Origin of the sequence: Methylorubrum podarium (assembly GCF_040270385.1) — a bacterium.
GTDB lineage: Bacteria > Pseudomonadota > Alphaproteobacteria > Rhizobiales > Beijerinckiaceae > Methylobacterium > Methylobacterium podarium.
This window is the reverse complement of sequence record NZ_JBELQE010000060.1, coordinates 1-46,821: the sequence shown is the minus strand read 5'-3', so window position 1 is coordinate 46,821 and position 46,821 is coordinate 1. Positions and strand designations below refer to the sequence as shown.

The window sequence follows — 46,821 nt, the reverse complement described above, 5'->3', positions numbered from 1 at the left end:
CCGCTTCTCTCCTCCCCCTTGTGGGGAGGAGGCAGGAGGTGGGGGTGGTTCAGAACGCGGCGGTGCGGTGCCTTCTGCACCACCCCCACCCCGAACCCCTCCCCACAAGGGGGAGGAGACAGGCCATGCTCCGACCGAGGCGATCCACCGGACACCGTCTTCCTACGCCCTCGCCACCTCCAGCGCCCGCGCGATCAGCCGCTCGCGGGCCTCGGCATCGTCCGGGCAGCCGCTGGCGAGCCAAAGTTCCCGGGCCGCCCTTAAACCCGCTCCGACCGCCCGGCCCGGCGGCACGCCCCGCGCCACGAGGTCGGCGCCGGCCACCGGGAAGACGGGACGCGTGCCGGCGGCCTCCATCCGGTCGAACGCGGCGCGCGCGTCCGGCGTGACGAGCGGGCGCGGCTCGCCATCGATTGCGGTCAGTACCGCGCGCAGCGTCTCCGCGCCGTGGGTGGCGACGAGGGCCGGCATCGCCTCCGCGGCGATCACCGGCCGGTCGTGGAGCACGGCGAGCGCCGCGGCGTAGCCGGTCAGGTGCGCGTGCTCGGCCCGCGACAGGCGAAGGCTCGCCTGCAGCCGGTCCGCGTCCTCGACCGTCCGCACGGCGAGCGCCGCGAAGCGGGCGACGGCGTCGAGAGGCGGCGCGGCCGCCGCGCTGCGGGCGAGCCGGCCGCCTTCGCCGACGCCGCCGAGGATGCGCAGCAGCAGGCCGGTCTCGCTGAGGATCGCCACCGCGTCCACGGCGCGGGGGGCGAGCAGCAGCTTCAGGAACTCGGCGCGCACCCGCTCCCGCGAGAGCCGGTCGAGGCCGTCGCGGGCCGCGATCGCGGCGGCGAGCCCCTCGGGATCGGGCGCACCGTGCCCGTAGCGGGCGTGGAAGCGGAAGAAGCGCAGGAGCCGCAGGGCATCCTCGCGCAGGCGGGTCGCGGCGTCGCCGATGAAGCGCACCCGGCCCGCGGCGAGGTCGGCCACGCCCCCGGTCGTGTCGTGCAGGCGCCCCCGCGCGTCGAGCGAGAGCGCGTTGATGGTGAAGTCGCGCCGCTCGGCATCGCGCGCGAAATCGCGGCCGAAGCGCACCACCGCGTGGCGCCCGTCGGTCTCCACGTCCTCGCGCAGCGTCGTCACCTCGTGCGGCTGCCCCTCGACGACGAGGGTGACCGTCCCGTGCTCGATGCCGGTCGCCACCGCCTTGATCCCGGCGGCGCGGGCGCGCTCCGTCACCGCCTCGGGCGGAAGCGTGGTGGCGAGGTCGATGTCGCTGACGATCGCGCCGAGCAGCGCGTCGCGGACGCAGCCGCCGACGAGGCGCGTCTCCTCGCCCGGCGCGTCGAGCGCCGCAAGGCAGGCCCGCACGCCCGCCCGCGCCAGGAGGCGGGCCGGGCCGTCCGCGGCAAGGGGCGAAGCAAGGGGCGAGGGCGCGTCGGCGATCACCGGAAATGCCCCGGCACCAGCCGCCCGTTCTCGTAGCGCGGCGGCTCGTAGCCGTCCTGCACGCGCTGCCCGGTCAGCCCGGTCATGACGAGGGAGGCGATGACGACGAACAGGCCGGCCAGCACCAGCCGCGTCCATTGCGGCTTCCACTCCGCGTGGTCGAGCGGCGAGCGGCGGGCGAAGAGCAGCCACGCCGCGAAGGCCAGGAAGGGTAGGGAGAACAGGAGGAGTTCCTGCAGGACGAGACGGAGCATGGGGTGCGATCAGCGAGGGGCCGCGGGGCGCCCGTCAGGCATTCAGGCCAAGCATTCGGGCCAGGCATTCAGGCGTAGAGGCGTTCGTAGAGGTTATGCACGATCCCCGCCGTGACGCCCCAGATCAGGTGCTCCGCGAAGGGGATGGCGTAGAAATAGCGCGTCCGGCCCCTCCATTCCGCCGAGCGGACGAGATGCCGCGCCGGGTCCATCAGGAAGGCGAGCGGCACCTCGAACACGGTCGCCACCTCCGCCGGGTTCGGGTCGAGAACGGCCTCGCGCGTCACGAGGCCGACCACCGGCTCGACGAGGAAGCCGGTGCCGGAGAGATAGGGATCGAGATAGCCGAGCGGGCGCACCGCCGCGCTCTCCAGGCCGATCTCCTCCCGCGCCTCGCGCAGGGCCGTGTCGATCGGCGAGGTGTCCTCGGGATCGACCTTGCCGCCGGGGAAGGCGACCTGCCCGGAATGGTCGCGCAGATGCGCCGCCCGCTGCGTGAACAGCAGCGTCACGCCCTCGGGGCGGTCGATCACCGGCACCAGCACCGCGGCGGGCCGGTGCGGCGTGGCGGGCGCGACGGCCATCCCCTCCGGCTGGAGGTCGTGGTCGCCGCGCGGGTTCGCCAGCGGCACGCCCGGCCCCGGCGGCACGTGGCTCAGGCGGTTCTCGGCCCGTGCGAGGAAGGCATCGAGGCCGAATCCCTGCCCCTGCGGGCCCGCCGCGTCGCCGGGCAGCCTCACGCGGCCTCCCCGGCGGGGGCGATGCGGTGGAAATGCCCCCCGGCCCAGAGCCCGAACCATTCCTGCCCGTCGATCGCGCGCGCCTCGCCCATCTCCACGAGGTCGTAGGTGAGCGGGCGGCTCACCAGGGCCCAGAGGTCGCGGCGGACATGGAGATAGGGCTTGAGCCCCTCCGCCCCGTCCTCGAAGCGCAGGCGGTGCTCGGCGCCGGCCGGCACGAGGTCGTCCACATTGGTGCGGAAGGCGATGCGGCGCGCCTCGCCCGCGCCCTCCACCGCCATCTCGACCGCCGCGAAGGGCGCGTCGTCCACCTGGATCCGCACCCGCTCGGCGGGGGTGACGAGCACGGTCGAGCCGTCCGGCTCCCTGCGCAGGATCGAGGCGAAGAGCTTCACGAGCTTCGGCCGCCGGATCGGCGAACCGTTGTGGAACCACGTGCCGTCGGCGGCGATGCGGATGTCGATGTCGCCGCAATGCTCCGGATTCCAGCGCTCCACCGGCGGCAGGCCGCGCTTGGCCGGATCCGTGCCGATCGCGCCGAGGGCGGCGCTGAGGCGGGCGAGAGCCGGGTCGTCGGAGGGGTCGTCGGAGGTCATGAACGATCGCCCGGCTTGTCGCGCAGAACCTTCCAGATGCCCGTCACCGCCGCGAGCGGCCGGCCGCCGCTGGTCAGGGTGCCGCGCACGAAGGCGAGGGAGGCGGTGGTGCGCACGATCTCCGGCACCGTCTCGACGATGTCGCCGATCTGCGCGGCGCCGACGAACTGGCTCGACATCTCGACGGTCACGACCCGCGCGCCGTCATAGGCGTCGCGCACCACGATGCTGAGCGCCCGGTCGGCGAAGGTGAGCAGCATGCCGCCGTGGACGATGCCGAGCAGGTTGCCGTGCGTCTCCTCCGTCCGGAAGGCGAATTCCTTCCGGCCCTCGACGGTGCGGTGACAGACGGGGCCGACATGGGCGATGAAGCCCGGATCGGTGAAGGCTTCCCACCCGTCGGGAAAGGCCGCGCGCTCCTCGTCCGTCATCCGGTCCCGCCTCCCGTTCCCCGGGGCGCACGCCCCGCCCGCGATGCACGATGTCGCGGGTGTCCTGCGCTGCCCGCGACGTCCGCCATATAGTGCCGAACTGCCGCGCGGCAGCGCCGCGCTTGCGTTCGGCCCGCGTTCGGCGCCAGACTCCGCACTTTCCGGGCATCCGCGCCCGGTCATCGCAAGGTTCACTTCATGGCACAGGGCGCCGGACCGGCCAGCACGACGAGCCTCGACGACGGGATCGTCGCCACCGCCGAGACCTGCCTCGCCGCGATCGGGCAGGCGCGGGAGGCGATCCACGGGGTGATCTTCGGCCAGGAAAAGATCGTCGATCTGGCGCTCATCACCATCCTGGCCGGCGGCCACGGCCTGCTCGTCGGCCTGCCGGGCCTCGCCAAGACCAAGCTGGTCGAGACGCTGGGCACGGTGCTGGGCCTCGATGCCCGCCGGGTGCAGTTCACGCCGGACCTGATGCCCTCCGACATCCTCGGCACCGAGATCCTCGACGAGAATGCCGAGCGCCGCCGCTCCTTCCGCTTCGTCAAGGGGCCGGTCTTCACCCAGCTCCTGATGGCCGACGAGATCAACCGCGCCAGCCCGCGCACGCAATCGGCCCTGCTCCAGGCGATGCAGGAGCACTTCGTCTCGGTGGCGGGCGAGCGCCACGACCTGCCGCGGCCCTTCCACGTTCTCGCGACCCAGAACCCGATCGAGCAGGAGGGCACCTATCCGCTGCCCGAGGCGCAGCTCGACCGCTTCCTCCTGGAGATCGACGTCGGCTATCCCGACCGCGCCGCCGAGCGCCGCATCCTGATCGAGACCACCGGCGTCGAGGACGCGCAGGCCAGGGCGGTGATGAACACCGAGCAGCTGCTCACCGCGCAGCGCCTCGTCCGGCGCCTGCCCGTGGGCGACGCCGTGGTCGATGCCATCCTCGACCTCGTGCGCTCGGCGAGGCCGGAAGGTGGCGACCCGGCCATTGCCAAAAAACTGCTGTGGGGGCCGGGTCCCCGCGCGAGCCAGGCGCTGACGCTGGCCGTCCGCGCCCGCGCGCTGATCGAGGGCCGGGTCGCCCCCTCCGTGGCCGACGTGAAGGCGCTCGCCGAGCCGGTGCTCAAGCACCGCATGGCGGTGACCTTCGCCGCGCGGGCCGACGGCGAGACGGTGACCGGCCTGATCGGCCAGCTCGCCGCCAAGCTCTGAGTCCGCCGCGGATGGCCTCCACCCGGCTCGTCGAGGCCGAGCGCCGCCGCCCCGGCGGATCCGAGACCGGCGGCGCGCTCGCGCTGGCCGAGGTGATGCCGCGGCTCGTGCTCGAGTCGCGCCGCGTCTCCGGCACCCTGGCGCACGGCCTGCACGGGCGCCGCCGCGCCGGGCCGGGCGAGAGCTTCTGGCAGTTCCGTCCCTTCGTCACCGGCGAGGCCGCCGCGCGCATCGACTGGCGCCGCTCGGCCCGCGACGACCGGCTCTACGTGCGCGAGCGCGAGTGGGAGGCCGCCCACAACATCTGGATCTGGATCGACCGCTCCGCCTCCATGGGCTTCGCCTCGGACCTGGCCCAGACCTCCAAGGTCGAGCGGGCGCTGGTGCTGGGGCTGGCGCTCGCCGACACCTTCGTCGAGGGCGGCGAGCGCGTCGGCCTGCTCGGGCTCACCCGCGCCAGCGCCTCCCGCGGCATCGTCGAGACGCTCGCCCAGGCGCTGGTCAACGACCGGGCCGGACTGAGCCAGGACCTGCCGCCGCCCGCGAGCCCCGGCCGCTTCGACGAGGTGGTGCTGGTGAGCGACTTCCTCACCCCCCTCGATCGGGTGCGGGAGGCGGTGCAGACCAGTTCCGCCCACGGCAACCGCGGCCATCTCGTGCTGGTGGCCGACCCGGTGGAGGAGACCTTCCCCTTCACCGGCCAGGCCGTGCTGCACGACCCCGAAGGCGGCTTGAGCCTCGATATCGGCGAGGCGGGCGCCTGGGGCGAGGCCTACCGCGCGCGCATCGCCGCCCACCGCGACGGCCTGTCGGAGATCGCCCGGCAGCGGGGCTGGACGCTGACGATCCACCGCACCGACCGGCCGGCGAGCGAGGCGGCCCTGCGGGTCCTCACCCTCGTCGCCGCCGCGCGCGGGCTCGGCTGAAAGGCGAACCGCATTGTTCGGGATCCCGCTCACCTTCGCCGCCCCCCTCGCGCTCGCCGCGCTCGTGGCGCTGCCGGCCCTGTGGGTGCTGCTGCGGGTCACGCCGCCGCGCCCGCGCCGCATCTCCTTCCCGCCGCTGGCGCTCGTCGCCGACCTGCTGCCGAAGCGCGAGACCCCGGCCCGCACGCCGCCCTGGCTCCTGATCCTGCGGATCCTGGCCGCCGCCTGCCTGATCCTCGCGGTGGCCGGGCCGGTGTGGAATCCCGGCGGCATCGGCGCCGCCGCGGGGCGAGAACCCCTGCTCCTCGTCCTCGACAACGGCTTCGTCGCGGCCCAGGACTGGCGCGACCGCCTGCGCGCGGCCACCGACGAGATCGAGGCCGCCGCCCGCGACGGGCGCCCGGTGGCCCTGGTCGCGAGCGCGGACGCGCCCGCCCCCTTCGAGGCGAAGGCCCCGGCCGCCGCCCTGGAGCGCCTCCGGGCGATCCAGCCGCGCCCGCATCTCGGCGACCGCGACGCGCATCTGGCCTCGATCGGCACCTTCCTGGAGCGGATGCCCGGCGCCTCGATCGTCTGGATCAGCGACGGCGTGCGCGGGGCGGGCAAAGGCAATGTCACCGGCGATGTCGCCGGCGACTTCGCCACCTCGCTCGGCGCGCTGGCGAGCCGCCACGGCAGCGCCGTGACCGTACTGAGGGCCGAGCGCTCCCCGGCGCTCGCCCTCGAAGGCTCGCCGGCCCAGCCCGGCGACAAGCTCTCGGCGCAGGTGCTGCGGGCGGAAGGCAACGGACGCGACACGGGGCTGGTGCGGGCCCTCGACCCGAAGGGCCTGCCGCTCGCCGAGAGCCGCTTCACCCTCGCCCCGGAGGCGCGGGAGACCAGCGTGAGCTTCGACCTGCCGGTGGAACTGCGCAACGCCATCGCCCGCCTCGAGATCGAGGGCGAGCGCTCGGCCGGCGCCGTCGTGCTGATGGACGAGCGCGGCAAGCGCCGCCGGGTCGGCCTCGTCTTCGGCGGCACGCTCGATCAGGCCCAGCCCCTGCTCGCGCCGACCTACTACCTCGCCAAGGCGCTCTCGCCCTTCGCCGACGTGCAGCAGCCCCGCGGCGGCCAGGGCACCGCCGAATCCATCGGCCAGATGCTCGACAACCAGGTCTCGGTGCTGGCGCTCGCCGATGTCGGCGCGCTCGACGACCGCACCCTCGCGCGGGTGGAACAGTTCGTCGACGAGGGCGGGCTGCTGCTGCGCTTCGCCGGCCCCCGGCTCGCCGCCGGCAACGATCCGCTCGTACCGGTGCGCCTGCGCCGGGGCGGGCGCTCGCTCGGCGGCACGCTGTCCTGGGACCGGCCGAAGACGCTCGCGGCCTTCGCGCCCGAGAGCCCCTTCGCCGGGCTGAACCCGCCCGCCGATATCGGCGTGCGCCGCCAGATCCTCGCCGAGCCCGACGGCGACCTGCCCGGCAAGACCTGGGCGGCGTTGCAGGACGGCACGCCCATCGTTACGGCCGGCAAGCGGGGGCAGGGGCTCGTGGTGCTGTTCCACGTCACCGCCGACACGACGTGGTCGAACCTGCCGCTGTCGGGGCTGTTCGTGGACATACTGCGCCGGGTCGTCGGCCTCGCCGGCCCCTCGGCCAAGCTCGGCGAGGGTGACGGTCGGCAGGCGAAGGCCGCGCTGCTGGCGCCGCGCCTGACCCTCGACGGTTTCGGCGCGCTGGGCTCACCCCCGGCGAGCGCCACCGCCGTGCCGGCCGACTTCGCCGACCGCGCCGGTCCCGAACACCCGCCGGGCTTCTACGGCACGGCGGAGGGCGGCATTGCCGTCAACGCGCTGGTGCCCGGCGACCGGCTCGAACCCCTCGACCTCACCGGTCTGAAGGGCGCCCGGATGGGCTCGCTCGCCGGCGCGGAGACCCTCGACCTGCGCGCGCTGCTGTTCAGCCTCGCGCTGGCGCTCCTGGCCCTCGACACCCTGGCCGGCCTCTGGCTCGGCGGCTTTTTTCGGGGTTCCGGCCGGCTCGCGCGCGGCCGGGCCGCGCCCGCCGCTTGGCTCCTGCCGGCGCTGCTCGGCGCCGCCCTCGCCGTCGCGCCGCCCCCGGCGCGGGCGCAGGAGGCGACACCGGCGCCGGCCGCCAACCGGCCGAACGGCATCGAATCGGCCCTCAACACCCGGCTCGCCTACGTCGTCACCGGCGACGCCGCGACCGACGCGGCGAGCCGCGCCGGGCTGTCGGGCCTGAGCCAGATGCTCGCGGCCCGCACCGCCCTGGAGCCCGGCGAGCCCGCGGGCCTGAACCTGGAGAAGGACGAACTCGCCTTCTACCCGCTGATCTACTGGCCGATCGTCGCCGGGCGCCCGCAGCCGAGCGAGGCGGCGATCCGCAAGATCGACGCCTTCATGCGCAACGGCGGCACGGTGATCTTCGACACCCGCGACGCCCAGACCGCCCGCGCGAACGGTCCGCCGACCCCGGAGACGGCGTACCTGCGCAAGATGCTGGCGACCCTGGAGGTGCCGGAGCTGGAGCCCGTGCCGCAGGACCACGTCCTGACCAAGGCGTTCTACCTCGTCGATTCCTTCCCCGGCCGCTTCAGCACCGGCCAGACCTGGGTCGAGACGATTCCCCCCGCGGGCGAGGGCGGCGAGCGTCGCCCGGCACGGGCGGGCGACGGCGTCACGCCGATCATCATCACCGGCAACGACCTCGCCGCCGCCTGGGCGGTGGGCCGCAGCGGCGAGCCGCTCTACCCCGTCTCCGGCGGCGACCAGCGCCAGCGCGAGATGGCGTTCCGCGGCGGCATCAACATCGTGATCTACACGCTGACCGGGAACTACAAGGCCGACCAGGTCCACGTGCCGGCCCTGCTGGAGCGGTTGGGACAGTAGCGATGATGAACCGTGGCACGCTCTCCTCCCCCACAAGGGGGAGGGAATCCCACCCGCTTGAAGGCCCCGCCCGATGCTGAGCCTCAGCTTCACTCCCCTCGTCCCCTGGCTGGTGCTCGCCGCCTTCGGCGGGCTCGCCGCGATCCTCGCCGTCGTCGCGGTGATGGCCCGCGGGCGCACGGCGCTGCTGCGGGCCATCGCCCTCGGCCTGGTCGTGCTCGCGCTCGCCAACCCCTCGCTGGTGCGCGAGGACCGCGACCCGGTGAAGGACGTGGCGGCCATCGTCGTCGATCGCTCCGGCTCGCAAAGCCTGGGCGATCGCCCGGCCATGACGGAGGCGGTCAAGGCCGAGCTGGAGCGCCGCTTCGGTGCGCTCACCAACATCGAGCCCCGCTTCATCGAGGTCGGCGACGCGCAGGGCGCGGAGGGCGACGACGGCACCAAGCTGTTCACCGCGCTGACCCAGGCGCTCGCCGACGTGCCGCCGGAGCGGATCGCCGGCGTGGTGATGCTCACCGACGGCGTGGTGCACGACATTCCCGCCTCGCTCGGCGCCCTCGGGCTGAAGGCGCCGCTGCACGTCCTCGTCACCGGAAGGCCGAACGAGCGCGACCGCCAGATCAAGATGCTGGAGGCGCCCCGCTTCGGCATCGTCGGCAAGGACGTTACCCTGCGCGGCGAGGTGATGGAGCGCGGCGGCACCGGCACGGCGACCGTCACCGTGCGCCGCGACGGCGAGGAGATCGACCGGCAGAGCATCAGCACCGGCGTCCCGTTCTCGCTCACCACCCATATCGAGCATGGCGGCCCGAACGTGGTCGAGATCGAGGTCGAGCCGCTGCCCGGCGAGCTCACCACGGTCAACAACCGCGCCGTGCTGCCGATCGAGGGAATCCGCGAAAAGCTCCGGGTGCTGCTGGTCTCCGGCGAGCCGCACCAGGGCGAGCGTACCTGGCGCAACCTCTTGAAGTCGGACGCCTCCGTCGACCTCGTCCACTTCACGATTCTCCGGCCGCCGGAGAAGCAGGACGGCACGCCGATCTCCGAGCTCTCGCTGATCGCCTTCCCGACCCGCGAGCTGTTCGTCCAGAAGATCAAGGATTTCGACCTCATCATCTTCGACCGCTACGCCAACCAGAGCGTGCTGCCGCAGGCCTATTTCGACAACATCGTCCGCTACGTCCGCGAGGGCGGCGCGCTGCTGATCGCCGCCGGGCCGGAATTCGCCGGCCCCGCCAGCCTCGCCCGCACCCGGCTCGCCTCGATCCTGCCGGGCGACCCGTCGGCGAAGGTGGTCGAGCAGCCGTTCAAGGCCAACCTGACCGAGACCGGCCACCGCCACCCCGTCACCCGGGCGCTGCCGGGCTCGGAGGCGAACCCGCCGGCCTGGGGCGACTGGCTGCGCATCGTCTCGGCGCAGACCCGGCCGGGCGTGCAGCCGATCCTGTCCGGCGCCAACGGCCTGCCGCTCCTGGCCCTGTCCCGCGAGGACAAGGGCCGCGTCGCCCTGATGCTGTCGGATCAGGCCTGGCTCTGGGCCCGCGGCTACCAGCAGGGCGGCCCCTATCTCGACCTGCTGCGCCGCCTCGCCCACTGGCTGATGAAGGAGCCGGCCCTCGAAGAGGAGGCGCTGCGCGCCCAGACCACGGGCCGGGGCCGCGAGGTCCGCATCGAGCGCCAGACCATGGCCGAGGAGGCCGGTCCCGTCACGATCACCGGCCCGACCGGAAAGGAGCGGAGCCTCGACCTGTCGAAGGCGGAGACCGGCCTGTTCACCGCCACCTTCGAGGCCGAGCAGCTGGGGCTCCACACCATCCGCTCCGGCAGCCTCGTCGCCTTCGTCAGCGTCGGCCCGGCCAATCCGCGCGAACTCGCCGACGTGTTCAGCGACACCGAGCGGCTGAAGGGCGTGGCCGAGGGCTCCGGCGGCACGATCCGCCGGGTCGCCGCCCTGGGCGGCGGGATCGACGTGCCCCGCCTCCAGATCACCCGCGGCGGCCGGCTCGGCGGCGCCGACTGGATCGGTTTCCGCCCGAGCGACAGCGCCACCGTGCGCGGGGTCGAGGTCTATCCGCTCGGCATCGGCCTGTGGGCGCTCGCCGCCCTCGCCGCGGCCGTGCTGGCGATGTGGCTGGTGGAGGGTCGGCGCGGGCGCGCGGCGTGATCTGAAACGGCTCTGTCCGGCGGCGGATCACCTGTGTAAAGCCGTTCGGACATGACCGACTTACCTCCGTTCCTGGCCGGCGGCGGCGAGGCCGCCCGCATGATCGCCGAGCGCGACTGGACGGATCATCCGCTCGGACGGCCCGAGACCTGGCCGGATTCCCTGCGCACGGCGCTCAGCCTCATCCTGAACTCGCCCGAGAGCATGATCCTGGCCTGGGGGCCGGAGCTGCACTTCTTCTTCAACGACACCTATTTCCCGCTGCTCGGCCCCCGCCTCTCCTGGGCGATGGGCGAGCGCTTCGACCGGGTCTGGGCCGATGCCTGGGATCAGGCTAAGCCCATCATCGACGACGCCTTCGCCGGGAAGAGCCGCCACTTCGAGGATCTGCCCTGGACGCTCGCCACCGACCGGGGCGAGGCGCAGACGTGGTGGAGCTTCTCCTACTCGCGGGTGCTCGACGGGGAGGGCCGCATCGCCGGCCTGTTCATCTTCACCAACGAGACGACGAAGCGCATCCGCACGGAGGCCCGCCAGCGCGAGAGCGAGGCGGCCCTGCGCCGCAGCGAATCCCTCCTGTCGGCGACCCTGGAGCGACTGCCGGTCGGCGTGATCATCGCCGACGCGGAGGGGCGGATCGTGCGCGACAACGCCGCCAACCGCGAGATCTGGGGCATCCCGCCGGAGACCGCGAGCTGGGAAGGCTACGGCGACTGGGTCGGCTACTGGCCCGACACCGGCGAGCGCCTGCGCGCCGGGGAATGGGGCATGGCCCGCGCCCTCCTGAACGGCGAGACCGTGCGCGGCGAACTCGTGGAGATCGAGCGTTTCGACGGCGGCGGCCGGCGGCTGTTCCTCAACAACGCCGCCCCGATCCGCGACGGCTCTGGGACCATCGTCGGCGGCGTGGTGGCCGAACTCGACGTGACCGAGCGGGTCGAGGTCGAGCGGCGGCTGCGGGAGAGCGAGGCGCTCGCCCGCGTCAACGCCGAGCGGGTCCGGCTCGCGCTCTCGGCCGGCGCCATCGTCGGCACGTGGTTCTGGGACCTGCCGACCGACCGCTTCACCGTGGACGAGGCCTTCGCCCGCGCCTTCGGCCTCGACCCGGCGCTCGGCCGCGAGGGGTTGAGCCTCGCCCAGGTGGTCGAGACGGTCCATCCCGACGACAAGGCGGCCCTGGCGGAGGCGATCGACGGGGCGATCGCCCGCGGCGGCGCCTACGCCCACCAGTACCGGGTGCGGCGGGCGGACGGCCGCTACTACTGGATCGAGGCCAACGGCCGGGTCGACCACGCCCCCGACGGGACGCCGCTGAGCTTCCCCGGCGTCCTGATCGACGTGGAGGAGCGCCGCGCCGTCGCGGCGGAGCGCGACCGGGCCATCGTGCTCCTGCGCCGGCTCAACGAAACCCTGGAGGAGCAGGTCGCCGCGCGCACCGCGGAGCGCGACCAGATCTGGCAGGCGTCGAGCGACCTTCTCGCCGTGGCCGATTCGAGTGGCCATTTCGTCAGTCTCAACCCGGCCTGGAGCGTCGCGCTGGGCTGGAGCGAGGCCGAGCTGAAGGCCGTCCCCTTCCTCGACTTCGTCCATCCCGAGGACCGGGAGCGGACGCGCGCCGCCGCCGCCGCCCTCGCCCGCGGCGAGATGCAGCTCGGCTTCGAGAACCGCTACCGCGCCCGGGACGGCGGCTATCGCTGGTTCTCCTGGAACACCGTGCCGCGCCAGGGGCTCATCTACGCCTCGGTGCGCGACGTGACCGCGATCAAGGAGCAGGCCCGCGCCCTGGCCGAGGCCGAGGAGGCCCTGCGCCAGAGCCAGAAGATGGAGGCGGTGGGCCAGCTCACCGGCGGGCTGGCCCACGACTTCAACAACCTGCTCGCCGGCATCTCGGGCAGCCTGGAGCTGATGCAGACCCGCATCGCCCAGGGCCGGCTGAAGGACGTCGACCGCTACATGGGCGCCGCGCAGGGGGCGGCCAAGCGCGCCGCCGCGCTGACCCACCGCCTGCTCGCCTTCTCCCGCCGCCAGACGCTGGACCCGCGGCCGACCGACGTGAACCGGCTGGTGAGGGGCATGGAGGATCTGATCCGCCGCACGGTCGGCCCCACCATCACCATCGAGGTGGTGGGCGCGGCCGGGCTCTGGCCCTCCCTGGTCGACCCGCCGCAGCTCGAGAACGCGCTCCTGAACCTCTGCATCAACGCCCGCGACGCCATGCCGGAGGGCGGGCGCATCACCATCGAGACCGCCAACAAGCGGCTCGACGCGGCGGCCGCGCGCCAGCACGACATGCCGCCGGGCCCGTACCTGTCGCTCTGCGTCACCGATACCGGCACCGGCATGACCCCGGACGTGCGGGCCAAGGCGTTCGATCCGTTCTTCACGACGAAGCCCACCGGCCAGGGCACGGGTCTCGGCCTGTCGATGATCTACGGCTTCGCCAAGCAGACCGGCGGGCAGGTCCGGATCTATTCCGAGCCCGGCGAGGGCACGACCGTCTGCCTCTACCTGCCGCGGTTCCACGGCGAGGCCGAGGAGCCCGATCCGCTCGGATCCCTGGTGGACGCGCCCCGGGCCGAGCAGGGCGAGACGGTGCTCGTGGTGGACGACGAGCCGACCGTGCGGATGCTGGTGACGGAGGTGCTGGAGGATCTCGGCTACACCGCGATCGAGGCCGCCGACGCGGCCGCCGGCCTGAAGGTCCTGCAAACGGACGTGCGCATCGACCTGCTCATCTCCGATGTGGGGCTCCCCGGCGGCATGAACGGCCGCCAGATGGCCGACGCCGCCCGCGTCTCGCGCCCCGATCTCAAGGTGCTGTTCATCACCGGCTATGCCGAGAACGCGGCGGTCGGCAACGGCCAGCTGGAGCCCGGCATGGCGGTGCTGACCAAGCCGTTCGTGGTCGAGACCCTGGGCCTGCGCATCCGCGAGATCATTTCGCGGGGCTAGAGCATTGTCGAGCGGGGTGGATGCCGGCTCGCGTGAAGTACGTGCGGAAAATCAGTAGCTTGGCGCGTTTTCCGCGATCCGGAGATGTTAAAAAATGCGCTCCGGCCGGTCCCTTTCCGGCCGGTCGCCTGGGGCCGGCGCGTCAGGCCCGGATCGAACCGACGAAGTGGTGGACGGAACTCCGGAGCTGGGTCGATTGCCCGTTCAGGGCGATGGCGTCCTGCAGGACCATGTCCGCCGCCCGCCCGGTGGCGTTGGAGGCGTCGATGACCGACTCGATCTCGCCGGTCGCCAGACGCATGCCCTGCGAGGCCGCCGCGATGTTGCGCGCGATCTCCTGGGTCGCCGTCGATTGCTCGTCGATGGCGTAGGCGATCGCTTCCGCCATGCCGTTGGCGCGCCGGATCGCCTGCGTGATGTTGGCGATGGCCTGCACCGTCTCCGTCGTCGCCACGCGCACCGAGCCGATATGCGCCGCGATCTCGTCGGTGGCTCGGGCGGACTGGCCCGCCAGCGCCTTCACCTCCGAGGCGACGACGGCGAAGCCCTTGCCGGCGGCGCCGGCACGGGCCGCCTCGATCGTGGCGTTGAGCGCCAGCAGGTTCGTCTGTTCCGCCACCCCGCGGATGAGGCCGAGCACCTCGCTGATCCGTGCCGCCGCGGCGCCGAGATCGGTGACCTTGGCTTCCGTCGAGGAGGCCTCCCGCGCCGCCTCGGAGGCCGCCGCGGAGGATCCCCGCGCCTGCTCGCGGATCTGATCGATCGAGGCCGAGAGTTCCTCGGCCGCCGCCGCCACGGCCTCGATGTTCTGCGAGGCCGAGCGCGAGAGCCGCGCGGCTTCCGCCGAGCGCAGGTCGGCTTCCCGGGCCGTGCCGGCGAGGCTCGTGGCCTGCGCCTCGAACGAACCCGCCGCCGTGGCGACCTGCCCGACGATGCCGCCGACCGAGCTGCCGAACTGGTCCGCCGTCCGCTCCAGGCTCTGGCGCCGCTCCGCCTCGGCGTTCTGCCGCAGGCTCTCGCGCTCGCCCCGCAGCCGTTCCGCCTCGGCACCGTGGGCCTTGAGGACGTCCACCGCGCGGGCGATCTCGCCGATCTCGTCGCGGCGCTCGGTTCCGGGCACCACGACGTCCCGCGCGCCCTCGACGAGCTGCGTGATGGTCCGTGCCAGCGAGGCCAGCGGCTGCACGACGCGGCGCGTGAGGAACACCACGATGCCGAAGGTGCAGAGGACGACGAGGAGCACCGCCGCGCCCGCCGCGATGAGGCGGTACAGGGCCGAGGCGATCGTTTCGTCGGCCGTGGCGAGCGCCGATCGCAGGGCGGCGTCCCGGACGGTGAGGATCGACTGGAGCATGGTGGTGGTGTGGGGCCGCCACTCGACGAGGCTCATCGGAGGCTCGGTTCCGTCGCGGCCGGCCGCGAACATCCGTGCCATCACCTGGCCCGGATCGGCGATGAAGCTGCGCTCCACCAGCGTGAGGGCGTCGATCAAGGGCCCTTCCGTCTCGACCTGCAGCACGCTGCGCTGCAGCCGCTGCCATGCCTGCTCGATCCGGCCGTTCATCTCGTGGATCTGGACGATCAGGCCCGGCGAGAAGCGCTGCTTCGCGCCCGCGTACTGGCTGAACCAGATCGAGCGGCTGCCGCCGATGTCGCGCAGCTCCATCGCGAGGCTGACGACCGGCACCGCGCGGGCGATGTCCGGGTTCTTCCGGGTGACGTCGATCTCCATCGTGCCGAGCGTCTTCGCGTTCTGCGCGACGATCGCGATCAGGGCCTTCTGGAAGGTCTTCGCCGCCTGCTCGTCGCGCTCCTTCAGCGGCTTGGCGATCTCGCGGTCGGCGGCCGCACGGGTCTCGTCGAGCTGGCGGATCGTCGGCAGCAGGGCGCGCTCGAGTCCGGCCCGCTTGTCGGACGGCAGCGCGGCGACGGCGCCCATGATCCGCCCGGTGACGGCCTCGGTCGCCTTGCGGTTCGCCTCGGCCGAAGCCAGGATCGCCTGCTGTTCGGCCCGGTCGGAGAGCAGGAGCTGGTTGTAGGAGCCGCGCTCGAGCGCGAGGCGCTCGTTGAAGCGGGCGACCTCGCCCAGGACCTCGACGAGCTGGCGCGCTTCGTCGGCCTGCGACCAGCGCTGCCATTCCTGCCACGCGATGAAGGAGCTCGAGCCCGCCGCGACGAGGCCGACGGTCGCCATGCACGAGACGAAGAGACTTCGGACGCGCATCGATCCCCGGCCATTTCGACAATGATCGCCACGGCGGCGTCGCCGGCCATAGAGCGACGAGATCTGTGAACGATCGGTTGATCGGGATCCATTTCAGGTTTCACCCGCGGTTCTCGTCTTTCCGCCGCGGCAAGAAAGGTTGGACGCGCGCCGTGGGCCGACGAGGTCTGACGTCGAGGAGCGCACCGGTCGGCGCCTCGTCGCGAGGACGGGGTTCGTTACGCCCGCCCCTGCGCGGCTTCGAAGCGCGCGACGAGGCGCTTCGGCGCCACCGCCCGCCAGCGGCGCAGGAGGAAGGGCCGGAGCCGCTCCGGCTCCAGGGCCGCCAGCCGGGCGAGGACGATCGCGTGCCCCTCGTAATGGGGCGTGACGTGGAAGGTCGCGGGATCGGCCGCCCTCAGCATGTCGCGCTCGTCCGGCGGCACGCCGAGGAGGACGAGACTGTCGTCCTCAGGCCGCAGGCGGGTCACCAGCTTGCCGCGCAGCTTGAGCGCGGGCGTGCCGTAGGAGGTCGAGGCCTCCATCTCCGGCAGCGCCAGGCCGACGGCGAGGACGTCTTCCCAGGTCATTCCCGGATGATCGCGGATCGGGGCTGGGAACGGAAGAGCGACCCGTGCTCCGTCAGGCGAGCAGGCCCAGGCGCCGCCCCAGCCACAGCGTCCCCGCCGCACTGGCGAACATCGCGACGCCGAAGACCCAGCCCGAGACGGCGCCGGCCATGATGCCGGAGAGCAGCGTGCCGACGCTGCAGCCGAGCCCCGTCATCGCGCCCCAGCCGAGCAGCACGCCGCCGGCGAGGCCGCGCACGGCCTGTCCCGGTGTCGGCAGGGCGGGCCGGAACTGGCCGGCGACGAGCGCGGCGGCCAAGGCGGCGAGGACGAGGCCGCCGACGAACAGGCCGTTGGGCGTGAGGATCGCGTCGCGCACCGCCGTGGCGCAGCCGCGGAAGGTGTCGAGCCCCTCCAGCCGGTCCGGCAGCAGGCCGAGCGCCCCCGCCGCCTGCCGCGAGCGGCCGCCGATCTCCGCGGTGACGCCGAGCGGGCCGACCCGGAGATAGGCGAGCGTCCCGAGCGCCCCGATCGCGAGGCCCCCGAGCCAGACCGGCCAGCGCGTCACGAACAAGGCGCGGAACGGGTCGAGCCGGGCCGGCGGCTCCGGTGCGGGCAGCCGGCGCAGGAGCGGCCAGGCCAGGGCCGCGAGCAGGGCCAGCGACAGGGCGAGACTCGGGCCGTAGCCGAGATGGCGCGGCAGCCACGGCACCGGCGCCTCGGAGAGGCTGGCGAGGTAGAGCGGGTTCCAGCTCAGGAAGCCGAGGACGAAGCCGAGCCCGGTGCCGAGAAGCGCGAAGGGCGCCGTCGGCGAGCCCTCGCCGAGGCGGTAGAGATGGGCGCTGATGCAGGAGCCCGAGATCGCCATGCCGGCCCCGAAACTGAGCCCGGCCAGGACCAGGACCGGTCCGACCGGGCCGATATGCGCGTCCGGCGGCAGGCGGCTGCCCGACGGGTCCGGCATCCAGGCGCCGAGCACCACGGCGTAGCCCGCCGCGCCCGCCGCGAGGGCCGCCAGGATGCCGAGCATCCCCCTCGGATCGCCCGCGACCAGACAGTCGCGCCACTGGCAGTAGAAGCAGAAGCGGCTGCGCTGGAGCACGAAGCCGAACAGCGCGCCGAAGACGAGCGACAGGGCGAGCCGCGTGCCGCCGGGCTCGCCCGAGAGGCGCCAGGCCGCCGCCGCGAGCCCGGCGGCGATGAGTGCGGCGATGCCGGCGGCGAAGGGCGCAGCCACGCTTCGGGTCGAGAGAGGCAGCACCTCTCCCGGATGGGCAGCCCTCACCGCGTCGTCCTCACTTGCCGCCCCAGACGGTGCCGGCGAGGTTGACCACCGGCACGCCCACCGCGTTGCCGTACTCGGTCCAGGAGCCGTCGTAGTTGCGGGCGTCGTAGCCGAGGATGCGGCTCAGGACGAACCAGGAATGGCTCGACCGCTCGCCGATGCGGCAGGAGGTGATGATCGGCTTCGAGCCGTCGATACCGGCCGCGGCGTAGAGCGCCCTCAGCTCCTCCCTGGATTTCAGGGTGCCGTCCGGGTTCACCGCCTTGGCCCAGGGGATGTTGACCGAGCCGGGGATGTGGCCCGCGCGGATCGCCAGTTCCTGGATGCCGGGGGGCGCGATGACCTTGCCGCTGAACTCGTCGGGCGAGCGGATGTCGAGGATCTGCTCGTCGCGCTCCTTCCGGGCCACCGCCAGCACGTCGGCGAAGCGCGCCCGCAGCTTCGGCGAGGGCGCCTGCGCCGTGAAGGCCGAGGGCGCGACCTCGGCGCTGCGGGTGTCGAGGGGACGCTTCTCGGCCTCCCACTTCTTGCGCCCGCCATCGAGGAGCTTGACGGTGTCGACGAGGCCGTACTGGGCGAGCACCCAGGCGCCCCAGGCGGCGAACCAGTTGTTGTTGTCGCCGTAGAGCACCACCGTCGTGTCCCGGTCGATGCCGAGGCGCCGGGCCAGCGCCGTGAACTTGTCCGGCCCGGCGATGTCGCGGCTCACCGTCTCGACGAGATCGGTGTGCCAGACGACGTTCTGGGCGCCCGGGATGTGGCCGCGCTCGAACACGCCCGGCTCGACGCTGACCTCGACGATCCGGAGGTTCCGGGCATCGAGGTTCTTCTCCAGCCACTCGGTCGAGACGAGGGGATTTTTGTGGGTCGCGTCCGGCTTCGTCGCGCTGTCTTTGGCCGCCGGGTCCGGCGCGGCGGAGAGGCCCGTTGGGGCGAGGAGGCCCGCGGCGACGGCGAGCAGGAGGGCGGATTTGCGCAGCACGGGACAGGCTCCGGATCGGGCAGCCGAGATCGTCCGGAGCCGCGGGGGCTCCGGCAGGACGGGTTCGGGAAGGTTGGGGCCGTCCGCCGCCGCTTTCGCCCGCCGAAGATCCGCCCGCTCGGGCGGTTGTTCCGGATGAGCGCAGTCGAGGCCGGACCGCACGTCAATGTCGCCGCGTCGAGCGCGCCCGGTCAACGGAATAATGATCCGTATATTTCGTGTTGCCGACGGTTTTGCTTCCGCAGGGCCCGTCCGAACATGAAGGACTATCTTGCGCCCTCGAACGTGCGGCCGATTTCGGCCGACGACGGAGCATCTGGGCCGCGCCGCGCGGGCGGCACCCCACGGATCGGGACCGACGGCGCCGGCCCGCGCAGGCCGGCGCAGGGGCGATCTCGGGCCGGCCGGCTTGACCGGGCAAGCTGGACTGTTTCAATGCGCCGGTTCCCGCCCTTTTACGGGCGGACGATGGCGCGTGGATGAGGCGGCAGATGGCGACGACTTTTCGGCGGCTCGCGCTCCCGCTCGCGCTGGGCGCCAGCCTTTCCGTCTCGGGCTGTACCGGCTTCGGCTACATCTCCCAGACCTACGTCTCCCAGGTGCCGCAGGTCGTCACGATCGGCTGCAACGAGCCCTACGAGATCTACGACAACCGCCAGCGCCGCCGGGTGCTGGTGGTGTCGAACACCCTGCGCGAGGTGACGGGCTGCGATGTCGGCCGGGTCGGCGCGGGCCGTCCCCCGGCCGAAACGCGCGCCGCGCGCTTCCGCACCGCGGCGCGCACCTATCTCGACGAGACCGTGCGCGAGGATTGCCGGATCACCGGCGAGACCGTGTTCAGCGACCTGCAGACCGAGTTCTCCTACGCCTGCGACGCGCCGGTGGAGACGCGCGGGACGGTGGTGCCGCGCCTGCCCGGACGGCGCACGCAGCGCTGATCGGGAGCGCGCTCGGGACGCGTGTCAGGTGTCTTGCGGGCCGAAGAAGGTCCGCTCGGTCGCGTCGCCCGCCGCGGCCAGCAGCGCCCGGGCGAAGGCCCGCGCCTCCCCCCGGTCGAGGCGGATCACCGCGGTGACGGGACGGCCGCCGAGATCGGGCAGGCCCAGTTCCAGGCGCACGCCCTCGCCCTCCGCCGTGGCGGACAGGCTCCAGCCCGCCTCCCGGCCCGCTCTCTCGCCGCCTCGCCCGCCGCCCCTGCTGCCCTTGCCGGGCTCGCTCATCGAATCGGTCCTTTCGGTCTCGCGCGCTCCTGACATGAGCGATTTTCGGATGGCAGACCAGGGGGACGGCGCGGGGCCGCCAAAGGGCTGTCACGGAACCGACGAGTGGTCGGTCGACGATTGACGCGCGTGGCCGGGGATGGTGTCTGCGCGCCGACCGCCCGCCGGGCGCGCCATCACACGACACCTGAGGGATGACCGACATGTCCGAGATCTGGTTCCGCACCGGCGAGGCGACCGTGCTCGCCGCCGAGGGGCAGTTCACCGACGCGATGCCGGAGGTGCTGATCGGCTCCACCCGCGGCCCCGTGGGCCACGCCTTCGCCGGCATGCTGGGGCAGGTCCAGGGCCATACCCGCATGTTCGTGGTGCGCGACCTCAACCAGCTCGTGCGCCCCTCCACGATCATGACCACCAAGGTCACGATCCACACCGCCGAGTACGCCGAGCTTCTCGGCGGCGTGGTCCAGGCGGCCACCGGCGACGCGATCGTCGATTGCGTGATCGAGGGCATCCTGCCGAAGGCCGATCTCGACGAGCTGTGCATGATCATCACGATCTGGCTCGACGAGCGCTGCGCCAAGGACGAGAACCTCGACCGCAAGGACCTCTACCGCACCAACTACGAGGCGACGAAGCTCGCCATCGCCCGCGCCATGAAGGGCGAGCCGACGATCGACGAGCTGATCGCCAACCGCAAGACGGTGAAGCACTACGCGCTCGAAGACATCATCGAGTACTGATTGTTTGGAGGACGGGGCGCGGCTCGGACCGCGTCCCGGTCGAGGCGATCGAGCATCGTCCCGAAAGGTGGTCACCGGCGTTCGGAAAAAGACGATGCAAAGACAAGACCCTGGAACATCGTCCTGGATCAGATCTCCAGGACGATGGTCTAGGGTTTCGCCAGGGCGGCGATCGGCAGCCGCCACGCCTCGGCGATCCGCCGGATCTGCTCCAGGCTGAGCGGGCGCTTGCGGTTGAGGATCTCGGAGGCGTGCGGGCGCGAGCCGAGAAGCTCGGCCAACTCGGCTTGCGAGCGTCCCATCTCGCCGATGGCGAAGTGGAGGATTTCGACGGGGTCGCCCTCCGGCACCGGATGATGCGCCCGCTCGTAGGCTTCCGCGAGGGTCGCCAGCACGTCGAGCTTGTCGCCCTCCGGCGTTCCCACGGCGGCGCCCCACAGCCGGTCGATTTCCTTCAAAGCCTCGGTCAGGTCGGCGTCCGTGCGGATCGGGCGGATATCCATAGCGGGGTCCCGGAGTTCAGACCCATTCCGTTTGACTATGCGAGGGGCTGCTTGCGACCCGAAGTGGACGACCGATCGTTCAGCGAGCGGCCCTGAAAGCGGAATTTTACCAACCCGTGTTAGATCGGGGGGTGTCGCGACGCGGGGAGCTTCGTGGTGACCGATTTCCTGCACGGGACCGTCCACGAGGCTGCTGAAGACCTGCAAGCGGCATTGCAGTCGGACGCGATCGCCCTCGAGCTTTGGGCGAGCCTGACGCCGCTTGGGAGAAACGAGTTCATCTGCTGGGTCGAAGACGCGAAGCAGCCGACGACACGCCGACGCCGCATCGAGCGGATGAGAGACGAACTATTCGAGGGAAAGAAGCGGCCATGCTGCTGGGCGGGCTGCATCCATCGCACCGATAAGGCTCCGAGCCGTTGGCAGCAGACCGTTCTGATCGACCGGCGAGGGAAGAGAAGCCTGTAGATGCGCCTGAAAGCGAAGATCTGCTTTCGCCTGACACCAAGCGGAAGCTGTCGATCCGCAAACCACCCTCAGCAACCCGTCGCACTATCGATCTGATCGGGTTCGGACCGCAGAATCACGAGACCAGACGCCCCCTCAGAACTCGATCCCCTCCTGCGCCTTCACCCCCGCCGAGAAATGGTGCTTCACGCTGCCCATCTCGGTGACGAGGTCGGCGGCCTCGATCAGGGCCGGCTTGGCGTTGCGGCCGGTCACGACGATGTGGAGGTCGGGGCGCCGCGCGGCGAGGTCGGCGAGCACCGCGTCGAGATCGAGATAGTCGTAGCGCAGGGCGATGTTCAGTTCGTCGAGGACGAGCAGGCGGATCCTCTCGTCCGCCATCAGCGTCTTCGCCGTGTCCCAGGCGTTGCGGCAGGCGGCGATGTCGCGGGCCTTGTCCTGCGTCTCCCAGGTGAAACCCTCGCCGAGCGCGTGCCAGGCGATCTGGTCGCCGAATTGTTTCAGCGCGCGGGCCTCGCCGGTGTCCCAGGCGCCCTTGATGAATTGCACCACCCCGACCCGGTGGCCGCGCCCGAGCATCCGCAGCACGAGGCCGAGCGCGGCCGTCGTCTTGCCCTTGCCGGGGCCGGTATGGACGATCAGCAGGCCCTTCTCGATCTTCTTGGAGGCGACCTCGGCGTCCTGCACCGCCTTGCGCTTGGCCATTTTTTCGCGGTGGCGGCTGTCGTCGTCGCTCATGCGGGATTCTCTCGTGAGGGTTTGACCGTCAGCGGCAGGCCCGCGACGGTGAGCACGACCCGGTCGGCGTCGCGGGCGAGGCGCTGGTGCAGCCGCCCGGCCGCGTCGCGGAAGCGGCGGGCCAGCGCGTTGTCCGGCACGATGCCGAGGCCGACCTCGTTGGCCACCAGCACCAGCGGGCCCGGCGCCGCGGCGCAGGCCCGCGCCAGGGCCTCGGTGGCCGCGTCGAGATCGGCCTCCGCCAGCAGCAGGTTGGTGAGCCAGAGCGTGAGGCAATCGACCAGGACCGGCCCGGTCGAGGCGGCCACCGCCTCCGGCAGGGCCGTCGGCACGTCGAGGGTGCGCCACGCGTCCGAGCGCCGCGCCCGGTGCTCGTGGATGCGGGCGCGCATCTCGTCGTCCCAGGCCTGCGCCGTGGCGATGTAGAGCCAGGGCGCGGGGCAGACCTCGATCAGCCGCTCGGCATAGGCGCTCTTGCCCGAGCGCGCGCCGCCGAGCACCAGGGTCATCCGGGGAGCGGCCTGAAGCATCCGTCCCCTTTGCCCCAGGGGCCGCTCCGGCGTCAAAGGCCACATATTGACAACATGCTGTCTAATAGACAATATGTTGTCATGTCATCGACGAGGAACGAAGCCGCGGACGCCGCGACCGCCCTGGTGCTGGAGATTTTCCGGTCCGGCGGCGCGCTGCTGGCCGCCGGTGACCGTCTGGTCGGGGATCTCGGCCTCACCAGCGCCCGCTGGCAGGTGCTCGGCGCCGTCGCGCTCGCCGCGCAGCCCCTGCCGGTCGCCCGCATCGCCCGCGACATGGGCATGACGCGCCAGGGCGTGCAGCGGACGGTCAACGAACTGGCGACCGACGGCCTCGTCACCTTCGGCGACAACCCCCACCACCGCCGCGCCCGCCTCGTCCTCCTCACGCCCGCGGGCCGGGACGCCTACGCGGCGGCGGCGGCGCGGCAGGCCCCCTGGGCGGCGGCGCTCGCCCGCGATCTCGACCCCGCGGCGCTCGAGGCGGCCCGCGCCCTGGTGCGGACCATCGGCGAGCGCGCTTGCGAACTTCCGGGAGACCACGATGCTGATCGGTGAACTGGCCCTCGTCACGGCGGCGGCCTTTGCCGGCGCGGCGCTCTATGTCGGCTTCGTGGAGCATCCGGCCCGGCTGGTCCTCGATCCGGGCTGCCAGTTGCGGCAATGGCGCCCGAGCTATCGGCGGGCGACGCGGATGCAGGGCGGGCTGGCGCTGGCCGCCACCGCGCTCGGCCTGCTCGCCTGGGCGGGAACGGGCGATCCGCGATGGGGGCTCGGGGCGGCGCTCGCGCTGGCCAACTGGCCCTACACCCTGCTGGCGATCATGCCGACCAACCGCGCCCTGCTCGCCACCGCGGAGAGCGATCCCGCCGTGGCGCCGCTGATGCGGCGGTGGATCCGGCTGCACGCGGTCCGCAGCGGGCTCGGTCTGGCGGCGGTCGCGGCCTTCCTGTGGGCTCTGCGGTGATCGCGTCGTGATCCGTCAGTCGGTGCGCGGCACGTTGTGCGTCCGCCCGCATCAGGCTATGACCGCCCGGTGACGGTGCCCCGGCGACGGGGTGAAAAGGGAATGCGGTGAGAGGTTTTTGAAAAAACCTCGATTCCGCGGCTGCCCCCGCAACTGTGAGCGGCGAGCTCCTGCCACGAGCCACCGGGCGATCCGGGAAGGCGGCAGGCGCGACACCAGCCGCGAGCCAGGAGACCTGCCGTCCGACCGCGTTTTGTGTCCTCGAACGCCGCCGGTGGGGCGGCCGGAGCCCGTGACCCGATGACGACAGCGACCCTTCAGACCCAGGCCGCCACCCGCTCGGCTGAGGGCGCCCGCGCGCTCCTCGTCGCCGCCTTCCTCGGCCTCGGTCTCGTCTTCGTGGCGGGCTTCGCCCCGGCGACGGTGCTGCACAACGCGGCGCACGATTTCCGCCACGCGCAGAACTTCCCCTGCCACTGAGCGCGCGCGTTCCAGCGGCTTCAAGCGGTTCCATGATCACCCGATTGCTGTCGGCGGCCCTCGTCGCCGGCTTCCTCGCGTCCGTCGTCGCGACGGGCCTGCAGCTCGCGCTGACCTCCCCGCTGATCCTCCAGGCGGAGACCTACGAGGGCGAGGGCGCGCACGCCGCCCTCGCGCCGTCTTCCGATGCCCCCTTCGCCGCGCTGATCGTGCCGGCCCACGGGGGGAGCGGCCACGATCACGGCAAGGCCGATGCCACCTCCGACGAGTGGCAGCCCGCGCCGGGCCTGCAGCGCATGGCCTTCACCGGGCTCGCCACGCTGGTCGGCGGCGTCGGCTACGCACTGCTGCTCGCGGCGGTGATGCTGGCCTTGCGCCGCGAGCCGACGCCGCAGAGCGGTCTGACGGTCGGCATCGCCGGCTTCCTCGCGGTGGCGCTCGCCCCCGCCATCGGCCTGCCGCCGGAACTGCCGGGCATGGGCGCCGCGCCGCTCGTGCTGCGCCAGTCCTGGTGGCTGATGACGGTGGTGGCGACCGGGCTCGGCCTCTACCTGATCGCCGTGCGGCGGGTGCCGCTGACGATCCTGGGCGGCCTCGTCCTCATCGTCGCGCCGCATCTCGCCGGGGCGCCGCACGCGGTCGATACCGTTTCCTCGCAGGTGCCGCCGGCCACGGCCGCGCAGTTCGCCGCGCGCTCGCTCGCCATCGGCTTCGTGTTCTGGGCGGTGATCGGGCTCGCCTACGGTTGGGCCTGGGGGCTGTTCGGCCGCGCGGCGGGCGCCCGTGCCCATGCCTGACTCCCTGCCTGATTTCCGGCCTAACCCCGACACCGCAATCCTGTCGGTCTGCACCACCTGCCGCGCGGCGGGCGACCCGTCCGAGCCGCGCGCGGGGGCCAAGCTGCTGGCCGCGCTCCTCGCGGAGGCCGAGCGGGAACCGGTGCCGGGCCTGACGATCGCGGGCGCCGAGTGCCTCTCGGTCTGCAAGCGGCCCTGCACCGTGGCGGTGACCTCGCCCGACCGCTGGACCTACGTCTACGGCGATTTCGACGCGCTCGAAGACGCCGGCGCGTCCGCCCGCACCCTCCTGGCGGGCCTGCGCCGCTACCTCGACACGCCCGACGGCGTCGTGCCCTGGCGCGAGCGGCCGGAAGCCTTCCGCAAGGGCGTCGTCGCCCGCATCCCGCCGCTCAGGGCGGCCCGAGGGGACACCCCATCATGAGCCTCGTCGAGAAGATCCCCTGCACCATCGTCACCGGCTTCCTCGGAGCCGGCAAGACGACGCTGGTGCGCCACACCGTCGAGAACGCCCGCGGGCGCCGGCTCGCCATCATCGTCAACGAGTTCGGCGATCTCGGCTTCGACGGCTCGTTCCTCGCCGCCTGCGGCGTCGAGGGCTGCACCGAGGATTCGGTGGTGGAACTGCCCAACGGCTGCATCTGCTGCACGGTGGCCGACGACTTCGTCCCGGCGCTGACCAAGCTTCTGGACCGGCCCGAGCCGCCGGAGCACATCCTGATCGAGACCTCCGGCCTCGCGCTCCCCAAACCCCTGGTCCAGGCGTTCCAGTGGCCGGCGATCCGCTCGCGGGTCACCGTGGACGGCGTGGTCGCGGTGGTGGACGGCCCGGCGGTCGCCGCCGGGATGTTCGCCGAGGACCCGGACGCGCTGGCCAACCAGCGCGCCGCGGACCAATCGGTCGATCACGACAACCCGCTGGAGGAGGTGTTCGAGGACCAGATCCTCTGCGCCGACCTCGTGGTGCTCAACAAGTCCGACCTGCTCGACGAGGCCGGCCGCGAGAAGGTCCGCGCCGAGATCGAGGCGCACCTGCCGCGCGCCGTCGAGATCGTCGCGACCGAGCACGGCCGCCTCGATGCGCGGGTGCTGCTCGGCATCGCCGCGGCGGCGGAGGACGACCTCGACGCCCGCCCCTCGCATCACGGCGAGGGCGAGGACCACGACCACGACGACTTCGAATCGGTCGCGATCCCCGTCGGCGTCGCCGGCAGCCCGGAAGAGCTGGCGGCGCGGGTGGAGAAGGCGGCCGAGACCGAGGGCGTGCTGCGGATCAAGGGGTTCGCAGAAGTCAGGGCCAAGCCGATGCGCCTCGTGGTGCAGGGCGTCGGCCGGCGCGTCGCCGCCCATTACGACCGCCCGTGGAAGGGCGCGGAGCCCCGCGACGGGCGCCTCGTCGTCATCGGCCTGAAAGGCTTCGATCGGGACGCGGTCGCCGCCGCGCTGCGGGGATGAGCCGGGGCGCGGCCGGGAGGCGGTGGCCGCGCGGGCTCCTGCTCGCGCTTCTGCCCACGCTCGCCCTCCTCGCCGGCTGCTCCGACAGCCGGCGCGAGGCGGGCGGCGAGAGCCGGAGCGCCGACGCGGCGGCGCCCGCGCCCTTCGTCTCCGCCGCGCGCCAGGACAAAGCCGCCGGGAAGGCCGCCAAGCTCGCCTATCGCCACGACCTCACCGTCGGCCTCGCGCCGGATCGGGTGGCGCCGCATTTCGCCGCCGCCCGCGACCGCTGCCTCGACGCGGCCGCGGCCTGCACGCTGCTGAATTCCTCGATCCGCGACGGCGGCGGCACGAGCCAGCCGCAGGCCCAGGTTCAGGTGCGGCTGCCGCACGAAGCGGTCGCCGCCTACGTCGCCTTCGTCACCGCGCCCCTGCCGGGCGAGGCGGCGGGCGACGTCGTGCTGATCGAGCAGGCGACCCGCGCCGAGGATCTCACCGCCGCCCTGACCGATACCGGCCGGCGGCTCGCCCAGCTCTCCGATTACCGCACCCGCCTGACCGCGCTCGCCGAGAAGCCGGACAACCGGGCCGAGGATCTGATCAAGATCGCGGGCGAGCTGGCGCAGGTCCAGAGCCAGATCGAGGAGGCGGAGGCGGCGCGCCGCGGCCTCGACGAGCGCGTGGACACCGAGATCGTCACGGTGGCCTTCCGCACCAGCCGGGCCCGGGCCGGGGCCTTCGCGCCGGTGCAGGAGGTCTGGGCCCGCAGCGGCCCGATCCTCGGCGAGAGCGCGGCCTCCGCCCTGCGGTTCACCGTCGCGAGCCTGCCCTGGCTGCCCGTCGTCCTCTTGGCCCTCTTGCTCCTGCGGCTGGTCTGGCGCATCCGGCGCGGGCGGGCGCAGCCGGCCCGGACCCGCCTGGAGCCGTGAGGGCGCGCGCGCCATGCACCTGATCCGACTCGATACGGTCTCCCTCGACGAGGGCGAGGCGGCGGTCGATCTCGGCCAGACGCCGGGCGCGATCGTCTTCCTGTCGTTCACCGACACCGACCTCGCGGCGGTGGCGCGGGCGCACGCGGCCGAGCCCGGCCTGCCGTCGCTGCGGCTCGCCAAGCTGGCGCAGCTGCGCCACCCGATGTCGGTCGATCTCTACGTCGATGCGGTGATCGCCCGCGCCGAGACCTGCGTGATCCGCTGCCTCGGCGGCCTCGATTACTGGCGCTACGGCATCGAGCGCGCCGCCGCGGCCGCGCGGGCGAACGGAATCCGGCTCGCGGTGCTGCCCGGCGACGACCGGCCGGACCCGCGCCTCGACGCCTTCTCGACCCTGCCGCCCGAGACCTGCGCCCGCCTCGACGCGTATTTCCGCGCCGGCGGGCCGGAGAACCTGACGAATTTTCTGCGCAGCCTCGCGGCGGAAGCCGGCGCCGCCGTCGAACCGGAGCCGCCGCGGGCGCTGCCGCGCGGCTTCGCGTGGTGCCCCGGCTGCGGACCGCTCGCGATCGAGGCGGCGATGCAGGCCGCAGGACCCGGGCCGCTGGCGCTGCTGCTGGTCTACCGCTCGGCGGTGCTCTCCGGCGAGACGGCCCCGGCCGTGCAGCTGGCCGCCGCCCTGGCCGAGCGTAACATAGGGTGCGTCACCCTCGCGGTGTCGAGCCTGAAGGACCCGTCCGCCGTCGCCGTCCTGCGTGAGGCGCTCGAGCGGCGCCGGCCCGACATCGTGCTCGCGGCCACCGCCTTCTCCGCCCGCGACGATGCCGGCTTCGTGCTCGACGCCGCCGACTGCCCCGTGCTCCAGGCCTACACGGTGGGCGCCCCGCGCGCCGCCTGGGCGGCCTCCGGCCGCGGCATGAACGCGGCCGACCTCGCGATGCAGGTGGCGCTCCCCGAATTCGACGGGCGGCTCTCGGGCTTCCCGGTCTCGTTCAAGGAGGAGGGGACGGCGGTCGAGGGGTTTTCGGAACGGCGCGCCGTGCCCGATCCCGCCGGCATCGCCGCGCTGGCCGACCGCGCCGCGGCCTGGGTTCGTCTGCGAAGAACATCGCGCGAAAAACGCCGGCTGGCGATAGTGCTGTCCGACTACCCCGCCCGCGGCGGCCGGGCCGGCTACGCGGTCGGCCTCGACACGCCGGAGAGCGCCTGCGCCATCGCCGCCGACCTCGCCGCGGCGGGGTTCGCAGCGGGCGCACTGCCGGAGGCGGGTGCGCTGATGGCGGCGCTGACCGAAGCCGAGCCGGGCTTTTGCGTGCCGCTCGCCGACTACGCGGCGTGGTTCGAAGGACTGCCGGACGAGCGTCGCGCGGAACTCACCGAGCGCTGGGGGGCGCCGGCGGACGATCCGCTCTGCCGCGACGGGGCATTCCGGTTCCGGATGGTGGACGCTGCTGCCGCACAGATCCCCTCTCCCCGCGCGCGGGGAGAGGGTCGCGACGGCCTTGTCGTCGGCGCGACGAGCGGTAGCGAGGGTGAGGGGGCGGCGCAGGATGAGGCTCGCCCGGCCAAGCCCCCTCACCTTCGGCTGCCGCCTCGCTTCGGCGACGACAGGGTCGCCGAAGCCCTCTCCCCGCACGCGGGGAGAGGGGATGCGCACGACACGGAGTGTGCGAGCGGCCTCACCCTCTTCCTCCAGCCCGACCGTGGCCGGAGCGCCGACCGCAAGGCCGGCTATCACGATCCCGACGCGCCGCCGACCCACGCCTACCTCGCCTTCTACCTGGGCGTTCGGAAGAGCTTCGACGCGCTGATCCATCTCGGCACCCACGGCACCACCGAGTGGCTGCCGGGCAAGGCGGTGGCGCTCTCAGGCCATTGTTGGCCGGCGCTGGCCGTGGGGGCGCTGCCGGTGGTCTATCCGTTCATCGTCGATGATCCCGGCGAGGCCGCGCCGTTGAAGCGCCGGCTCGGCGGGATCGCGCTCGGCCATCTCACCCCCACCGTCGAGGCCGCCGGGCTGACGCCCGAGGCCGCGGCGCTGCGCGAACTCGTGGAAGAATATTCCGCCGCGAGCGTGCTCGATCCGCGCCGGGCCGGGCTGATCGCCGAGGCGATCCTCGACGAGGCGGCTTCCGCCGGGCTGCTCGCGGGGGCGGGCATCGACGGCGACACCCCGATGGCCGACGCGCTGACCGCGCTCGACGCGCATCTGTGCGACCTCGGCGAGACCCCGTTCCGCGACGGCCTGCACGTGTTCGGCCGCGCCCCCCCGGAGGCCGCCGAGCCGGTCCGCGCCAGCGCGGAGGCCGAGCGCGCCGCCCTGGTCGCCGCCCTCGACGGCCGCTTCGTCGCGCCGGGCCCCGCCGGGTCGCCCTCGCGCGGGCGCCGGGACGTGATGCCCACGGGGCGCAACCTGACGACACTCGATCCGCGCAGCCTGCCCACCCGCGCCGCGACCCTGCTCGGCACCAAGGCGGCCGACGCGGTGGTGCGCCGCTACCTTCAGGACGAGGGCGAGTACCCGGCCCGCATCGTCATGGACCTGTGGGCCTCGCCGACGCTGCGCACCGGCGGCGAGGACGTGGCCCATGCCCTCGCGCTGATGGGCGTCCGCCCGGTCTGGGACCACGCCTCGACCCGCGTCACCGGCTTCGAGGTGCTGCCGCTGGCCCTCCTCGACCGGCCGCGCATCGACGTCACCTGCCGCATCTCCGGCGCGTTCCGCGATACCTTTCCGGAGACCCTGGCGCTGCTCGACCGCGCCGCCCGCGCCGTCGCCGCCCGCGAGGAGGAGGACGAGGAGAACCCGCTCGCCGCCGCCCGGCGCCGGGGCGAATCCGGTGCCCGTATCTACGGCGCGGCGCCGGGCCGCTACGGCGCGGGCGCGGCCGAGACCGCCCTCGACGGCGCCTGGGGGGACCGGGCCGATCTCGGGCAGGCCTATCTCGCCGCCACCACCCACGCCTACGGTGATGCGGAGGGGGCGGACGCGGATTTCGCCGCCCGCGTCGCGGCGGCGGACGCCTATGTCCACGCCTTCGACGTGGCCGAGCGCGACCTGCTGGACGGCGATGCGGCGGCCGACGCCATGGGTGGGTTCTTCGCCGCCGCGTCCGGCGAGGGGAGGGCGCCCGCGCTCTACAGCCTCGACGTCTCGAACCCGGAGTCGCCCCGCACCCGCACCGCCCGCGAGGACGTCGCCCGGCTGATCCGCGGCCGGCTCGCCCATCCGCGCTGGATCGCGGCCCAGCTCCGCCACGGCTATCGCGGCGCGCAGGAACTGGCGCAGGGCATCGACGCGGTGTTCGTGCTCGCCGCCGCGACCGACGCCGTGACGAGCCCCGATCTCGACCGGCTCTACGGCGCCTGGATCGCCGACCCGGAGACCTTCGACGCCTTGAAGGCGGCCAATCCGGAGGCGACCTGCGCCATCCTCGAACGCTTCGAGGATCTTCGTGCCCGCGGCCTGTGGCAGAGCCGGCGCAACGCCGCGCCGGCCGACGCGATGGTTGCGGCGGAATGAGCGCCCGCCGCACCCTGCCCGAGGGCGCACGCCGCGGCTGGTGCCCCTCGCTCGCCCGGCCGATGCCGACCGGCGACGGGCTGCTCGCTCGCATCCACCCGCCGCTCGGGCGCCTGACGCCGGCGCAGATGCGCGCGGTCGCCGAAGGGGCGCGCGTCCACGGCAACGGCCATGTCGACGTGACCGCCCGCGGCAACCTCCAGATCCGCGGCGTCGGCGAGGCGAGCGTGCCGCGCCTCGCCCGCGCCCTGGCGGAGGCCGGCCTCGGCGACACCCGGGCCGATGGCGGCCCGCAGCGCCTGACGCTGACCGCGCCGCTCGCCGGCCTCGATCGCAGCGAGAAAATCGACGTGCCGGCCCTCGCCCGCGCGGTGGAGGCAGCGGGCCGCGCCGTGCCGGGCCTGCCGCCCAAGACCCTGATCGCGATCGACGGCGGCGGCGCCCACGGCCTCGGCGGGGCGGAGGCCGATTTCTTCCTGTTCGCCGAAGCTCCGGGCCAGGTCGCCTTCGGGCTCGCGGGCGAGGGCGGCCCCCTGCGGTGCGGCGTGCTGCCGGAGCGGCGGGCGGCCGCTGTGCTCGGCCTCGCGCTGACCGCCTTCCCCGAGATCGGCGGGCGCCGGGTGCGCGACCTCGATCCGCGCCAGCGGGCCGTGATCGCGGCGGTGGCCGGCTTCTTCCCGTTCGAGCCGACGCCGCTCGCGCTCACTTCCGCCCCCGCCGCGCCGGGGCTTGTCGCCCTGAGCGACAAGATTTCGGCGCTCCTCGTCCAGGCGCCGTTCGGCCGCTGCACCGCCGACGGGCTGGAGCAGGTCGCCGCGCTGGCCGGGACGGAGGACGTGCGGCTCAGCGCGGAGCGCGGCCTCGCGCTGATCGCGCCGACGCGCCGCACCGCCGCCCTCCGGGCGGAGCTGGCGCGGGCCGGCTTCATCGTGGCGCCGGACGATCCGCGCCGCCGGGTCGCCGCCTGCCCCGGCGCGCCGGCCTGCCGCTCCGGAACCACCCCGGTGCCGGACCACGCCGCCCGGCTGGCGCAGGCGCTGGCCCCGCTCGCCGGGCTGACCGCTCACGTCTCCGGCTGCGCCAAGGGCTGCGCCCATCCGGGCCCCGCCGACCTCACCCTGGTGGGCCGCGATGGCGCCTACGACGTGGTGCTGGCCGGCCCCCCCTCTGGCGAGCCGGCAACGCGTCTCGCTTTCGAGGCGGCGCTGGACCGGATAAGGAAGGCCGCAGCCGCCGGACTTCCGGCGCTGGACCCCGTGTTTCAGGACGACGTGTTTCAGGACGACTTGCCAGGATGACGTGCCAGGATAACGTGGGATGAGTGCCCGCCACGACTACATCCGCGACGGCGGCGCGATCTACGCGCGCTCCTTCGCGATGATCCGCGCCGAATCCGACCTCGCCCGCTGGTCCGGCGCGGCGGAACGGGTGGTGGTGCGGATGATCCACGCCTGCGGCATGACCGACCTGCCCCGCGACGTCGAGATGTCCGACGGTTTCGCCGCGGCCGGCGAGGCGGCGCTGAAGGCCGGCGCGCCGATCCTGTGCGACGTGCGCATGGTCGCCGACGGCGTCACCCGCGCCCGGCTCCCGGCGCGGAACGAGGTGGTCTGCACGCTGGGCGACCCGCGCGTGCCGGGCCTCGCGGCGGAGATGGGCACCACCCGCTCGGCCGCCGCGATGGAATTGTGGCGCGACAAGCTGCCCGGCAGCGTCGTCGCCGTCGGCAACGCGCCGACTGCCCTGTTCCGCCTGCTCGAACTGCTCGACGAAGGCGTCGCGCCCCCGGCGGCGGTGATCGGCATTCCCGTCGGCTTCGTCGGCGCGGCGGAATCCAAGGAGGCTTTGGCGCGGGACGGGCGCGTGCCCTTCGTCGTGGTCCACGGCCGCCGCGGCGGCAGCGCCATGACGGCGGCCGCCGTCAACGCGCTCGCGAACGAGGTCGAGTGATGGAGGGGAGCCCGCGCATCGACGCCCCGGCCGAGACCGCGGACGGCGCGGGCGAGACCCCCGCCGTCGCCAGGACCGGAACGCTCTACGGCGTCGGCATGGGGCCGGGCGATCCGGATTTCCTCACCGTGAAGGCGATGCGGGTGCTGGAGCACGCCCCCGTGCTCGTCCACTTCTGCAAGCGGGGCAAGCGCGGCAACGCCCGCACCATCGCCGACGCGGTGGTGTGTGATCCGGTCCGCGAATTCCCGCTCGCCTACCCCTACACCACCGAGCTGCACCCCGAGCACCCGGACTACGTCGCGGCGCTGGCCGGTTTCTACGACGAGGCGGCCGGGCGGCTCGCCGACCACCTCGACGCGGGGCGCGACGTGGCGATCCTGTCGGAGGGCGATCCGTTCTTCTACGGCTCGTTCATGCATCTGTGGCGGCGCCTGAAGGACCGCTTCCCCGTCGAGGTGATTCCCGGCGTCACCGGCATGTCGGGCTGCTGGACCCGGGCCGGCACGCCGATCACCTGGGGCGACGACGTCCTCACCATCCTGCCGGCGACGCTGCCGCGCGCGGCGCTGCTGGAGCGGATGAAGGGAACAGACGCGGCCGTCATCATGAAGCTCGGCCGCCACCTGCCGAAGGTGCGCGGCGTGCTGGCCGAGACCGGCTTCCTCGCCCGCGCGGTCTATGTCGAGCGCGGCACCATGGCCGACGAGCGGGTCATTCCGCTCGCCGAGAAGGCGGACGACGTCGCGCCCTACTTCTCCATGGTGCTGGTGCCCGGCGAGGGCCGCCGCCCGTGAGTGAGGGGGGAAGCGTCACGATCATCGGCCTCGGGCCGGGCGATCCGCGCCTGCTCACCGAATCGGCCCGCGCCGCCCTCGACCGGGCGCAGGACCTGATCGGATACATCCCCTACGTCGCCCGCGTGCCCGAGCGCGCGGGGCTGACCCGCCACGCCAGCGACAACCGCGTCGAGGTCGACCGCGCCCGCTACGCCCTGGACCTGGCCCTGTCCGGCCGGCACGTCGCCGTGGTGTCGGGGGGCGATCCCGGCGTCTTCGCCATGGCCGCGGCCGTGTTCGAGGCGGTCGAGCACGGCCCCGCGGACTGGCGCGACCTCGACATCCGGGTCGAGCCCGGCATCACCGCGATGCTGGCCGCCGCCGCCCGCCTCGGCGCGCCGCTCGGCGGCGATTTCTGCGCGCTCTCGCTCTCCGACAACCTCAAGCCCTGGGAGGTCGTGACCGCGCGGCTGGAGGCGGTCCTGCGGGCGGGGCTCAGCGTCGCCCTCTACAACCCGATCTCGTCCGCACGCCCCTGGCAGCTGGGCCGGGCGCTGGCGCTCGCCGCCGAGATCCTTCCGCCCTCGACCCCGGTCATCTTCGCCCGCGCCGTGACCCGACCGGACGAATCGCTGCGGGTGCTGCCCCTGGACGAGGCCCGCACCGCGCCGGCCGACATGGCGACCATGGTCATCATCGGAGCGCCGACCACGCGGCTGATCGAGCGGGCGGGGCGGCTTCCGTTCGTCTACACGCCGCGGAGCGTCTCGCCCTGAGACGGGGGCGGCTGATCACCTCAGGTTTTGTGCCGCTTCGTCATCGCAAGGCCGAGCCGAAGCGACCCGGGGCGCGACCTTTTCGGAGATGTCGCGCCCTGGATGGCCACGGCTTCGCCTCGCAATGACCGAGGAGAAACCGAAGGAATCAACCGGGAAGCGTATTAAAACACCCCGAAGAACCACAGCAGAAGAATAATCGGCAGCGGAATGCCGATCAGCCAGAGGAGTCCACCTTTGAGCATCGTGCTGTCTCCCGTTTGCTGGAGGCGGCGGGGCGCACTCCTTGCTTTATCTACCGGCGAGGCTCCGTTCGCGTTCCTCTTCTATGGAAAAATTCACAGCCAGCCGGCGTGCGGGAGAGAAGCGATCGCCCAGGACTGAACCTAAGAGAAAAGACCAAATTCCTCTATTTCTCCGTAATAGGAATTTATAGGTTGACAGCGCGACGCTCCCCGTGTAGGTAAAGGGCACGCTCGAGAAGTGTGGATGGAGACCCCGCGATGCCGGACCCCTCCGAGCCACACGGTGAGCCCGAGGCGAGCGCGCCCTCGAAACCAGCGCCCAAGAAGGTCCGCAGGAGAACGCCCGATGCCGGACGGCTGCGGGCGCGGCTGCTCAGCCATATCGAGCGGCAGATCGCGCGGTTCGACGCGGTCCTCGATGCCGAACCGCCGCCCGCCGGGTTCGACTCCGCGAAGGTGCTGCGCGATCTCGGCGGGCTGAAGAATTTGCTCGACGACGTGAGGGCGGCCGGCCGGGCCGCCGGCAAGGGAGGAGCGGATGGCACGGCCGGCCGAGCCACCCTGTCCGTCGCCGACCTCGTGGCGATGCGCGCGGATATCGCGCGCCGCTATGCTGCATTCGCGGCGGCGGAGCCGGATGACGGCGTTCCTGGCTCGGCTTCCCCCGGATCATCTGCGCCTGCTTGAGGCCGATTGGCTCCACCGCGCCCGGCACGATCAGCTTCCGCCGCCGGGAGACTGGACGACCTGGGCGGTGATCGGCGGGCGCGGTTCGGGAAAGACCCGGACCGGCGCCGAGTGGGTGCGCGGCCTCGCCCACGGCGATCCGGTGTTTTCGCAGGCGCCCGTCGAGCGGATCGCCCTGATCGGCGAGACTTTTGCGGATGTGCGCGACGTGATGGTCGAGGGACCGTCCGGCCTTCTCGCGCTGCCGCGGCTCGGCGGCGCCCCGCCGGTCTGGCAGCCGTCGCGGCGTCGAGTCGTGTTCGGCAACGGCGCGATGGCGCTCGCCTTCTCGGCCGAGGAACCGGATTCCCTGCGCGGCCCGCAATTCGGCGCGGCGTGGTCCGACGAGGTCGCCAAGTGGCGCGAGGCCGAGGCCGCCTACGACATGATCCAGTTCGGCCTGCGGCTCGGGGCGCATCCGCGCGGCCTCGTCACCACGACGCCGCGGCCGGTGCCGCTGATCCGTCGGCTGCTCGCCGATCCGCGCACGGTGGTGACGCGCTCGCGCACCGCCGACAATGCCGAGAACCTCGCGCCGAGCTTCCTTGAAGACGTGGTCGGGCGCTACGCCGGCACCCGCCTCGGGCGCCAGGAACTCGACGGCGAATTGATCGAGGATCGGCCGGACGCGCTCTGGACCCGCGACATCGTCGAACGCGCCCGTGTCGCGCAGGCGCCGCCGCTGCAGCGCATCGCCGTGGCAGTCGATCCGCCGGCCTCGTCGCGGGCCGGGGCCGATGCCTGCGGGATCGTCGCGGCGGGGCTCGCCGCCGACGGCACCGCCTACGTGCTCGCCGACGCGACCCTGGAGCGGGCGGCGCCCGCGGCCTGGGCCCGTGCGGCGCTCGCGCTCTACCACCGCCTGAGCGCCGACGCCCTGGTGGCGGAGGTCAACCAGGGCGGCGAGATGGTCGTCGCGGTGCTGACCGAAGTCGATCCGAGCGTGCCGGTGGTCACAGTGCGGGCGACGCGGGGCAAGCTTTTACGGGCCGAGCCGGTCTCGCTGCTCTACGCGCAGGGGCGCGTCCGCCATGTCGGCCCGCTGCCGGCGCTGGAGGACGAGATGTGCGCCTTCGGTCCCGGCGGCCTGCCGTGCGGCGGTTCGCCAGACCGTCTCGACGCGCTCGTCTGGGCGCTCACGCACCTGATGTTCGCGCCGAACGCGGAACCGCGCATCCGCCGGCTGTGACGGCGAACGCGGTTAATTTCACGTGAAACACTGTTGGGCGGGGATGTGCCATGCCTGGATTCATCGCCCGGCTCGCGAGGGCCGCCGGCTTCGTTCCGGCGACGAAGGCGAGCGTGGCCTTTGCCCTCTACGGCGAGGGACGCGCGGTCTGGACCGCGCGGGACTACGCGGCGCTCGCCCGCGAGGGTTTCCAGCGCAACGCCGTCGTCCACCGCGCGGTCCGGCTGGTCGCCGAGGCGGCAGCCTCCCTGCCGCTGACGCTGGCCAGCGCCGACGACGCGCATCCGCTGATGGCGCTGCTCGCCCGCCCGAACCCGCGCGAGGGCGGAATGCGCTTCCTCGACGGCGTGTACGGGCACCTCCTCGTCTCGGGCAATGCCTATCTCGAAGCCGTCGAGATCGACGGGACGCCGCACGAACTGTTCTCCCTGCGCCCCGACCGGATGCAGGTCGTGGCCGGCGCCGACGGCTGGCCGGCGGCTTACGAGTACAGCGTCGGCGGCCGGCGCATCCGCTACGAGCAGGCCGGGGCAGTGCCGCCGATCCTGCACCTGACGCTGTTCAACCCGCTCGACGACCATTACGGCCTTTCGCCGATGGAGGCGGCCGCCGTCCCGCTCGACATCCACAACGCGGCCGGCGCCTGGAACAAGGCGCTGCTCGACAACGCCGCGCGCCCCTCCGGCGCCCTGGTCTTCGCGCCCTCGACCGGCGCCGCGCTCAGCGACACGCAGTTCAGCCGCCTCAAGGCGGAGCTGGAAACGAGCTACCAGGGCAGCGCCAATGCCGGCCGCCCGCTCCTCCTCGACGGCGGGCTCGACTGGCGCCCGCTCTCGCTCTCGCCGAAGGAGATGGATTTCGTCGAGGCAAAGGCCGCCGCTGCCCGCGAGATCGCCCTTGCCTTCGGCGTCCCGCCGCTGCTGCTCGGGCTTCCCGGCGACAACACCCACGCGAACTACGCCGAGGCCAACCGCGCCTTCTACCGCCAGACGGTGATCCCGCTGGTGCGCCGCACCGCCGATTCCCTCGCGCGCTGGCTCGAGCCCGCCTTCGGCCCGGCGCGGCTCGAGCCGGATCTCGACGCGGTCGAGGCGCTGGCCGCCGAGCGCGAGTCGCTCTGGCGCCGGGTGCAGGGGGCCGATTTCCTCTCGGTGGCGGAGAAACGCGAGGCTGTGGGGTATCCGGCGAAAGTTCCGGGGTCCGGGGCCTGAGGCCCCGGCGGGATTCGGGCAGAGCCCGCTCATCTCTCCTTTCCGAGGTCCTTCGATGGATGGCCATTTCACCGGCTATGCCAGCCTGTTCGACGTGCCCGATCTCGGCCGCGATACCGTCGCGCCGGGCGCCTTCGCCGCGAGCCTCGCCCGGCGGGGTTCGCACGGCGTGCGGATGCTGTGGCAGCACGATCCGGCCGAGCCGATCGGCTCCTGGCTCTCCCTCAGGGAGGATGCCCGGGGCCTGCGCGTCGCCGGCCGGCTCAACCTCGCGGTCCAGCGCGCCCGCGAGATCGACGCGCTGATGCGCGAGGGCGCCCTCGACGGGCTCTCCATCGGCTTTCGCGTGATGCGCGCCTCGCCCGAGCGCGGCGGGCGGCGGCTGATCGCCGTCGATCTCTGGGAGGTCTCGCTGGTGACCTTCCCGCTCCAGCCCGACGCGCGGGTGATCCGCGCCGCGGCCCCGCGTCCCTTCGTTCCGCCGCGCCCGCGCCTCGCGACCCCGCCGCTCGCGGCGCGCGCCTGACCCTTCCCTTCCTGCACCGATGAGGATGCCATGACCGAGATGCATTTCGAGACGAAGGCCCCCGCCGGCCTGCCCGAGAACAAGGCGGCGGGCTTCGGCACCGAGGCGGTGCTCGACGAGTTCGCCCGCGCCTTCGAGGCGTTCAAGGAGGCCAACGACGTCCGCCTCGCCGAGATCGAGACCCGGCTCACCGCCGACGTGGTAACGGAGGAGAAGCTCGCCCGCATCGACGCCGCGCTCGATCAGGCGAAGAACCGTCTCGACCGGATCAGCCTCGACCGTGCCCGCCCGCCGCTCGGCGGGACGGACAGTCCGCGCGACGCCTCCGCGACCGAGCACAAGGCGGCCTTCGACCTCTACGTCCGGGCCGGCGAGAGTGCCGGCCTCAAGCGGCTGGAGGAGAAGGCGCTCTCCGCCGGGTCGGGGCCGGACGGCGGCTACCTCGTGCCCTCGACGATCGAGCGCGAGGTGCTGCGGCGCCTGGCCGAGATCTCGCCGATCCGCGCCATCGCCACGGTGCGCGTGGTTTCCGGCGGGCAGTACAAGCGGGCGGTCTCGGTCAACGGCCCCGCCGCCGGCTGGGTCGCCGAGACCGCGCCCCGGCCGCAGACCGATGCGCCGAGCCTGTCCGAACTGAGCTTCCCGGCGATGGAACTCTACGCCATGCCGGCGGCGACGCAGACGCTCCTCGACGACGCGGTGCTCGACATCGATGCCTGGCTCGCGGAGGAGGTCGAAACGGCGTTTGCCGAGCAGGAGAGCGTCGCCTTCGTCACCGGCAACGGCGTCGGCCGGCCGAAGGGCTTTCTCAGCTCCGACACGGTCGCCAACGCGAGTTGGGTGCCGGGCAAGCTCGGCTTCGTCGCGACGGGGGCGGCGGGGGCCTTCGCCGCGAGCAATCCGAGCGACGTGCTGTTCGATCTGATCTACGCGCTCCGCGCCGGCTATCGGCAGGGCGCCAGCTTCGTCATGAACCGGCGGGTGCAGAGCGCGATCCGCAAGTTCAAGGACGCGGACGGCAACTATCTCTGGCAGCCGCCGCTCGCCGCCGACCGGGCCGCGACCCTGATGGGCTTCCCGCTCGTCGAGGCCGAGGCGATGCCGGACCTCTCGGCGGGGAGCCACTCCATCGCCTTCGGCGATTTCAAGCGCGGCTACCTTGTCGTGGACCGCGTCGGCCTGCGAACCCTGCGCGATCCGTACTCCGCCAAGCCCTACGTGCTGTTCTACACCACCAAGCGCGTCGGCGGCGGGGTGCAGGACTTCGCCGCGATCAAGCTGCTCCGGTTCGCCTGAGCAGGCTCAGTACGCCCGACGCCGGGCGGGCCGGGCCATCCACTCGGTGCGCCCGGCCTGCGCCGCCGCCATGTCGGGGCTCATCGCCTCCATCTCGGCGGCGCGCGAGGAGATCCAGCTCGCGTGCTCGCCGGTGGGCGTCACGGCGGTGAAGCCGCCGCAGGCGGTGCGGGCGCGCCGGTCCTGACGCATGGCGCCGCTCGACCAGCTCACCACGCCGACCATCTGGCCGCCGCGCAGGATCGGGCCGCCGGAATCACCCAGGCACGCGCCCGCGCCCGCGGTCTCGGCCATGCGCCGCGCGTCGGTGACGACGGTGACGCGGTTGGCGACCTGCAGCGAGCCGATCGAAACGAGATGCGCCGTGCGCAGCGTCCGCGCGGTGTTGCGGCGGTTCTCGGCGAGCACGCCGAAGCCGGCGATGTCCACGTTGTCGCCGGTGGTGATCGCGCCGCCGCGGGGATCGAGCGGGCGGAAGCCGGGGCCGACCGGCTGTTCCAGCTTGATCAGGGCGAGGTCGATGCCCGGCTGCTCCTCCGGCGTCGTGCCGGGAACGAAGTCGGGATGCATCGAGACCGCGACGGCGCGCAGGCGGCGCTGGCGGAAGTTCGGATCGACCACGACGACGTTGTAGCCGGCCTTGTGCATCACGCAGTGGGCCGCGGTGAGGACGATGTCCTGCGTGATCAGGGTGCCCGAGCAGATCTCGCCCTGCGTGCTCTCGATGCGCACCACCGAGGCGCGCAGTCCCCCGGGATCGCGGGAGGCGCGGCCCTCGACCACGGCCTGGGCCGAGAGCGGGACGAGCCCCAGCAGGGCACCGAACAGGCACGCGCGAAGGGGGCTCGCAACCATTTTTTCCGTTCTCCAGGGCCTGGGCGCGTGCCGCGGGGTGCTGCGGCCGAATCCCGGACCGGTTGAAGCGTATCCGAAGGCAATTCGGTGGCCAAGCTCCGGTTCCGCGGCGGCGGGACGGTCACGATCGGTTAAGGACGTCACCAGCGCGCGGAAAGGCCCCAGCCGGCGAGCGTCCGGTCGATCCATCCCCGCTGCGGCCCGAGCAGGATGCCCTGGGTCAGGCCGCCGCAGGCATCCTTGACCCAGGCGGCCAGGGCCATCACCGCGGCGTCCTCGAAGATCGGCCCGCCGGAATCGCCCTGGCAACCGCCGGCCCCCGCTGCCTGCATCCAGACCAGGATGCGGCTCGGGCCGTAGGGTTCGATCACGGTCAGCGCCGCGCCGCGGTAGCGGCCGATCGAGCGCCGATCGTTGCCCCGGATTGCGCCGTAGCCGGCCAGCGTCACGCTCTGGCCCGCCCGCGGCATCGCGGCGCTCAAGGTCGCCGGCACGAAGCGGCCGGGCAGGGGCTCGCGGGTGCGCAGCAGGGCGAGGTCGATGGAGCGGGTGCGCCCGCGGATGGCGTCGCCGTCATAGGCCGGATGCAGGCTGCGGACGGCGACCTCGGCCAGGACCGGGCGATCCGCGGCGTCGCGGTAATGCACGCGGTTCTCGCCCACGCCCGCCACGCAATGGCCGGCGGTCAGCACCGCGTCGGGGGCGACGACGACCCCCGAGCAGACCCCGCCGCCGGAGGTCAGCACCATCACCGTCGAGGCCGCGCCCGGCACCTCCGCACCCTCGCGGCCGCCGACGATGGCCCCGGCCGGGGGGGCCGGGGCGGCGATGAGCAGAAGCGCGAGGGTCGCGGCTCGGAGGGTGTGGCGCGCCGCGGGAGCGGCGGACGGGTTCGGCGCGCGCATCGATGGCGGAAAACGCTTTCAGGAGAAGACGGCATGATCCCGATACGCGTCGAGGAGACCGGCGTCGAGCCGCTGAGCCTCGCCGAGATGCGCGGCTATCTCCGGCTCGCCTCCGACGAGACCGCCGAGGATGCCTTGATCACTTGCCTGATCCCCGCGGCGCGGGCGGCGGTCGAGGCGGCGGCGCGCCGTCTGCTGCGGCCCGCCCGCTTCCGGGTGGTGCTGGCGGCCTGGCCCCGGCTCGGTCTGCTGCCGCTCCCCTTGAGCCCGCTCGTCGCAATCCTCCGCGCCGGGCGGGTCGATGCGGGCGGCACCGTCACCGAGATCGAGCCGGGGCCGATCCGGGTCGGCCCCGACCCGTGGGAGGCGCCCTGCCTCCTGTTCGGGCTGGACCTGCCGCCGCTCGGCACGGCCTCGGCGCTGGTCGAGGTGAGCGCCGGCTGCGGCGGCGAGGGGCCGCCGGTCCCCGAGCCGCTGGTCCAGGCCCTGCGCCTGACGGTTGCGGACTGGTTCGAGAACCGCGGCGATGCCGGCCACGAGGGCGCCCCCCGATCCCTTCCGCCCGAAGCGGCGGGGCTCGCCGCCGCCTGCCGCCGGATGCGGCTCTGATCCCGATCCCCGGAGACCGACCATGACACACAGGCCGCTCGGCGCGCGGCGGCGGCGCCTCGTGCTCGAACTCCCGGTGGACGAGCCCGACGGGTTCGGCGGCCGGCTCCGCCGCTACGTCGCCGGGCCTGTGCTGTGGGGCTCGCTGGAGGCGCTCGGCAGCACCGCCGCGCCCCGCGGCGGGCGCGACGACCGGCCCGGTCTCTACCGGGTCGGCCTGCGCTACCGCCCCGGCGTCACCCCGGCGATGCGGCTCGCCGACGGGACGCGCCGCTTCGCGATCCGCGCGGCCGGCGACCCCGACGGGCGCCGCCGCGATCTCGTCTGCGAGGTCGAGGAGGTGATCGAGGAGGCTTCCCCGTGACCCAGTCGAGCCCCCTCCTGGCCCTGCGCGCCGGCCTCCTCGCGCACCTTTCCGGCGATGTGCCGCTGGCCGCGCTGATGGGTGGCCGCCTGCGGCTCTACGACGAGCCGCCGCGGGGCGCTGCCCCGGTCTACGCGCTGTTCGGGCCGAGCGAGGTGAGCGACGATTCCGTCGACGGCGCCCGGCGCCACCGCCACGCCTTCGCGCTGACGGTCTTCGCCAAGCCGGGCTCGGCCCGCTCGGCCCTGGAGGTGGCCGAGCAGATCGCCGCCCGCCTCGACGAGGCCGACCTCACCCTCAGCGGCCACGTCCTCGTCCTGCTGCGCCTCAAGAGCCTCGCTGCCTTGCGCGACGAGCGCACCGGCGAGGCGCGCACCACCCTGTCCTTCGAGGCGGTGACCGAGGTCGCCGCCTGACCTGTTGTCCACGAACGCCGGAGCCGCGAGCATGAGCGCACAGAAGGGCAGGGACCTCCTGGTCCGGGTGAGCAACGGGGCCGGCGGCTTCGTCGCGGTGGCGGGCCTTCGCGCCCGGCAGCTCGCCTTCAACGCCGAGATGGTGGACGTCACCAACGCCGATTCCGCCGGGCGCTGGCGCGAGCTGCTGGCCGGCGCGGGCGTGCGCCGCGCCGCGGTGGCGGGCTCGGGCGTGTTCCGCGACGAGTCCTCCGACGCGCGCCTGCGCCAGATATTCTTCGACGGCGTGATCGGCCTGTTCCAGATCGTCGTGCCGGATTTCGGCACGATCGAGGGGCTGTTCCAGATCACGAGCCTCGAATATCGCGGCGAGCATGCGGGCGAGGTGACCTTCGACATCGCCCTCGATTCCGCCGGCGCCCTCAGCTTCGCGGGGGCATGACCATGGCCAACCGCCGACGCGGCGAGGTGCCGCTGACCCTGGGAGCCGAGCGCTACACGCTCTGCCTCACCCTCGGCGCGCTCGCCGAACTGGAGGACGCCCTCGGCGCGGGCGACCTCACCGGCCTCGCCGAGCGCTTCGCCGACGGGCGGCTCGCCGCCCGCGACGTGATCGCGTTGCTCGGCGCGGCGCTCCGCGGCGGCGGCCACGCCCTCGATGACGAGGCGGTCGCCCGCCTGCCGCTCGACGGCGGCCTCGCGGCGGTGACCGCGGCGCTCGGCGACGCGCTGGTCGCCGCCTTCGGCGAGGCCCCGCCCGCGGACCCTTGAGGCTCACGGGAAGCGCCGCGCCGGAGACGCCCGTCTCCGCCTTCCCGTGGGACGCGGTGCTGACGCTCGGTCTCGCGACCCTGCGCTGGCGCCCGCGCGACCTCTGGGCCGCCACGCCCCGCGAACTCGCCGCCGCGGCGGGCCTGATCCGGCCGGCGCCCGATGCGCCGAGCCGGGCCGACCTCGACCGGCTGCTCGCCGCCCACCCCGATCCAGGGCTTCCGCGATGACCGACAGCGACCGCAGCACGGCCGAGCGCGCCAAGCAGCTCGAAACCTTGGACAAGCTGGCGCAGCGCTTCGGGCAGAGCCTGTCCGCGGCCTTCGACCGCAACCTCAATGCCGGGCGCCAGCTCGACGGCGTGCTGGCCTCGCTGGCGAGCAAGCTCTCCAATGTCGCGGTCAAGGCGGCGCTCGCGCCCGTGAAGGCGGGGGTCAGGAGCCTCGTCAACAGCCTGCTGAGCGCGGCGACGGACCCCGGCGAGACGACGGCGCTAGCCAGGGGCGGCCTCGTCGCGGACGGGCGGATCGTGCCGTTCCGCTTCGGCGGCCTCGTCGGCGGCGGGCGGGTGCGGCCCTTCGCGGCCGGCGGGGTCGTCGCCGCGCCGACCTACTTCCCCCTCGCCGGCGCGCAGGGCACCGGCCTGATGGGCGAGGCCGGGCCGGAGGCGATCCTGCCGCTCCGCCGCGGCAGCGACGGCCGCCTCGGCGTCGCCGCGGCCGGGGCCGAGCGGCCGGTCGCGGTCACCGTCAACATCGCGACCCCCGACATCGAGGGCTTCCGCCGCTCCGAGGCCCAGGTCGCCGCCCGCCTCGCCCGCGCGGTCGCCCGCGGCCGGCGGGCGTTGTGAGGAGCACCGCGATGGCATCCGACTTCCACGAGGTGCGCTTCCCCCTCGACGTGTCCTTGCGCGGCAGCGGCGGGCCGGTGCGGCGGACCGAGATCGTCACGCTGGCCTCGGGGAGAGAGCACCGCAACAGCCGCTGGGCCGATTCGCGCCGCCGCTACGATGCCGGGCTCGGCATCCGCACCCTCGACGCCCTGCACGCGGTGCTGGGCTTCTTCGAGGAGCGGCGCGGACGGCTCTACGGCTTCCGCTACCGCGACCGGGTCGATCACCGCTCCGGGCCGCCCTCGCAGCCCGTCGCGGCGACCGATCAGCGGATCGGCACCGGCGACGGCGCGACCCGCGTCTTCGCCCTCGCCAAGACCTACGGGAGCGGGCCGGACGCCTATCGCCGGGCCATCGCCAAGCCGGTGGCCGGCAGCGTGCGCGTGTCCGTGAACGGCGTCGAGGTGCTGGCCCAGAAGGCTTCCGTCGATCCGACGACCGGGCAGGTCACCTTCGCCGCCGACGCAGTGCCGCCGCCGGGCGCCGCCGTCACCGCCGGCTTCGAGTTCGACGTGCCGGTCCGCTTCGACACCGACGAACTGACCATCGACCTCGCCGCCTTTACCGCCGGCGAGGTGCCGCGGATTCCGCTGATCGAGATCGTGCCCTGAGGGGAAGCCGATGCGCGCCGTCCCGCCCGCTCTCGCCGCGCGCCTGGAGGGCGGCGCGACGACGCTCTGCCGCTGCTGGGCCCTGCGCCGCCGCGACGGCCTCGCCCTCGGCTTCACCGACCACGACCGCGACCTGACGCTCTCCGGCGTGACCTACGCCGCACGCAGCGGGCTGGAAGCGGCCGAGGCGAGCGCGGAACTCGGCTTCGCCGTCGGCGGCGGCGAGGTGGCCGGCGCGCTCACCTCCGCCGGGATCACGGAGGCCGACGTGGCGGCGGGGCTCTACGACGGGGCCGGCGTCGAGACCTGGCTGGTCGATTGGGCGGCGCCCGAGGCGCGCCTGCTCCTCGACGTGGCGACCCTGGGCGAGATCCGCCGGGCGGGCGCCGCCTTCGTCGCCGAGTTGCGCGGGCTGATGCACCGTCTCGACGTCACGGTCGGGCGCAGCTTCCGCGCCGCCTGCGACGCCGAACTCGGCGACGCCCGATGCCGCGTGGATCTCGCCGGCCCGCGCTTCCGCACCTCCGGCACGGTGCTGGCCGCGCCCGAATCCGGCCGGCTCGTCGTCGCGCTGACCGAAGACTTCGCGGCGGGCTGGTTCTCCGGCGGGCGCCTCACCTGGGACGCGGGCGCCAATGCCGGACAGGCCGCCGACCTGCGCGACCACCGCCGCGAGGGCGAGAGCGCGATCCTCGAGCTGTGGGACGTGCCGCCGCATCGGCCGGCGCCCGGTGACGGCTTCACCCTCGTCGCCGGCTGCGACAAGAGCCTCGCCGCCTGTCGCGAAAAATTCGCCAACTCGCTCAACTTCCAGGGTTTTCCACACATGCCGGGCAACGACTTCGTGCTGCGGGCCGGCCCCGAGGCCGGGGCCCGCCTCGACGGCTCTAGCCTGTTCCGGTGAGGCCGCCATGACGGACTCGCGGGATGACGACGCGGCGCCGCTGCCGGAGCGGATCGTGGCGGAGGCCCGCGCCTGGGCCGGGACGCCTTACCGGCACCAAGCCTCGCTGAAGGGGGTCGGCTGCGACTGCCTCGGCCTGCTGCGCGGGGTCTGGCGCGCGGTGCTCGGCCCCGAGCCGGAGGAGGCGCCGCCCTACGCCGCCTCCTGGGCCGAATCGGCGCGCGACGGCAGCGACCCGTTGCTGGCCGCCGCGCGCCGCCACCTCGTGCCGGTCGCCGAACCGCCGGCCGCCTACCGGCCCCGCGCGGGCGACGTCCTGCTCTTCGCCTTCCGCGCACATTTGCCGGCAAAACACTGTGCCATCGCCACCGGATCGGCGGCGATGATCCACGCCCATGACGGCGCGGCGGTGACCGAGGTCGCGCTGACCCCGTGGTGGCGGCGCCACCTGGTCCACGCCTTCCGCTTTCCCGATCCGCCCTGACCCTCGCACCCGCCGGAGGCCCCGCGATGACGACGCTCGTCCTGCAGACGGCCGGCGAGGTGGTCGGCAGCGCCCTCGGCGGCCCCATCGGCGGGATGATCGGGCGCGTGGCCGGCGCGGCCGGGGGCGCGGCGCTCGACGACGCCCTGTTCGGCGCCGGCACGAGCCCGCGCTTCGTCGAGGGGCCGCGGCTGACCGAACTCGGCGGCCTCACCTCCACCGAGGGCGGGCCGATCCCCCGCGTCTACGGCCGCGCCCGCATCGGCGGCACCCTGATCTGGGCGACGCGCCCGCTCGAGGTCGCCAACACCACGGTGGAGCGGTCCTCCTCCGGCTCCAAGGGCGGGG

General features: G+C 73.4%; 51 protein-coding genes and 1 riboswitch. Of the genes, 36 read left to right on the top strand and 15 right to left on the bottom strand.

The genetic code is table 11. The features are described from left to right. Positions 1 to 162: 162 nt before the first annotated feature. From ABS772_RS10540 to ABS772_RS10520, 5 genes are all read right to left on the bottom strand, one after another. The gene (locus ABS772_RS10540) at positions 163 to 1,431 is read right to left on the bottom strand and encodes a CCA tRNA nucleotidyltransferase (protein ID WP_350394329.1); all 1,269 of its coding nucleotides are present in this window, start codon (positions 1,429 to 1,431) and stop codon (positions 163 to 165) included. Next, on the bottom strand, positions 1,428 to 1,685 hold the full coding sequence (locus tag ABS772_RS10535) for a DUF6111 family protein (protein WP_350394327.1): 258 nt from the start codon (positions 1,683 to 1,685) through the stop codon (positions 1,428 to 1,430). Before ABS772_RS10535 ends, ABS772_RS10540 begins: the two co-directional genes overlap by 4 nt. A gap of 68 nt (positions 1,686 to 1,753) precedes the next feature. Then, a complete protein-coding gene (locus tag ABS772_RS10530; protein ID WP_350394325.1) occupies positions 1,754 to 2,425 on the bottom strand; it encodes a CoA pyrophosphatase in 672 nt (223 codons plus the stop codon). After that, positions 2,422 to 3,021 (bottom strand): DUF1285 domain-containing protein, encoded by a 600-nt coding sequence (locus tag ABS772_RS10525; RefSeq protein ID WP_350394324.1) that lies wholly within the window; start codon positions 3,019 to 3,021, stop codon positions 2,422 to 2,424. Before ABS772_RS10525 ends, ABS772_RS10530 begins: the two co-directional genes overlap by 4 nt. Then, the gene (locus ABS772_RS10520; RefSeq protein WP_350394322.1) at positions 3,018 to 3,452 is read right to left on the bottom strand and encodes a PaaI family thioesterase; all 435 of its coding nucleotides are present in this window, start codon (positions 3,450 to 3,452) and stop codon (positions 3,018 to 3,020) included. Before ABS772_RS10520 ends, ABS772_RS10525 begins: the two co-directional genes overlap by 4 nt. 198 nt (positions 3,453 to 3,650) lie before the next feature. Between ABS772_RS10520 and ABS772_RS10515 the strand changes: the two genes are divergently transcribed. The 5 genes from ABS772_RS10515 to ABS772_RS10495 all read left to right on the top strand — a co-directional run bounded on the left by ABS772_RS10515 (position 3,651) and on the right by ABS772_RS10495 (position 13,590). After that, positions 3,651 to 4,661 carry an AAA family ATPase gene (locus tag ABS772_RS10515; protein ID WP_350394320.1) on the top strand — a complete coding sequence of 337 codons (1,011 nt, stop codon included), beginning with the start codon at positions 3,651 to 3,653 and terminating at the stop codon, positions 4,659 to 4,661. 11 nt (positions 4,662 to 4,672) lie between these two features. Further along, complete coding sequence (locus tag ABS772_RS10510) at positions 4,673 to 5,587, top strand: DUF58 domain-containing protein (RefSeq protein WP_350394318.1); 915 nt, start codon at positions 4,673 to 4,675, stop codon at positions 5,585 to 5,587. Positions 5,588 to 5,600: 13 nt separating this feature from the next. Further along, on the top strand, positions 5,601 to 8,474 hold the full coding sequence (locus ABS772_RS10505) for a DUF4159 domain-containing protein (protein ID WP_350394316.1): 2,874 nt from the start codon (positions 5,601 to 5,603) through the stop codon (positions 8,472 to 8,474). 73 nt (positions 8,475 to 8,547) lie between these two features. Continuing rightward, the gene (locus tag ABS772_RS10500) at positions 8,548 to 10,638 is read left to right on the top strand and encodes a hypothetical protein (RefSeq protein WP_350394314.1); all 2,091 of its coding nucleotides are present in this window, start codon (positions 8,548 to 8,550) and stop codon (positions 10,636 to 10,638) included. Between the two features lie 51 nt (positions 10,639 to 10,689). Further along, positions 10,690 to 13,590, top strand: a complete 2,901-nt coding sequence (locus tag ABS772_RS10495) for a PAS domain-containing hybrid sensor histidine kinase/response regulator (RefSeq protein ID WP_350394313.1) — start codon at positions 10,690 to 10,692, stop codon at positions 13,588 to 13,590. Positions 13,591 to 13,732: 142 nt separating this feature from the next. Here the strand turns inward: ABS772_RS10495 and ABS772_RS10490 are convergent, their stop codons facing one another. The 4 genes from ABS772_RS10490 to ABS772_RS10475 form a co-directional block, all read right to left on the bottom strand. Beyond that, positions 13,733 to 15,814 (bottom strand): methyl-accepting chemotaxis protein, encoded by a 2,082-nt coding sequence (locus tag ABS772_RS10490; RefSeq protein WP_350394311.1) that lies wholly within the window; start codon positions 15,812 to 15,814, stop codon positions 13,733 to 13,735. A gap of 218 nt (positions 15,815 to 16,032) precedes the next feature. Further along, positions 16,033 to 16,383, bottom strand: a complete 351-nt coding sequence (locus ABS772_RS10485) for an MmcQ/YjbR family DNA-binding protein (RefSeq protein WP_350394309.1) — start codon at positions 16,381 to 16,383, stop codon at positions 16,033 to 16,035. Between the two features lie 52 nt (positions 16,384 to 16,435). Next, positions 16,436 to 17,647, bottom strand: a complete 1,212-nt coding sequence (locus ABS772_RS10480; RefSeq protein WP_350394307.1) for a YeeE/YedE family protein — start codon at positions 17,645 to 17,647, stop codon at positions 16,436 to 16,438. A gap of 10 nt (positions 17,648 to 17,657) precedes the next feature. Next, entirely contained in the window at positions 17,658 to 18,629 is a 972-nt protein-coding gene (locus ABS772_RS10475; protein ID WP_350394305.1) for a sulfurtransferase, read from the bottom strand. A 491-nt stretch (positions 18,630 to 19,120) separates the two neighbouring features. Between ABS772_RS10475 and ABS772_RS10470 the strand changes: the two genes are divergently transcribed. Next, positions 19,121 to 19,567, top strand: a complete 447-nt coding sequence (locus tag ABS772_RS10470; protein WP_350394303.1) for a hypothetical protein — start codon at positions 19,121 to 19,123, stop codon at positions 19,565 to 19,567. A 24-nt stretch (positions 19,568 to 19,591) separates the two neighbouring features. Here the strand turns inward: ABS772_RS10470 and ABS772_RS10465 are convergent, their stop codons facing one another. Next, positions 19,592 to 19,849, bottom strand: a complete 258-nt coding sequence (locus tag ABS772_RS10465) for a hypothetical protein (protein WP_238256382.1) — start codon at positions 19,847 to 19,849, stop codon at positions 19,592 to 19,594. A 203-nt stretch (positions 19,850 to 20,052) separates the two neighbouring features. Here ABS772_RS10465 and fae point away from each other — a divergent pair, with 203 nt between their 5' ends. Then, a complete protein-coding gene (gene fae / locus ABS772_RS10460; protein WP_238256391.1) occupies positions 20,053 to 20,592 on the top strand; it encodes a formaldehyde-activating enzyme in 540 nt (179 codons plus the stop codon). Between the two features lie 149 nt (positions 20,593 to 20,741). Here the strand turns inward: fae and ABS772_RS10455 are convergent, their stop codons facing one another. Continuing rightward, positions 20,742 to 21,095, bottom strand: a complete 354-nt coding sequence (locus ABS772_RS10455) for a helix-turn-helix domain-containing protein (RefSeq protein WP_350394301.1) — start codon at positions 21,093 to 21,095, stop codon at positions 20,742 to 20,744. A gap of 153 nt (positions 21,096 to 21,248) precedes the next feature. Here ABS772_RS10455 and ABS772_RS10450 point away from each other — a divergent pair, with 153 nt between their 5' ends. Continuing rightward, positions 21,249 to 21,563: a YdeI/OmpD-associated family protein gene (locus tag ABS772_RS10450; RefSeq protein WP_350394299.1), complete on the top strand. Its 315-nt coding sequence runs from the start codon at positions 21,249 to 21,251 to the stop codon at positions 21,561 to 21,563. A gap of 135 nt (positions 21,564 to 21,698) precedes the next feature. On the opposite strand, the gene cobO is transcribed toward ABS772_RS10450, so the two are convergent. Together cobO and cobU are read right to left on the bottom strand one after the other, a co-directional pair. After that, positions 21,699 to 22,301, bottom strand: a complete 603-nt coding sequence (gene cobO, locus ABS772_RS10445; RefSeq protein WP_350394297.1) for a cob(I)yrinic acid a,c-diamide adenosyltransferase — start codon at positions 22,299 to 22,301, stop codon at positions 21,699 to 21,701. Then, positions 22,298 to 22,831 (bottom strand): bifunctional adenosylcobinamide kinase/adenosylcobinamide-phosphate guanylyltransferase, encoded by a 534-nt coding sequence (cobU, locus tag ABS772_RS10440; RefSeq protein ID WP_350394296.1) that lies wholly within the window; start codon positions 22,829 to 22,831, stop codon positions 22,298 to 22,300. Before cobU ends, cobO begins: the two co-directional genes overlap by 4 nt. Before the next feature lie 81 nt (positions 22,832 to 22,912). Here cobU and ABS772_RS10435 point away from each other — a divergent pair, with 81 nt between their 5' ends. The 17 genes from ABS772_RS10435 (at position 22,913) to ABS772_RS10355 (ending at position 39,662) form a co-directional block, all read left to right on the top strand. Further along, positions 22,913 to 23,389 (top strand): MarR family winged helix-turn-helix transcriptional regulator, encoded by a 477-nt coding sequence (locus ABS772_RS10435; RefSeq protein WP_350394294.1) that lies wholly within the window; start codon positions 22,913 to 22,915, stop codon positions 23,387 to 23,389. Further along, entirely contained in the window at positions 23,376 to 23,798 is a 423-nt protein-coding gene (locus tag ABS772_RS10430) for a DUF1772 domain-containing protein (RefSeq protein WP_350394292.1), read from the top strand. Before ABS772_RS10435 ends, ABS772_RS10430 begins: the two co-directional genes overlap by 14 nt. A 56-nt stretch (positions 23,799 to 23,854) precedes the next feature. After that, positions 23,855 to 24,055: riboswitch (cobalamin riboswitch) on the top strand. Positions 24,056 to 24,098: 43 nt separating this feature from the next. Continuing rightward, positions 24,099 to 24,278 carry a CbtB domain-containing protein gene (locus ABS772_RS10425; RefSeq protein WP_350394291.1) on the top strand — a complete coding sequence of 60 codons (180 nt, stop codon included), beginning with the start codon at positions 24,099 to 24,101 and terminating at the stop codon, positions 24,276 to 24,278. Positions 24,279 to 24,310: 32 nt separating this feature from the next. Continuing rightward, a complete protein-coding gene (locus ABS772_RS10420; protein WP_350394289.1) occupies positions 24,311 to 25,075 on the top strand; it encodes a CbtA family protein in 765 nt (254 codons plus the stop codon). After that, positions 25,068 to 25,499 (top strand): DUF1636 domain-containing protein, encoded by a 432-nt coding sequence (locus ABS772_RS10415; protein WP_350394287.1) that lies wholly within the window; start codon positions 25,068 to 25,070, stop codon positions 25,497 to 25,499. Before ABS772_RS10420 ends, ABS772_RS10415 begins: the two co-directional genes overlap by 8 nt. Then, positions 25,496 to 26,530 (top strand): cobalamin biosynthesis protein CobW, encoded by a 1,035-nt coding sequence (cobW, locus tag ABS772_RS10410; protein ID WP_350394285.1) that lies wholly within the window; start codon positions 25,496 to 25,498, stop codon positions 26,528 to 26,530. Before ABS772_RS10415 ends, cobW begins: the two co-directional genes overlap by 4 nt. After that, on the top strand, positions 26,527 to 27,438 hold the full coding sequence (locus ABS772_RS10405; RefSeq protein ID WP_350394283.1) for a DUF4349 domain-containing protein: 912 nt from the start codon (positions 26,527 to 26,529) through the stop codon (positions 27,436 to 27,438). Before cobW ends, ABS772_RS10405 begins: the two co-directional genes overlap by 4 nt. A 13-nt stretch (positions 27,439 to 27,451) precedes the next feature. Next, the gene (gene cobN, locus ABS772_RS10400) at positions 27,452 to 30,964 is read left to right on the top strand and encodes a cobaltochelatase subunit CobN (protein ID WP_350394281.1); all 3,513 of its coding nucleotides are present in this window, start codon (positions 27,452 to 27,454) and stop codon (positions 30,962 to 30,964) included. Further along, a complete protein-coding gene (gene cobG / locus ABS772_RS10395) occupies positions 30,961 to 32,262 on the top strand; it encodes a precorrin-3B synthase (RefSeq protein ID WP_350394279.1) in 1,302 nt (433 codons plus the stop codon). Before cobN ends, cobG begins: the two co-directional genes overlap by 4 nt. A gap of 19 nt (positions 32,263 to 32,281) precedes the next feature. After that, positions 32,282 to 32,914: a precorrin-8X methylmutase gene (locus ABS772_RS10390; protein WP_350394277.1), complete on the top strand. Its 633-nt coding sequence runs from the start codon at positions 32,282 to 32,284 to the stop codon at positions 32,912 to 32,914. Beyond that, entirely contained in the window at positions 32,914 to 33,711 is a 798-nt protein-coding gene (locus tag ABS772_RS10385; RefSeq protein ID WP_350394275.1) for a precorrin-2 C(20)-methyltransferase, read from the top strand. Before ABS772_RS10390 ends, ABS772_RS10385 begins: the two co-directional genes overlap by 1 nt. Next, positions 33,708 to 34,469 (top strand): precorrin-3B C(17)-methyltransferase, encoded by a 762-nt coding sequence (gene cobJ / locus ABS772_RS10380; RefSeq protein WP_350394273.1) that lies wholly within the window; start codon positions 33,708 to 33,710, stop codon positions 34,467 to 34,469. The genes ABS772_RS10385 and cobJ overlap by 4 nt, the downstream gene beginning before the upstream one ends. A gap of 503 nt (positions 34,470 to 34,972) precedes the next feature. Then, positions 34,973 to 35,401 carry a hypothetical protein gene (locus ABS772_RS10375; RefSeq protein WP_350394272.1) on the top strand — a complete coding sequence of 143 codons (429 nt, stop codon included), beginning with the start codon at positions 34,973 to 34,975 and terminating at the stop codon, positions 35,399 to 35,401. Further along, positions 35,352 to 36,629, top strand: a complete 1,278-nt coding sequence (locus ABS772_RS10370; protein ID WP_350394270.1) for a DNA-packaging protein — start codon at positions 35,352 to 35,354, stop codon at positions 36,627 to 36,629. Before ABS772_RS10375 ends, ABS772_RS10370 begins: the two co-directional genes overlap by 50 nt. Before the next feature lie 50 nt (positions 36,630 to 36,679). Further along, positions 36,680 to 37,840, top strand: a complete 1,161-nt coding sequence (locus ABS772_RS10365) for a phage portal protein (protein WP_350394268.1) — start codon at positions 36,680 to 36,682, stop codon at positions 37,838 to 37,840. Between the two features lie 55 nt (positions 37,841 to 37,895). Further along, a complete protein-coding gene (locus tag ABS772_RS10360) occupies positions 37,896 to 38,366 on the top strand; it encodes an HK97 family phage prohead protease (RefSeq protein WP_350394266.1) in 471 nt (156 codons plus the stop codon). Positions 38,367 to 38,396: 30 nt separating this feature from the next. After that, on the top strand, positions 38,397 to 39,662 hold the full coding sequence (locus ABS772_RS10355; RefSeq protein WP_350394265.1) for a phage major capsid protein: 1,266 nt from the start codon (positions 38,397 to 38,399) through the stop codon (positions 39,660 to 39,662). Between the two features lie 6 nt (positions 39,663 to 39,668). On the opposite strand, the gene ABS772_RS10350 is transcribed toward ABS772_RS10355, so the two are convergent. Both ABS772_RS10350 and ABS772_RS10345 read right to left on the bottom strand, forming a co-directional pair. Then, on the bottom strand, positions 39,669 to 40,517 hold the full coding sequence (locus ABS772_RS10350; protein WP_350394263.1) for a S1 family peptidase: 849 nt from the start codon (positions 40,515 to 40,517) through the stop codon (positions 39,669 to 39,671). A gap of 140 nt (positions 40,518 to 40,657) precedes the next feature. Beyond that, positions 40,658 to 41,422, bottom strand: a complete 765-nt coding sequence (locus ABS772_RS10345) for a trypsin-like serine protease (protein WP_350394261.1) — start codon at positions 41,420 to 41,422, stop codon at positions 40,658 to 40,660. Positions 41,423 to 41,455: 33 nt separating this feature from the next. On the opposite strand from ABS772_RS10345, the gene ABS772_RS10340 reads away from it, so the two are divergent. From ABS772_RS10340 to ABS772_RS10290, 11 genes are all read left to right on the top strand, one after another. Further along, positions 41,456 to 42,031: a head-tail connector protein gene (locus ABS772_RS10340; protein WP_350394259.1), complete on the top strand. Its 576-nt coding sequence runs from the start codon at positions 41,456 to 41,458 to the stop codon at positions 42,029 to 42,031. A 22-nt stretch (positions 42,032 to 42,053) separates the two neighbouring features. Beyond that, positions 42,054 to 42,395: a head-tail adaptor protein gene (locus ABS772_RS10335; RefSeq protein WP_238256610.1), complete on the top strand. Its 342-nt coding sequence runs from the start codon at positions 42,054 to 42,056 to the stop codon at positions 42,393 to 42,395. Then, on the top strand, positions 42,392 to 42,811 hold the full coding sequence (locus ABS772_RS10330) for a DUF3168 domain-containing protein (protein ID WP_350394258.1): 420 nt from the start codon (positions 42,392 to 42,394) through the stop codon (positions 42,809 to 42,811). Before ABS772_RS10335 ends, ABS772_RS10330 begins: the two co-directional genes overlap by 4 nt. 31 nt (positions 42,812 to 42,842) lie before the next feature. Then, positions 42,843 to 43,253: a phage major tail protein, TP901-1 family gene (locus ABS772_RS10325; RefSeq protein ID WP_350394256.1), complete on the top strand. Its 411-nt coding sequence runs from the start codon at positions 42,843 to 42,845 to the stop codon at positions 43,251 to 43,253. A gap of 2 nt (positions 43,254 to 43,255) precedes the next feature. Further along, on the top strand, positions 43,256 to 43,582 hold the full coding sequence (locus ABS772_RS10320) for a gene transfer agent family protein (protein ID WP_350394254.1): 327 nt from the start codon (positions 43,256 to 43,258) through the stop codon (positions 43,580 to 43,582). After that, positions 43,579 to 43,812 (top strand): phage tail assembly chaperone, encoded by a 234-nt coding sequence (locus tag ABS772_RS10315; protein ID WP_350394252.1) that lies wholly within the window; start codon positions 43,579 to 43,581, stop codon positions 43,810 to 43,812. The genes ABS772_RS10320 and ABS772_RS10315 overlap by 4 nt, the downstream gene beginning before the upstream one ends. Next, positions 43,809 to 44,432 (top strand): phage tail tape measure protein, encoded by a 624-nt coding sequence (locus tag ABS772_RS10310; RefSeq protein WP_350394250.1) that lies wholly within the window; start codon positions 43,809 to 43,811, stop codon positions 44,430 to 44,432. The genes ABS772_RS10315 and ABS772_RS10310 overlap by 4 nt, the downstream gene beginning before the upstream one ends. 11 nt (positions 44,433 to 44,443) lie before the next feature. Then, positions 44,444 to 45,085 carry a DUF2460 domain-containing protein gene (locus tag ABS772_RS10305; protein ID WP_350394249.1) on the top strand — a complete coding sequence of 214 codons (642 nt, stop codon included), beginning with the start codon at positions 44,444 to 44,446 and terminating at the stop codon, positions 45,083 to 45,085. Positions 45,086 to 45,095: 10 nt separating this feature from the next. Continuing rightward, entirely contained in the window at positions 45,096 to 45,989 is an 894-nt protein-coding gene (locus ABS772_RS10300; protein WP_350394248.1) for a DUF2163 domain-containing protein, read from the top strand. Between the two features lie 7 nt (positions 45,990 to 45,996). After that, positions 45,997 to 46,473 (top strand): NlpC/P60 family protein, encoded by a 477-nt coding sequence (locus tag ABS772_RS10295; RefSeq protein WP_350394246.1) that lies wholly within the window; start codon positions 45,997 to 45,999, stop codon positions 46,471 to 46,473. Between the two features lie 26 nt (positions 46,474 to 46,499). Further along, positions 46,500 to 46,821 (top strand): hypothetical protein (locus ABS772_RS10290; protein WP_350394245.1); only part of this gene is annotated, 322 nt, incomplete at its 3' end.

Coding starts and splice junctions, on each gene's coding strand:
- ABS772_RS10405 (WP_350394283.1), top strand. CDS start 26,527: ATGAGCCGGGGCGCGGCCGGGAGGCGGTGGCCGCGCGGGCTCCTGCTC.
- ABS772_RS10525 (WP_350394324.1), bottom strand. CDS start 3,021: ATGACCTCCGACGACCCCTCCGACGACCCGGCTCTCGCCCGCCTCAGC.
- ABS772_RS10430 (WP_350394292.1), top strand. CDS start 23,376: ATGCTGATCGGTGAACTGGCCCTCGTCACGGCGGCGGCCTTTGCCGGC.
- ABS772_RS10485 (WP_350394309.1), bottom strand. CDS start 16,383: ATGACCTGGGAAGACGTCCTCGCCGTCGGCCTGGCGCTGCCGGAGATG.
- ABS772_RS10495 (WP_350394313.1), top strand. CDS start 10,690: ATGACCGACTTACCTCCGTTCCTGGCCGGCGGCGGCGAGGCCGCCCGC.
- ABS772_RS10320 (WP_350394254.1), top strand. CDS start 43,256: ATGGCCAACCGCCGACGCGGCGAGGTGCCGCTGACCCTGGGAGCCGAG.
- ABS772_RS10510 (WP_350394318.1), top strand. CDS start 4,673: ATGGCCTCCACCCGGCTCGTCGAGGCCGAGCGCCGCCGCCCCGGCGGA.
- ABS772_RS10295 (WP_350394246.1), top strand. CDS start 45,997: ATGACGGACTCGCGGGATGACGACGCGGCGCCGCTGCCGGAGCGGATC.
- ABS772_RS10415 (WP_350394287.1), top strand. CDS start 25,068: ATGCCTGACTCCCTGCCTGATTTCCGGCCTAACCCCGACACCGCAATC.
- ABS772_RS10435 (WP_350394294.1), top strand. CDS start 22,913: ATGTCATCGACGAGGAACGAAGCCGCGGACGCCGCGACCGCCCTGGTG.
- ABS772_RS10520 (WP_350394322.1), bottom strand. CDS start 3,452: ATGACGGACGAGGAGCGCGCGGCCTTTCCCGACGGGTGGGAAGCCTTC.
- ABS772_RS10390 (WP_350394277.1), top strand. CDS start 32,282: ATGAGTGCCCGCCACGACTACATCCGCGACGGCGGCGCGATCTACGCG.
- ABS772_RS10420 (WP_350394289.1), top strand. CDS start 24,311: ATGATCACCCGATTGCTGTCGGCGGCCCTCGTCGCCGGCTTCCTCGCG.
- ABS772_RS10365 (WP_350394268.1), top strand. CDS start 36,680: ATGCCTGGATTCATCGCCCGGCTCGCGAGGGCCGCCGGCTTCGTTCCG.
- cobW (WP_350394285.1), top strand. CDS start 25,496: ATGAGCCTCGTCGAGAAGATCCCCTGCACCATCGTCACCGGCTTCCTC.
- ABS772_RS10515 (WP_350394320.1), top strand. CDS start 3,651: ATGGCACAGGGCGCCGGACCGGCCAGCACGACGAGCCTCGACGACGGG.
- fae (WP_238256391.1), top strand. CDS start 20,053: ATGTCCGAGATCTGGTTCCGCACCGGCGAGGCGACCGTGCTCGCCGCC.
- ABS772_RS10375 (WP_350394272.1), top strand. CDS start 34,973: ATGCCGGACCCCTCCGAGCCACACGGTGAGCCCGAGGCGAGCGCGCCC.
- ABS772_RS10385 (WP_350394275.1), top strand. CDS start 32,914: ATGGAGGGGAGCCCGCGCATCGACGCCCCGGCCGAGACCGCGGACGGC.
- ABS772_RS10340 (WP_350394259.1), top strand. CDS start 41,456: ATGATCCCGATACGCGTCGAGGAGACCGGCGTCGAGCCGCTGAGCCTC.
- ABS772_RS10345 (WP_350394261.1), bottom strand. CDS start 41,422: ATGCGCGCGCCGAACCCGTCCGCCGCTCCCGCGGCGCGCCACACCCTC.
- ABS772_RS10500 (WP_350394314.1), top strand. CDS start 8,548: ATGCTGAGCCTCAGCTTCACTCCCCTCGTCCCCTGGCTGGTGCTCGCC.
- ABS772_RS10335 (WP_238256610.1), top strand. CDS start 42,054: ATGACACACAGGCCGCTCGGCGCGCGGCGGCGGCGCCTCGTGCTCGAA.
- ABS772_RS10370 (WP_350394270.1), top strand. CDS start 35,352: ATGACGGCGTTCCTGGCTCGGCTTCCCCCGGATCATCTGCGCCTGCTT.
- cobN (WP_350394281.1), top strand. CDS start 27,452: ATGCACCTGATCCGACTCGATACGGTCTCCCTCGACGAGGGCGAGGCG.
- ABS772_RS10490 (WP_350394311.1), bottom strand. CDS start 15,814: ATGCGCGTCCGAAGTCTCTTCGTCTCGTGCATGGCGACCGTCGGCCTC.
- ABS772_RS10350 (WP_350394263.1), bottom strand. CDS start 40,517: ATGGTTGCGAGCCCCCTTCGCGCGTGCCTGTTCGGTGCCCTGCTGGGG.
- ABS772_RS10455 (WP_350394301.1), bottom strand. CDS start 21,095: ATGGATATCCGCCCGATCCGCACGGACGCCGACCTGACCGAGGCTTTG.
- ABS772_RS10310 (WP_350394250.1), top strand. CDS start 43,809: ATGACCGACAGCGACCGCAGCACGGCCGAGCGCGCCAAGCAGCTCGAA.
- ABS772_RS10360 (WP_350394266.1), top strand. CDS start 37,896: ATGGATGGCCATTTCACCGGCTATGCCAGCCTGTTCGACGTGCCCGAT.
- ABS772_RS10300 (WP_350394248.1), top strand. CDS start 45,096: ATGCGCGCCGTCCCGCCCGCTCTCGCCGCGCGCCTGGAGGGCGGCGCG.
- cobO (WP_350394297.1), bottom strand. CDS start 22,301: ATGAGCGACGACGACAGCCGCCACCGCGAAAAAATGGCCAAGCGCAAG.
- ABS772_RS10535 (WP_350394327.1), bottom strand. CDS start 1,685: ATGCTCCGTCTCGTCCTGCAGGAACTCCTCCTGTTCTCCCTACCCTTC.
- cobU (WP_350394296.1), bottom strand. CDS start 22,831: ATGCTTCAGGCCGCTCCCCGGATGACCCTGGTGCTCGGCGGCGCGCGC.
- ABS772_RS10425 (WP_350394291.1), top strand. CDS start 24,099: ATGACGACAGCGACCCTTCAGACCCAGGCCGCCACCCGCTCGGCTGAG.
- ABS772_RS10305 (WP_350394249.1), top strand. CDS start 44,444: ATGGCATCCGACTTCCACGAGGTGCGCTTCCCCCTCGACGTGTCCTTG.
- ABS772_RS10465 (WP_238256382.1), bottom strand. CDS start 19,849: ATGAGCGAGCCCGGCAAGGGCAGCAGGGGCGGCGGGCGAGGCGGCGAG.
- cobG (WP_350394279.1), top strand. CDS start 30,961: ATGAGCGCCCGCCGCACCCTGCCCGAGGGCGCACGCCGCGGCTGGTGC.
- ABS772_RS10470 (WP_350394303.1), top strand. CDS start 19,121: ATGGCGACGACTTTTCGGCGGCTCGCGCTCCCGCTCGCGCTGGGCGCC.
- ABS772_RS10325 (WP_350394256.1), top strand. CDS start 42,843: ATGAGCGCACAGAAGGGCAGGGACCTCCTGGTCCGGGTGAGCAACGGG.
- ABS772_RS10355 (WP_350394265.1), top strand. CDS start 38,397: ATGACCGAGATGCATTTCGAGACGAAGGCCCCCGCCGGCCTGCCCGAG.